This window comes from Phyllobacterium calauticae (assembly GCF_019991125.1).
Taxonomy (GTDB): domain Bacteria; phylum Pseudomonadota; class Alphaproteobacteria; order Rhizobiales; family Rhizobiaceae; genus Phyllobacterium; species Phyllobacterium calauticae.
In genome coordinates this window covers 1-57,671 of the sequence record NZ_JAGENB010000004.1, presented here as the reverse complement: position 1 = coordinate 57,671, position 57,671 = coordinate 1, and the positions used below count along the sequence as shown (strand labels likewise).

At 57.4% G+C, this 57,671-nt stretch carries 51 protein-coding genes, 1 tRNA gene and 2 pseudogenes (1 of these 54 running past the window's edge); 35 read left to right on the top strand and 19 right to left on the bottom strand.

The features are described 5' to 3' along the window. Both cyoB and cyoA read right to left on the bottom strand, forming a co-directional pair. A protein-coding gene (gene cyoB / locus J1W56_RS15670; RefSeq protein WP_223614202.1) for a cytochrome o ubiquinol oxidase subunit I crosses the window boundary here: on the bottom strand, positions 1 to 1,588 show its 5' portion. It extends 419 nt beyond the left edge of the window; only the first 1,588 of its 2,007 coding nucleotides appear in the window; it begins with the start codon at positions 1,586 to 1,588; its stop codon lies beyond the left edge, outside the window. 16 nt (positions 1,589 to 1,604) lie between these two features. After that, a complete protein-coding gene (gene cyoA / locus J1W56_RS15665) occupies positions 1,605 to 2,756 on the bottom strand; it encodes a ubiquinol oxidase subunit II (protein ID WP_404928175.1) in 1,152 nt (383 codons plus the stop codon). A 188-nt stretch (positions 2,757 to 2,944) separates the two neighbouring features. Between cyoA and J1W56_RS15660 the strand changes: the two genes are divergently transcribed. After that, positions 2,945 to 4,273: an MFS transporter gene (locus tag J1W56_RS15660; protein WP_223614200.1), complete on the top strand. Its 1,329-nt coding sequence runs from the start codon at positions 2,945 to 2,947 to the stop codon at positions 4,271 to 4,273. 6 nt (positions 4,274 to 4,279) lie between these two features. Here the strand turns inward: J1W56_RS15660 and J1W56_RS15655 are convergent, their stop codons facing one another. Then, on the bottom strand, positions 4,280 to 5,107 hold the full coding sequence (locus J1W56_RS15655; RefSeq protein ID WP_223614199.1) for a glycosyltransferase family 2 protein: 828 nt from the start codon (positions 5,105 to 5,107) through the stop codon (positions 4,280 to 4,282). After that, positions 5,100 to 6,017, bottom strand: coding sequence for a glycosyltransferase family 2 protein (locus tag J1W56_RS15650; protein WP_223614198.1), 918 nt, complete (start codon positions 6,015 to 6,017; stop codon positions 5,100 to 5,102). The genes J1W56_RS15655 and J1W56_RS15650 overlap by 8 nt, the downstream gene beginning before the upstream one ends. Before the next feature lie 261 nt (positions 6,018 to 6,278). On the opposite strand from J1W56_RS15650, the gene rfbA reads away from it, so the two are divergent. Genes rfbA through rfbD form a run of 4 tightly spaced genes read left to right on the top strand, consistent with a single transcriptional unit; the run spans position 6,279 to position 9,693 of the window. Beyond that, positions 6,279 to 7,160 carry a glucose-1-phosphate thymidylyltransferase RfbA gene (gene rfbA / locus J1W56_RS15645; protein WP_223614197.1) on the top strand — a complete coding sequence of 294 codons (882 nt, stop codon included), beginning with the start codon at positions 6,279 to 6,281 and terminating at the stop codon, positions 7,158 to 7,160. Beyond that, positions 7,157 to 7,711 carry a dTDP-4-dehydrorhamnose 3,5-epimerase gene (rfbC, locus tag J1W56_RS15640; RefSeq protein ID WP_223614196.1) on the top strand — a complete coding sequence of 185 codons (555 nt, stop codon included), beginning with the start codon at positions 7,157 to 7,159 and terminating at the stop codon, positions 7,709 to 7,711. The genes rfbA and rfbC overlap by 4 nt, the downstream gene beginning before the upstream one ends. Positions 7,712 to 7,726: 15 nt before the next feature. Further along, the gene (gene rfbB / locus J1W56_RS15635; RefSeq protein ID WP_223614195.1) at positions 7,727 to 8,803 is read left to right on the top strand and encodes a dTDP-glucose 4,6-dehydratase; all 1,077 of its coding nucleotides are present in this window, start codon (positions 7,727 to 7,729) and stop codon (positions 8,801 to 8,803) included. Further along, complete coding sequence (rfbD, locus tag J1W56_RS15630; RefSeq protein ID WP_223614194.1) at positions 8,800 to 9,693, top strand: dTDP-4-dehydrorhamnose reductase; 894 nt, start codon at positions 8,800 to 8,802, stop codon at positions 9,691 to 9,693. The genes rfbB and rfbD overlap by 4 nt, the downstream gene beginning before the upstream one ends. Before the next feature lie 10 nt (positions 9,694 to 9,703). On the opposite strand, the gene J1W56_RS15625 is transcribed toward rfbD, so the two are convergent. Together J1W56_RS15625 and J1W56_RS15620 are read right to left on the bottom strand one after the other, a co-directional pair. Continuing rightward, positions 9,704 to 11,128: a phosphomannomutase gene (locus J1W56_RS15625; RefSeq protein ID WP_223614193.1), complete on the bottom strand. Its 1,425-nt coding sequence runs from the start codon at positions 11,126 to 11,128 to the stop codon at positions 9,704 to 9,706. A gap of 250 nt (positions 11,129 to 11,378) precedes the next feature. After that, positions 11,379 to 11,897 (bottom strand): annotated as a pseudogene (locus J1W56_RS15620) (site-specific integrase). Between J1W56_RS15620 and J1W56_RS15615 the strand changes: the two are divergent. Beyond that, complete coding sequence (locus tag J1W56_RS15615) at positions 11,788 to 12,984, top strand: hypothetical protein (protein ID WP_223614596.1); 1,197 nt, start codon at positions 11,788 to 11,790, stop codon at positions 12,982 to 12,984. The pseudogene J1W56_RS15620 and the gene J1W56_RS15615 sit on opposite strands and share 110 nt — an antisense overlap. 138 nt (positions 12,985 to 13,122) lie before the next feature. On the opposite strand, the gene J1W56_RS15610 is transcribed toward J1W56_RS15615, so the two are convergent. After that, positions 13,123 to 14,556, bottom strand: coding sequence for a hypothetical protein (locus tag J1W56_RS15610; protein ID WP_223614192.1), 1,434 nt, complete (start codon positions 14,554 to 14,556; stop codon positions 13,123 to 13,125). Beyond that, the gene (locus tag J1W56_RS15605) at positions 14,553 to 14,858 is read right to left on the bottom strand and encodes a hypothetical protein (RefSeq protein ID WP_223614191.1); all 306 of its coding nucleotides are present in this window, start codon (positions 14,856 to 14,858) and stop codon (positions 14,553 to 14,555) included. Before J1W56_RS15605 ends, J1W56_RS15610 begins: the two co-directional genes overlap by 4 nt. 175 nt (positions 14,859 to 15,033) lie before the next feature. Between J1W56_RS15605 and J1W56_RS15600 the strand changes: the two genes are divergently transcribed. From J1W56_RS15600 to J1W56_RS15580, 4 genes and pseudogenes are all read left to right on the top strand, one after another. Next, positions 15,034 to 15,369: a glycosyl hydrolase 108 family protein gene (locus J1W56_RS15600; RefSeq protein ID WP_223614190.1), complete on the top strand. Its 336-nt coding sequence runs from the start codon at positions 15,034 to 15,036 to the stop codon at positions 15,367 to 15,369. A 651-nt stretch (positions 15,370 to 16,020) separates the two neighbouring features. Further along, positions 16,021 to 16,269, top strand: coding sequence for a hypothetical protein (locus J1W56_RS15595; RefSeq protein WP_223614189.1), 249 nt, complete (start codon positions 16,021 to 16,023; stop codon positions 16,267 to 16,269). Between the two features lie 64 nt (positions 16,270 to 16,333). After that, positions 16,334 to 17,425, top strand: a pseudogene (locus J1W56_RS15590) (IS66 family transposase); the annotation flags it as partial. An 87-nt stretch (positions 17,426 to 17,512) separates the two neighbouring features. After that, positions 17,513 to 18,544, top strand: a complete 1,032-nt coding sequence (locus J1W56_RS15580; RefSeq protein WP_223614186.1) for a tyrosine-type recombinase/integrase — start codon at positions 17,513 to 17,515, stop codon at positions 18,542 to 18,544. A 47-nt stretch (positions 18,545 to 18,591) separates the two neighbouring features. On the opposite strand, the gene J1W56_RS15575 is transcribed toward J1W56_RS15580, so the two are convergent. After that, a tRNA-Gln gene (locus tag J1W56_RS15575) sits at positions 18,592 to 18,665 on the bottom strand. Positions 18,666 to 18,943: 278 nt separating this feature from the next. Here J1W56_RS15575 and J1W56_RS15570 point away from each other — a divergent pair. After that, a complete protein-coding gene (locus tag J1W56_RS15570; protein WP_223614185.1) occupies positions 18,944 to 20,569 on the top strand; it encodes an MFS transporter in 1,626 nt (541 codons plus the stop codon). Positions 20,570 to 20,574: 5 nt separating this feature from the next. Here J1W56_RS15570 and J1W56_RS15565 read toward each other — a convergent pair whose 3' ends face one another. Continuing rightward, entirely contained in the window at positions 20,575 to 22,881 is a 2,307-nt protein-coding gene (locus tag J1W56_RS15565) for a Tex family protein (protein ID WP_223614184.1), read from the bottom strand. A gap of 190 nt (positions 22,882 to 23,071) precedes the next feature. Between J1W56_RS15565 and J1W56_RS15560 the strand changes: the two genes are divergently transcribed. The 19 genes from J1W56_RS15560 (at position 23,072) to J1W56_RS15470 (ending at position 40,973) form a co-directional block, all read left to right on the top strand. Further along, complete coding sequence (locus J1W56_RS15560) at positions 23,072 to 23,989, top strand: sugar kinase (protein ID WP_223614183.1); 918 nt, start codon at positions 23,072 to 23,074, stop codon at positions 23,987 to 23,989. Positions 23,990 to 24,088: 99 nt separating this feature from the next. Next, positions 24,089 to 24,979: a dihydrodipicolinate synthase family protein gene (locus J1W56_RS15555; protein WP_223614182.1), complete on the top strand. Its 891-nt coding sequence runs from the start codon at positions 24,089 to 24,091 to the stop codon at positions 24,977 to 24,979. A gap of 36 nt (positions 24,980 to 25,015) precedes the next feature. Beyond that, positions 25,016 to 25,675: a GntR family transcriptional regulator gene (locus tag J1W56_RS15550; protein WP_223614181.1), complete on the top strand. Its 660-nt coding sequence runs from the start codon at positions 25,016 to 25,018 to the stop codon at positions 25,673 to 25,675. Positions 25,676 to 25,736: 61 nt separating this feature from the next. Continuing rightward, entirely contained in the window at positions 25,737 to 27,062 is a 1,326-nt protein-coding gene (locus J1W56_RS15545) for an ABC transporter substrate-binding protein (protein WP_223614180.1), read from the top strand. Positions 27,063 to 27,079: 17 nt separating this feature from the next. Beyond that, positions 27,080 to 27,985: a carbohydrate ABC transporter permease gene (locus J1W56_RS15540; RefSeq protein ID WP_223614576.1), complete on the top strand. Its 906-nt coding sequence runs from the start codon at positions 27,080 to 27,082 to the stop codon at positions 27,983 to 27,985. Between the two features lie 11 nt (positions 27,986 to 27,996). Further along, entirely contained in the window at positions 27,997 to 28,821 is an 825-nt protein-coding gene (locus J1W56_RS15535) for a carbohydrate ABC transporter permease (RefSeq protein ID WP_112522346.1), read from the top strand. A 29-nt stretch (positions 28,822 to 28,850) separates the two neighbouring features. Further along, a complete protein-coding gene (locus J1W56_RS15530) occupies positions 28,851 to 29,927 on the top strand; it encodes an ABC transporter ATP-binding protein (protein WP_223614179.1) in 1,077 nt (358 codons plus the stop codon). A 37-nt stretch (positions 29,928 to 29,964) separates the two neighbouring features. Next, a complete protein-coding gene (locus J1W56_RS15525; protein ID WP_223614178.1) occupies positions 29,965 to 31,122 on the top strand; it encodes a fumarylacetoacetate hydrolase family protein in 1,158 nt (385 codons plus the stop codon). Positions 31,123 to 31,316: 194 nt separating this feature from the next. Beyond that, on the top strand, positions 31,317 to 32,660 hold the full coding sequence (locus tag J1W56_RS15520) for an extracellular solute-binding protein (protein WP_223614177.1): 1,344 nt from the start codon (positions 31,317 to 31,319) through the stop codon (positions 32,658 to 32,660). Positions 32,661 to 32,740: 80 nt separating this feature from the next. Then, positions 32,741 to 33,637: a carbohydrate ABC transporter permease gene (locus J1W56_RS15515; RefSeq protein WP_223614176.1), complete on the top strand. Its 897-nt coding sequence runs from the start codon at positions 32,741 to 32,743 to the stop codon at positions 33,635 to 33,637. Positions 33,638 to 33,647: 10 nt separating this feature from the next. Beyond that, the gene (locus J1W56_RS15510; RefSeq protein WP_223614175.1) at positions 33,648 to 34,535 is read left to right on the top strand and encodes an ABC transporter permease subunit; all 888 of its coding nucleotides are present in this window, start codon (positions 33,648 to 33,650) and stop codon (positions 34,533 to 34,535) included. Positions 34,536 to 34,546: 11 nt separating this feature from the next. After that, positions 34,547 to 35,668 carry a sn-glycerol-3-phosphate import ATP-binding protein UgpC gene (locus tag J1W56_RS15505; RefSeq protein WP_223614174.1) on the top strand — a complete coding sequence of 374 codons (1,122 nt, stop codon included), beginning with the start codon at positions 34,547 to 34,549 and terminating at the stop codon, positions 35,666 to 35,668. Positions 35,669 to 35,689: 21 nt separating this feature from the next. Then, positions 35,690 to 36,613 (top strand): sugar phosphate isomerase/epimerase family protein, encoded by a 924-nt coding sequence (locus J1W56_RS15500; protein WP_223614173.1) that lies wholly within the window; start codon positions 35,690 to 35,692, stop codon positions 36,611 to 36,613. A 106-nt stretch (positions 36,614 to 36,719) separates the two neighbouring features. After that, positions 36,720 to 37,058, top strand: a complete 339-nt coding sequence (locus J1W56_RS15495; RefSeq protein WP_223614172.1) for a cupin domain-containing protein — start codon at positions 36,720 to 36,722, stop codon at positions 37,056 to 37,058. A gap of 92 nt (positions 37,059 to 37,150) precedes the next feature. Further along, positions 37,151 to 37,819 (top strand): amino acid ABC transporter permease, encoded by a 669-nt coding sequence (locus tag J1W56_RS15490; RefSeq protein ID WP_130272359.1) that lies wholly within the window; start codon positions 37,151 to 37,153, stop codon positions 37,817 to 37,819. Next, positions 37,819 to 38,490, top strand: coding sequence for an amino acid ABC transporter permease (locus J1W56_RS15485; protein WP_223614171.1), 672 nt, complete (start codon positions 37,819 to 37,821; stop codon positions 38,488 to 38,490). Before J1W56_RS15490 ends, J1W56_RS15485 begins: the two co-directional genes overlap by 1 nt. 1 nt (position 38,491) lies before the next feature. Further along, positions 38,492 to 39,226: an amino acid ABC transporter ATP-binding protein gene (locus tag J1W56_RS15480; RefSeq protein ID WP_105734997.1), complete on the top strand. Its 735-nt coding sequence runs from the start codon at positions 38,492 to 38,494 to the stop codon at positions 39,224 to 39,226. 2 nt (positions 39,227 to 39,228) lie between these two features. Next, positions 39,229 to 40,179, top strand: coding sequence for an isoaspartyl peptidase/L-asparaginase (locus J1W56_RS15475; protein WP_223614170.1), 951 nt, complete (start codon positions 39,229 to 39,231; stop codon positions 40,177 to 40,179). Further along, positions 40,176 to 40,973 carry a transporter substrate-binding domain-containing protein gene (locus J1W56_RS15470; RefSeq protein WP_223614169.1) on the top strand — a complete coding sequence of 266 codons (798 nt, stop codon included), beginning with the start codon at positions 40,176 to 40,178 and terminating at the stop codon, positions 40,971 to 40,973. The genes J1W56_RS15475 and J1W56_RS15470 overlap by 4 nt, the downstream gene beginning before the upstream one ends. A 45-nt stretch (positions 40,974 to 41,018) precedes the next feature. Here the strand turns inward: J1W56_RS15470 and J1W56_RS15465 are convergent, their stop codons facing one another. The 7 genes from J1W56_RS15465 to J1W56_RS15435 all read right to left on the bottom strand — a co-directional run bounded on the left by J1W56_RS15465 (position 41,019) and on the right by J1W56_RS15435 (position 49,194). Further along, a complete protein-coding gene (locus J1W56_RS15465; protein WP_223614168.1) occupies positions 41,019 to 42,017 on the bottom strand; it encodes a LacI family DNA-binding transcriptional regulator in 999 nt (332 codons plus the stop codon). A gap of 137 nt (positions 42,018 to 42,154) precedes the next feature. Further along, positions 42,155 to 42,925, bottom strand: a complete 771-nt coding sequence (locus J1W56_RS15460) for a TIM barrel protein (RefSeq protein WP_223614167.1) — start codon at positions 42,923 to 42,925, stop codon at positions 42,155 to 42,157. A gap of 46 nt (positions 42,926 to 42,971) precedes the next feature. Beyond that, a complete protein-coding gene (locus J1W56_RS15455; protein ID WP_223614166.1) occupies positions 42,972 to 44,978 on the bottom strand; it encodes an aldo/keto reductase in 2,007 nt (668 codons plus the stop codon). Between the two features lie 62 nt (positions 44,979 to 45,040). Next, a complete protein-coding gene (locus J1W56_RS15450) occupies positions 45,041 to 46,129 on the bottom strand; it encodes an ABC transporter ATP-binding protein (protein ID WP_223614165.1) in 1,089 nt (362 codons plus the stop codon). Positions 46,130 to 46,140: 11 nt separating this feature from the next. Further along, on the bottom strand, positions 46,141 to 46,977 hold the full coding sequence (locus J1W56_RS15445) for a carbohydrate ABC transporter permease (RefSeq protein ID WP_223614164.1): 837 nt from the start codon (positions 46,975 to 46,977) through the stop codon (positions 46,141 to 46,143). After that, the gene (locus J1W56_RS15440) at positions 46,974 to 47,834 is read right to left on the bottom strand and encodes a carbohydrate ABC transporter permease (RefSeq protein WP_223614163.1); all 861 of its coding nucleotides are present in this window, start codon (positions 47,832 to 47,834) and stop codon (positions 46,974 to 46,976) included. The genes J1W56_RS15445 and J1W56_RS15440 overlap by 4 nt, the downstream gene beginning before the upstream one ends. Positions 47,835 to 47,913: 79 nt before the next feature. Continuing rightward, positions 47,914 to 49,194 (bottom strand): extracellular solute-binding protein, encoded by a 1,281-nt coding sequence (locus tag J1W56_RS15435; protein ID WP_223614162.1) that lies wholly within the window; start codon positions 49,192 to 49,194, stop codon positions 47,914 to 47,916. A gap of 86 nt (positions 49,195 to 49,280) precedes the next feature. On the opposite strand from J1W56_RS15435, the gene J1W56_RS15430 reads away from it, so the two are divergent. Together J1W56_RS15430 and J1W56_RS15425 are read left to right on the top strand one after the other, a co-directional pair. Next, entirely contained in the window at positions 49,281 to 50,204 is a 924-nt protein-coding gene (locus J1W56_RS15430; RefSeq protein WP_223614575.1) for a helix-turn-helix domain-containing protein, read from the top strand. 254 nt (positions 50,205 to 50,458) lie between these two features. Continuing rightward, on the top strand, positions 50,459 to 51,133 hold the full coding sequence (locus J1W56_RS15425) for a FadR/GntR family transcriptional regulator (RefSeq protein ID WP_223614574.1): 675 nt from the start codon (positions 50,459 to 50,461) through the stop codon (positions 51,131 to 51,133). Positions 51,134 to 51,137: 4 nt separating this feature from the next. Here J1W56_RS15425 and J1W56_RS15420 read toward each other — a convergent pair whose 3' ends face one another. Both J1W56_RS15420 and araD1 read right to left on the bottom strand, forming a co-directional pair. Next, a complete protein-coding gene (locus tag J1W56_RS15420) occupies positions 51,138 to 51,908 on the bottom strand; it encodes an SDR family NAD(P)-dependent oxidoreductase (protein WP_223614161.1) in 771 nt (256 codons plus the stop codon). A 65-nt stretch (positions 51,909 to 51,973) separates the two neighbouring features. Then, positions 51,974 to 52,966, bottom strand: a complete 993-nt coding sequence (gene araD1, locus J1W56_RS15415; RefSeq protein WP_223614160.1) for an AraD1 family protein — start codon at positions 52,964 to 52,966, stop codon at positions 51,974 to 51,976. 329 nt (positions 52,967 to 53,295) lie between these two features. Here araD1 and chvE point away from each other — a divergent pair, with 329 nt between their 5' ends. The 3 genes from chvE (at position 53,296) to mmsB (ending at position 57,251) form a co-directional block, all read left to right on the top strand. After that, positions 53,296 to 54,351, top strand: a complete 1,056-nt coding sequence (chvE, locus tag J1W56_RS15410; RefSeq protein WP_223614159.1) for a multiple monosaccharide ABC transporter substrate-binding protein — start codon at positions 53,296 to 53,298, stop codon at positions 54,349 to 54,351. A gap of 174 nt (positions 54,352 to 54,525) precedes the next feature. Beyond that, entirely contained in the window at positions 54,526 to 56,055 is a 1,530-nt protein-coding gene (mmsA, locus tag J1W56_RS15405; RefSeq protein WP_223614158.1) for a multiple monosaccharide ABC transporter ATP-binding protein, read from the top strand. Then, positions 56,052 to 57,251 carry a multiple monosaccharide ABC transporter permease gene (gene mmsB, locus J1W56_RS15400; protein ID WP_223614157.1) on the top strand — a complete coding sequence of 400 codons (1,200 nt, stop codon included), beginning with the start codon at positions 56,052 to 56,054 and terminating at the stop codon, positions 57,249 to 57,251. Before mmsA ends, mmsB begins: the two co-directional genes overlap by 4 nt. Positions 57,252 to 57,671 lie beyond the last annotated feature (420 nt).

Here is a 57,671-nt window from a genome sequence, read left to right as displayed (position 1 = left end):
TGCTGACATAGATCTGGATGAGGAAGGACAGGATGCCGACGGCAATCAGGACGGCGCCGAAAGCCGCAATCACGAACCAGATCTGCAGCGACGGATCGTTGAACACGCGCAGGCGCCGGGTCACACCCATCAGACCGAGTACATAAAGTGGCATAAAGGCGAAGTAGAAACCGATGACCCAGAACCAGAACGACATCTTGCCCCAGAACGGATCGAGCTTGAAGCCGAATGCCTTCGGGAACCAGTAGCTGATGCCGGCAAACAGGCCGAACAGCACGCCGCCGATAATGACGTTGTGGAAGTGCGCCACAAGGAACAGGCTGTTGTGCAGGACAAAGTCTGCCGGAGGTACGGCGAGCAGCACGCCGGTCATGCCGCCGATGACGAAGGTCAGCATGAAGGCAATCGTCCACATCATCGGCAACTCGAAGCGGATGCGCCCGCGATACATCGTGAACAGCCAGTTGAATATCTTGGCCCCGGTGGGGATCGAGATGATCATCGTCGTGATGCCGAAGAAGGAATTCACGCTGGCGCCGGAGCCCATGGTGAAGAAGTGGTGCAGCCAGACGAGATAGGCGAGGATGGTGATGACGACCGTGGCATAGACCATCGACGTGTAGCCGAACAGACGCTTGCCGGAGAACGTGGAAGTGACCTCGGAAAAGATGCCGAAAGCCGGCAGAATGAGAATGTAAACCTCAGGATGACCCCAGATCCAGATGAGGTTGACATACATCATCGGATTGCCGCCGAAATCATTGGTGAAGAAGTTCGTGCCGACATAACGGTCAAGGCTGAGCAGGGCGAGAACGGCGGTCAATACCGGGAAGGCGGCCACGATCAGCACGTTGGTGCAGAGCGCGGTCCAGGTAAAGACCGGCAGCTTCATCATGGTCATGCCGGGCGCGCGCATCTTGACGATGGTCGCCACCAGATTGACGCCGGACAGGAGCGTGCCGATACCCGCGATCTGCAGCGCCCATATGTAGTAGTCCACCCCGACATCGGGACTGTATCCGATGTTGGAAAGCGGCGGATAGGCGAGCCAGCCGGTTTTGGCGAATTCCCCGACAAACAAGGACATCATGACGAGGATCGCCCCGGCCGTGGTCATCCAGAAACTGAAATTGTTGAGGAACGGGAAGGACACGTCGCGCGCGCCGATCTGCAGCGGAACGACAAAATTCATCAGACCGGTGACAAGCGGCATGGCCACGAAGAAAATCATGATCACGCCGTGGGCGGTGAACACCTGGTCATAGTGGTGGGCCGGGAGATAACCCTCGGAGCCGCCGAAGGCCATGGCCTGTTGCAGGCGCATCATGATGGCGTCGGCAAAGCCGCGCAGCAGCATGACGATGCCGAGGATCATGTACATGATGCCGATGCGCTTGTGGTCGATGCTGGTGAACCATTCACGCCAGAGGTAGCCCCAGAGGCGGTAATAGGTGAGAAGCCCCACCAGCGCCAAACCGCCGAGGGCCACCATGGCAAATGTGCCGACCAGGATCGGCTCATGATACGGGAAGGATTCCAGGGTCAACCGGCCGAAGACCGCCTTGAGAAGATCGGGATTATCAAACATGTCGGACTCAATCCGTTCAGGAATTCGATGGACGGCGCTGTACGCCGAACAGTGGGGCAGTTGGGCGTGGCAGTCCGGCACCGAGTATTGGTGAGGAGTCGCGTGGTGACAGCAGTGGAGATTGTGCGGCCGCACGCATTCTCTCTTCCTCTTCCGTCGTGCATATCCGTGCGACATAGGTTGTCGGCGGCGCAAAAATGGCGCCGCGTCGCCTGTATTTGTCATACTCGAGCGGGTGGACATTGTTGATGCCGGCAAGCCCGAGCCCACCCTTGGCATCGATTGAACTCATCTCGTCCATGCACATTTTGCCAAGCTCGACGCAGCGGTTGAGCACGGCAGTAAAGAGCTGCGTCTCGACACTGCCATACCGGCGTGCAGGCTCGTTTTCGCTGGGCCGTTCAAGTTCGAGATAGGCATTGCGATCCAACTTGGCGCCCTGCGCTTTCACGTCGGCCATCCATTTGTCAAAATCGGCATCGGACAGGCCAAGGAAGGCAAATTTCATGCCTGAGAAGCCCGCACCGCTATAGTTCGCCGAGAAGCCTTCGAAGGTGCCGGGGTGATTGATCACGGCGCTGAGTTTCGTCTGCATACCCGGCATGGTGTAGATCTGGCCTGCAAGCGCCGGAATATAGAACGAGTTCATGACCGCCGACGATGTCAGACGGAAATCGATTGGCCGATCCACCGGGGCGGCCAGTTCGTTGACCGTCGCCACACCATATTCCGGATAGATGAACAGCCACTTCCAGTCGAGCGCCACGACTTCCACCTGCAGGGGCTTGACCTGCTTGTCGACCAGCCTGCCGGGCGCAATGCGATCCAGCGGACGGTAGGGATCGAGCAGATGCGTACCCATCCATGTCAGCGCGCCAAGGCAGATGATGATGAGGAGCGGCGCGGCCCAGATGATCAGTTCCAGTTGCGTCGAGTGATCCCAATCGGGCTCGTAGCGTGCCTCTGTATTGGATTGGCGATAACGCCATGCGAAAAACACCGTCAACAGCATGACGGGTACGATGATGATCAGCATCAGGATGGTCGAGATGACGATGAGGTCCCGCTGCTGTGCAGCTACGTCGCCAGACGGACTCATGACGACGGCATTGCATGCGGTCAGCATGGTGAGAAATGGAAGTATGGCGACGGCAAGAAAACGTTTCAAGGTCGTTCCTGTCATGATAACGGCGCTAATTTGCGCCATCCGTAACGGCACCCCATTCAAAGTGACATTGGACAATTTGCCCAATCCTTCCCTAATGTGTCACAATGATAAAGGAGATGCTAGCATAAGCCGTGAACGCGGCTTGACGTCAGCAGCTGCCAAATCAGGATTGAGGAGCGCAACGAGACATGAGCGCGGAAATAGGGGTGCCCTCATCGACGACGCACGGACGTGACGTGACGGGCCTGCATGGCCACGAGGATGTCAATGTCGGTGAGATCGCCATCGGTGTCATCATCGGGCGTACGTCGGAGTTCTTCGACTTTTTCGTCTACGCCATCGCCTCCGTCCTGGTCTTTCCCAAGCTTGTCTTTCCCTATGTCGATCCGCTGACGGGCACGCTCTATTCCTTTGCGATTTTTGCGCTCGCATTCATTGCACGTCCGCTTGGAACCGTGATCTTCATGGCCATCGACCGCACCTATGGCCGTGGGGTCAAGCTCACCATTACCCTGTTCCTCCTGGGAAGCTCGACGGTGGCGATTGCCTTTCTGCCGGGTTACGAGCAGGTGGGCTGGATATCGGCGCTGCTTCTTGCGCTTTTCCGTCTCGGCCAGGGCCTGGCGCTGGGTGGTGAATGGGACGGTCTTGCCTCCCTCCTTGCGCTGAATGCGCCGGAACGCCGCCGCGGCTGGTACGCCATGATTCCGCAGCTTGGGGCTCCGCTCGGACTGATGGTTGCGGCCAGCCTGTTTGCATTCTTTGTCTCACACCTTTCCGCGCAGGATTTCCTGGAGTGGGGCTGGCGTTATCCATTCTTCGTCGCCTTTGCCATTAATGTGGTGGCGCTGTTCGCGCGCCTGCGCATGGTCGTGACGGAACAGTATGCCGAGCTCTTCAAGCGTCGGGAACTGCAGCCGACGACGGTCAGCGACACATTGCAGACAGAGGGCCGCCACGTGGTCATCGGTGCCTTTGCGCCTTTGGCCAGTTTCGCACTCTTCCATATGGTGACGGTGTTTCCCCTGTCATGGGTCTTTCTCTTCACGGACCAGGGACCGGCACGCTTCCTCATGATCGAGACGATTGGTGCGGCCGTCGGCGTGTTGGCGATCTTTGCTTCGGGAAATATCGCTGATCGCGTTGGCCGGAGCCGGTTGCTCATTGCCACAGCCATCGCCATTGCCGTGTTCAGCGGGTTCGCCCCTCAGTTGCTTGACGGCGGCGATATCGGCGAAATCATCTTCATGGTCTTCGGCTTCCTGCTTCTTGGCCTGTCGTTCGGCCAGTCCTCCGGCTCAGTCGCATCGAATTTTTCCAGGCGGTACCGCTATACGGGATCGGCGCTGACAACGGACCTCGCATGGCTGTTCGGTGCAGGTTTCGCGCCGCTTGTCGCCTTGATCCTGTCGAGCCGCTTTGGTCTCATCGCGAGTGGGGCCTATCTCCTGTCGGGTGCCGCATGCACGCTGATCGCCCTGGCAATAAACCGTCAGATTGACGGCCGCGACAAGTAGAGCCGCCTAGAAAAGCTTCAGCGGATAGGTCCTGTAGAATATCAATGCCGAGCGGAGGAACTGCCGGATGTGCCAAAGGCCCTTGCTTGCGGCCCGGCCGCCTTCATGCACGATCCTGACCGCTGGCACATAGGCTATGCGTGCTATCTTGCGAACGCGCAGGGAAATGTCGAAATCCTCGAAATACAGGAGGTAGCGTGGATCAAAACCGCCCAGCTGCCTGTAAACATCGCCGCGGAAAAACATGAAGCATCCGCTGACAATGGGCGGGTCCCAGAACGGGGTATTGGCGATCTCGTCGCGCATTTCGTACCGTTCAAGGCGCCGGCGGAACATTGCCTTGATGCCGGCAGGCGCAAAACCGCGAAGAAGCAGGTCGAAGACTGCGGGATAGCGCTTGCAGAGATATTGCGTGCTCCCGTCCGGATTGAACGCCTTGGGCGTGATCAGCCCCGTTTCCGGCGCACCGCTCATGAAGGTCAATGCCTGCTTCAGGGCATCCGGCTCCATTTCCACATCGGGATTCAAGACGAGGTGAAATTTCCCCGCCTTGTCCAGAACCATGTTGTTGGCCGCACCAAAGCCGACATTGCCGTGCCCTGCGATGATCTCAGGCGGCAGGTCAGGCAGCAGATTTCTCATCCAGCTGTGGTCTGCAGGCTCGGGCGAATTGTCGATCACATAGAGTTTGGCGCGAAGCGGGGCAATCGTCTCCACGGCTTTCCGAAGGCTCGTCAGTGTGGCCGCGAGCACGGCCTGTTCAGGTTTGAAAATGACCACCCCTATGGTGAGGTCGAAGTCCGGGGACGTGGCGGCAAGGCTCCGTTCAACCATTGCTCGGTTTCTTTCCCATACGGCCGAAAAACCCGTGAAAAATGCCCAGCGTCATCATCCCGGCGTGCTGCAGTCTTGGCACTGTAAAGATACTGTAGAACACAAATTTCCGGACCAGGCGCACCGCATCGACGATCTTCCAGTTGGCGCGCAGCCAGGGCTGCCGGTAAAGCCAGACGGCATTGCGGAAATGGTAGTAGTGCCGCAATGGGCTGTGCACCGGAATGAACCGTCCACGAAACTTTATCGGGTTGTCACCCAGGTCATGCTGCATTTCGGCGGCGCAAACCCCAAAGGACTGGTATCCCATGTGTTGCGCCCGCAGGCCCCATTCGATGTCGACATAGTCGATGAACAGTTCCTCTTTCATGCCGCCGACGTCATCAAGGGTCGCTGTCGGAATGAGGCAGCCCGATGCTATGAGATAATCGACATCGACGACCGCATCGGCCGTGTTACAGGTCTGCCGCCGAAGCCGCAATCCTTCTGTTTTGATGAATGGAGGCGGATTCTTTTGCCGCGAGTCCTCATAACGCGGACCGACACATCCGAGCTTCACCCCCTTGGCAATCTGGGCCTTTGCCGCTGACAGCAGCGTGGCGACCATGTCTGGTGCCGGTATGCTGTCCTGGTCGAGCAGGAGAACGAAGCTTGAACCCGATGCACGTGCGCGGTCGATCCCGACGTTCTGCGCTTTGGCAATACCGTAATTGGCGTCAAGCGGTACAAATTCCGCTTGATTGCTCTGGCTTGCAAACCATTGTTCCAGATTCATTTTCGAACCATTGTCAACAACGATGACACGGGCAACTTGCGGACTGATCGCGTTCAGAAGTGCTGCAAGACCCGCAAGATCCGGATTATAGGTCACGATGATCGCGCTGACTTCTGGCTGCTGTTCAATTCGCATTTAAGGTTCCGTATTGCCTGGGCCGCATATTTGATTCTAGACAAGAATCATGATGTAAAAACAATAGGTTGCGTGGCGGGAAACATCCGGGTCGCGCCGTCTTCTCATTTACTTCCGGTTGACTTGTCTTTCTGTTGTCGCCAAATGGTTTTTCAATGACCGGTGAACCGCATTTCGCCATCTTTGCATGAAACCAAGTGTGGCCACTTAGGGCGTTATATATCGGCTCAGTTTGTAGCATTGACATAAGGAAGCGATCGCATGAAGGGTATTATATTAGCCGGGGGCAGCGGTACACGTCTTTATCCACTAACGATCGCGGTGTCGAAGCAAATTCTTCCCATCTATGATAAGCCCATGATCTATTACCCGCTGAGCGTTCTGATGCTCGCCGGAATACGCGACATTCTGATCATCTCGACACCGCATGATTTGCCGCTTTTCCAGAAACTGCTTGGAGATGGGGCTGATTTCGGGGTCAATTTCTCCTATGCCGAACAGCCGCAGCCAAATGGTCTGGCAGAAGCGTTCATTATCGGGCGCGACTTCATCGGCCAGGACAGTGTTGCGATGATTCTGGGCGACAACATCTATTTCGGCGATGGCCTTTCCAAGCTATGCCAGGTTGCCTCATCGATAACCAAGGGCGGCATGGTATTTGCTTATCACGTCGACGATCCGCAACGTTATGGTGTGGTGGATTTCGACAAGGTTACCGGTCAGGCATTGTCCATTGAAGAAAAGCCGGCGCACCCCAAGTCGCATTGGGCCGTGACGGGGCTGTATTTTTACAGCAACGATGTGGTGGACATTGCGCGCTCGATTGAACCGTCGTCGCGCGGAGAGCTGGAAATCACGAGCGTCAACAACATTTATCTGGAACGCGGGGAATTGCAGGTTCAGCAACTGGGCCGCGGCTATGCATGGCTCGATACCGGTACCCATGACAGCTTGCATGAGGCGTCGTCATTTGTCCGGACAATCGAACACCGGCAGGGCATCAAGATTGCATGTCCGGAGGAAATCGGCCTGGAATGGGGCTGGTTGAATGCCGATCAGGTACTTGAAAGAGCAGCAAAAATGGGCAAGACCGAATACGCCGCATATCTGCGGCGGCGTGCTGCGGAGATTGGAACAGAATGATTGAAGTCAGGCCTCTCGCCCTCGAGGGCGTTCTTGAGATTTTGCCGCCGAAGTTCGGCGACGATCGGGGCTTTTTCTCCGAAACCTACAATGCGGAGCGTTTCGCCGCGGCCGGAATCACCTTGCAGTTCGTGCAGGACAATCATTCGTTCTCCGCTGCAAAGGGCGTGTTGCGCGGCCTGCATTATCAACTCCCGCCGCGCGCGCAGGACAAGCTGGTGCGCGTGGTCAAGGGCTCCATTCTCGATGTGGTCGTCGATATTCGCAAAAGCTCCGCGACGTTCGGAAAATGGGTTTCGCTTGAAGTCTCGGCAGCCAAATGGAACCAGATTCTGGTCCCGAAGGGCTTTGCCCACGGTTTCGTCACTTTGGAAGAGAACACCGAGGTGATTTACAAGGTGACGGATTATTACTCGCCGCAACACGACCGTGGTATCCGCTTTGACGATCCTTCGATTGGCATTGACTGGCCGCTCGAGGCTTCCACGCTTCAGCTTTCCGACAAGGACCGGAAAGCACCGCTGCTTGACGGTTCCGATATTTTTCCCTGAGGGAGAGGCTTTTTCATGAGAATTCTAGTCACGGGTGGTGCGGGCTTTATCGGATCGGCGGTCTGCCGGCATCTCGCGTCCAATCCCCGCAACCAGGTCGTCAACGTCGACAAGCTGACCTATGCGGGCAATCTCGCATCGCTTCGCCAGATCGAGAATTATCCCAACTACAGCTTCGTTGAAGCTGATATCTGCGATGACACCGCCATTCTTGACGTGCTTCGCACCGAAAAGATCGAAGCGGTCATGCATTTGGCGGCCGAGAGCCACGTTGATCGCTCCATTGACGGCCCTGCGGCGTTCATCGAGACCAATATCGTGGGTACATTCCGCATGCTGAATGCGGCGCTGGCCTATTGGCGTGATCTGCCCGAACCCGCCAAGTCCGAATTCCGCTTTCACCACATTTCCACGGACGAGGTTTTCGGGGATTTGCCGTTCGACAGCGGCATCTTTACCGAAGAAACGCCTTACGCTCCGTCGTCTCCCTATTCGGCGTCAAAGGCAGCCTCGGATCATCTGGTCCGCGCGTGGCATGAGACATATGGTCTGCCGGTGGTTCTGTCGAACTGCTCGAACAATTATGGTCCCTTCCATTTTCCGGAAAAACTCATTCCGCTTGTTATTCTCAATGCGCTCGATGAGAAGCCTTTGCCCGTCTACGGCGCAGGCGCAAATGTTCGCGATTGGCTGTTCGTCGAGGATCATGCGCGGGCATTGGAACTGGTGGTGACCAAAGGCAAGCCGGGCGAAAGCTACAATATTGGCGGGCGTGCGGAACGCACCAATCTCAGCGTTGTCGAAACCATTTGCGATATTCTCGACAACAAGCGTCCGCGCAAGGGCGGCGCGCGTTACCGGGATCTCATCACATTCGTGACCGACCGTCCCGGACATGACCGCCGCTATGCCATCGACGCGTCGAAGATCGAACGTGAACTCGGCTGGAAACCGGCCGAAACCTTCGACAGCGGTTTGGAACGGACGATACAATGGTATCTCGACAACACGTGGTGGTGGGAGCCGATCCGCAGCGGAAGCTATGCGGGTGAACGGCTTGGCTCTGTCTCCCTGAAGAAGGGGACGGCATGAAAATTGTCGTAACGGGCCGGGAAGGGCAGGTTGTCCGCAGTCTGGTCGAGCGCGCCGTACTTTGTCCTGACCTGACACTCGTCGCCCTCGGACGGCCGGATTTTGATCTGGTACGGCCGGATACAGTCTTCGATGCGATACACGCCGCAAAGCCCGATCTTGTCGTTTCTGCGGCTGCCTATACGGCCGTCGATCAGGCGGAGGATGAGCCTGAATTGGCCCATGCCATCAATGCGGCCGGTGCTGGTGCCGTGGCCGAGGCTGCGGCGCAGGTTGGTGCTCCCATCATTCACCTTTCCACCGATTATGTGTTCGCTGGCGAAGGGGACACCCCCTATGCGGAAGATGACCAGACAGGGCCGCACGGCGTTTACGGCCAGACCAAGCTCGCCGGTGAGGCTTTGGTCGCCGCGGTCAACAGCAGACACCTTATCCTGCGCACCGCTTGGCTTTACAGTCCCTTCGGTAAGAATTTTGTCAAAACCATGCTGCATCTGGCCGCAAGTCGGGACAGCTTGTCGGTGGTATCCGATCAATGGGGAAACCCGACATCGGCCATCGATACTGCCGACGGCATCCTGCACGCCGCGAACCGCCTTCGTACGGACCCGCAGTTCGATGCATTTGGTGTCTATCATCTCGCGGGAACGGGCAGCACGAACTGGAGCACCTTCGCGCGGGCGATCTTTCAGGCCAGCCGGGATGAGCAGGGCCCGTTCGCCGAGGTGAAGGACATCTTGACGTCGGAATATCCGACGAAAGCCCGCCGCCCGCTGAACTCGCGTCTCAGCACCGAAAAATTCCATGCCGTGTTCGGCTGGCAGGCGCCGTCCTGGGAACAGTCGACCATATCAACAGTCAAACGGCTGTTGCAGCCGAGCGAGCGGTAAAAGCCCCAGGCTATGAATGCGTGCCCAGCATTGCACGGGCACGCGCCAACCCCCAATCAAGCAGGTCTTCGGCGCGGCCATCATCGGATGCCTCTGCATAGCAGCGCAGCTCAGGCGCATTGCCCGATGCCCGATAGTGAATGACGTCGCCCGTCGCAAGGACGACACGCACGCCGTCAATGGCATCGCTTTCCCTGATCGTGCCGACCGGCGCGAAGAAGGCGTCGCGGCGCGCACCGTCAAGCAGACCCTGCAGGAAGGGGCCGCTGGCCGTCGATGCAACATGCTCGAGCCGGCCGCTGCGCGTAAAGCGCGAGGGCAGATCCCTAAGCAGCGCCGACACCGGAACACCCCTACGGGCCGCCATGCCCAGAACGCTGAGGATGGGCAGCATGGCGTCGCGGGTTGGCAAGGCCTCCAATGTTCCGCCGTTCATGGCGAGGGATGAACCCAGAAGTACCCCGCCATTGGCTTCAAAACCCACGATTCGCCGGAACCCATCCCTGCTGGCCTGCTCCATGCCTTCGATCACATAGGGCGATCCGACGCGCGTCCGGTAGACTTTCGTGAAGAGACCGCTCAGCTCAATGGCCGTATTGGAGGTGACGGGCGTTACGACCGCATCCGCATCGAGAAAATGTGCTGTCAGAAGGCCGACGCTGTCGCCGCGCAGAAAAACACCATTTTCATCGGCAACAAGCGGCCGGTCGGCATCGCCATCGGTCGAAACCAGCGCGTCGAGCTTGTGTCTTTTGCAGGCATCGGTGGCAAATGCGATATCTTCGGGACGGAGAGCTTCGGTGTCAACGGGCACGAATACGGTGGAATGCCCAAGCGCCACGGCATCGGCTCCGAGGTTCTGCAGGATGGTGACGATCAGATCGCCCGCAACGGAGCTGTGCTGATAAACGCCGATTCGCGTGCCGGCCAAAGCCTCCGGGCTCAGAACGGAGATGCTTCGCCTGATGTAATGTTGCAGCGCATCCGGCACGATTGCCGCCTGCCCGTCGGGGCCTGTTGGCTTTTTCGTCCCCAGATCAAGGACAGCCAGGATGCCGGCTTCATCGGCCTTGTCGATCTCGCCGTCGGGCCGGTAGAACTTCAGGCCATTCCGGTCGGCAGGAATATGGCTGCCGGTGACCATGATGGCCGGTGCCTTCAGGCTGAGCGCGCGAAACGCCAGTGCCGGTGTCGGCAAGGGGCCGCAGTTTTCCACCTGCATTCCAAAGGCTTCTGCTGCCGCCATGCATGCGGCCGCAATGCGCGGACTGCTGGAACGCAGATCGTAACCAACGAGCAACGGGCTGCCGGACGCAACGCCTTTGACTTTCCGCATGTGCGTCAGGAATGCGAGCGTATAGGCTTTGCACACCTCATCGGGTAGTTCGGTTACAAGACCGCGAAGGCCGCTTGTGCCAAATTTCAGACTGCTCATTGTACTGTCACAACCACTCAAGCCGTTGCCGCTGGATATGTTCGTAAGATGTCAGCCGCGCATGATCGAAAGTCAACAACGATCGATGTCAGAATATAGCTGGGGGAGTGCGAATGGAAAAAGTGGCTGGGGAACCTGGATTCGAACCAGGACTAACGGAGTCAGAGCGTCTTAGTGACAGCTGATTTTATTAGGAAAATCACCAATATGTTGCATATGTGTTGCATGGATCAATTGGTATTGTCTGTTATTAAGCGCCAATTAATCGGTCTGATATGGATTTCATGGCGGCTTTGTCGGCGTCATCAGAGTCGGATAAATACCCATATAAATCGAACGTGATCTGGATAGATGAGTGTCCCATTAGGGTCTGCACTTTCTTGGGAGGAAACTTTTGTTCGATAAATAGGGAGGCCGCCGCATGCCGTAAAGCATGCAGTCCGTATTTAGCTGCCATCACAGGTTTGCCGTTCTCGTCGAGTTTGTCCGTCTTCACCGTAATTCCAAGTTCTTCCTACAATGGAAAGAAACACCGGTTCAAAATGTTCTGGTGATACTCAACGTTCCCGGCGCCATTCGGAAATACAAGATCGTCATCGCTTTTCGAGCAGACCTTTTTCCATTCGGTTAGGATCGTGACTACTGTGTCAGGAAGCGGAATGTCTCGCGTTCCAGCTTCAGACTTCGGTGGCCCGAACTTGTTACGAGTATTCATCCGCTCGCAGATGTGGATGCTGCCCTTTTCGAGATCGACATTCCTCCATCGCAACCCGCGCAATTCTGAACCTCGCATCCCGATAAAAGCAGCCGTCCAGATCAGGGGCTTCCAGCGCCCTTCAACATGGCCCGTAATTCGGCCTTGGTGGGCATCTCAGGGTGTTTGTTCTCGCGCTTTGGCATATCTTGACCCGAATGGCGGTGACGGGGTTGCGCGCGGCAAGGCTAGCCCTTTGAGACTCGCTGATGATGCCAGATATCTCTGCACCTCTTCGGGGACTTTGGGCGCAAACGGCCCCAGCCACGCAGCCGGAACAGCGGCCAATGGAACGGCGCAGCTTCAGTTTGGTTATTACACCAACACAGTTCCTATTGCGCTGTCCTATTTCACTTTGGTTGACAGTTCGGACGGTCGCGGCGCATGGGGCGGTTATCAAGAGATTGTTCGCACATCGGCAGGTGGCACGGCATTTCTTAACGAGAAGGTTGTTAAAAACAAGGGTTTCAACGTCATCAACGACCCGTACAACACGATGCCGGGCGGGGCGACTATTGGTGATTGGTGGGCTGGTGGGGGAGACCCAAATACGGGAGCACCCGCCAACCCATCCACCAACGCAATTCTTATTGGTAAGAACGGCCATACTTGGAACACTGGCTTCGTGTTTGCTGCTGATGGCATTACCGGTACTGATGGAATTACAGGGGTCGGCGTAGCGATTAAAATGGCTCGCGGCCACGAAATTCAGTGGTGGGCATCCTCGACGCAGAAAACGGCTGCAATTCGGTCCGAAGGCGATGCTGTTGGCTCAATTAATAAAGAGATCGTGTTTCGAAACACGACAGTGTCAATTCAGCCTGCATCCGTTCCGAAACTGTTTGACTTCAATTTTGGCGCGAACCCCGCCAATGGTATGACATTCCAAGCTGGTCCAGCAGGTCAAATCTCCCCAAGCTTTGGTAAGGTGTCCTTGGTGGGTACTGGATCGGACGAGAATTTGGATATCGAACTGAGGCCAAAAGGTGGCGGCGTGGTTTGGCTTGGACCGTGGACATCAAGCGGAGATGCTGCATTGAACGGTTACATCTATGTAAAAGATGCAACCGGAGCGCTTCGCAAATTCGCAACGATAGCCTAACGAGGAAATTAAATGAAATTGGACAATGAGCAGCAACGGGCAATTCTTCTGCAGCTTCTGCACGCCTCCCAGTTTCCAGGATCGGCGCTTGATGAAGTTATATGTTTGAGAGATGCGCTCAGGCATGCAGAGATCAAGTCACCTTCGGTACCGAAAATGGTAAATCTGCAGTTGGAAGGCGCTAAGGACGAAGGCTAAGGTGATCAGTATTCCTGCTGGAACGCTCCACGAAACCAATAGATCGGCCGCGACTCTCAGCCCTCCTTTTTCCCCGCTGACAGAAAGACTTGGCGGCAAAATCTGTCGAATGACAGGGTCGTCCAGTTGAGAGGCAAGATACATCTTGGCGTAGAAAGGGATGTCGAGAGGATCAGAAACCGTCAGTGCAGCGATGTCACCGGTTTGCAGGTATTTTTGCACGTTGTGTATCTGTGTTTCATATTTTGCGTGTCGGTCGCCTGCTTTTTGGATCTCGCCTTGGGTTCCCCACGTCAATGAGATCAAGCAAATGACCGTTATCGACACACCGGCCACGAACGACACTCTCCCTTTTCCACTGAACGCCAAGCCAATATTCGCCAGCCACCCGAACCAGCAAAGATCAAAGTACCTGCTCTGCGGGTCGTAGTTGCCTCGTGAGTACGCGAGTATGAGTGCTGTCAAGAGCGAGAAGGCTGCCAGAGATAGGAAAAACAACTGGTTTCTGTCTAACTTGCCCGTCACTATCGAAGGAACAGTGGCAAGCGTAGGTAGCCAGATAATCACTCCTACCACAGGGGGGGATGGCCAAGAAGCCAGTTTCAATAGAAATGTGAAGAACTGCTCAGCGGTAGTCACCGTAAATGATTGATCTGGTGGCCGCACGACCATAAGGATTCCACATATTCCTAGCGCCGCAGCGATCCCAGAAAAAGCAAAAAACTCTGGCTTCTTCCGCGTCACAGCCACATATGCGAGTATAAGCGCCGCAATCAGATCAGTTATGGCTCCATTAGCAATCGTGAACAGGACAAGGACGGTGGCGATAGTGAACCAAGCGGCCCATTTCCATTCAAATTGCGGGTTGCAGCTTTTCCAAAATATTATAAGGGAAAGCAAAATAAGGTAATAAAATTGGCTCTGGAATCCAGCAATGGTGTTCTCCCATCCAAATGGGAGCGCAAAGCCGATCAGGATCACAGCTTGAACGGATGCCGCCGCAACCGAATTGACAAACCATCCACGGGCAATAAAACTGAGGTACGCTGCGCAAGCAGCATGTATGAATGAGTTGAAAACCACCTGAACGTAAGGGTCCCAATTCCCATTGAGCCAAAACAGCACAGATGCAGTCACGCGAGTTAGGAGAATTCGATGTTCGTTATGGTTTGCAAACCAATCAACACCACCAACTCCGAAGAGTTGTAGGGGCCTATAAAGCCCTGCCCCTTCCGCGATCCATTGATCCCAAAAAGGGATGTCACTTCCGTTAAGCGAGATAAAATATAACTTGCTGCAATAAACGGCAAAAAAAACATACATGGGCAAATATCGAAATTTTGCCTCGTTGAGTGTCGTACCGTTCTTGTTCACGATTCACCAGCTGTGTTGTGGAGTTTGCAGTTGTAATGTCCAACTGAAGAGAGGTTAGAGAACTCGACCAGCTTCGTTCCCGTCAGTGCCGTCGTGAGGATGACGAAGTTCCAGTTTGAGTGTAAAATTCCCCGAGAATGCATAGCCGCAACCACGCCTTGAACGATTGTTTCATCCAATAATACTTGAGGCCGGACATCAATATGCAGCGCAAAGAACATCAAGGCTATCAGCGTTACAAAAATGCATTTTGCCAAGATATTCGGTTTCAGTTGACTGGAGATCTCTGCTGCAGCTGACATTTTTAGCCCTCGTTCTGCCGTTGGATATGCATGACGAAAACCGCAAAGTCTACTTGATATTTCTGGTATACTCGTCTGATTGTCGCGGCTGAATATTTGCATGCCACCCGGATCGCCTACCAATTGACTTCGCGTATTGTCGCTTAAAATCTATGCATCTTTAAAGAGGTGCACTATGGCTCGTGAAACCCTACCTGCAGCGCTCCAACTCCTTTATGGTGATGAAGGCGAATATTCCAACAGGAAATCAGACAGCGGTGGCCCGACAAAGTACGGCATCACTCACAGAACGCTGGCAGCTTATCTCGGCCTTTCGTCTGTTTCTGCGGAGAGGGTCAAGGCAATGACCCTGAAGGAAGCGACCGACAAAGCGCACGAAGGCAGTTTCAAGTTGTCTGGCAAATGCAGCGGTCTGCGAAAACAGTTCGAAGCCGGTAAAGCCAGTCCATTGCTGTTGAATGGCTGCATCAGCCATTTTGGGCAAGACCTTCGACAACGACGGGTAGCGTGAGTTGGGCATTGAGATCAGCAAAAGACCAAAGTCCTCTAAACTTAGTCCTCGTAGAGCCTTCAATATGTTTTCCAGAGACTTCCCATTTCTGGCCAGAAGTTCTGCATGTTCGAGAATTGGTTGCGCGTGCGAAAATAATGTTGAGTTGGTCTTAGATGCATAGTCCATGTTTCCTCCCACTGTTGGTTATCTACGCCTTGTAATTAGGCCACCTAGATAACCGCACACAACATCTAGATTACTATTCGATCCGGTCAAAATGACTTTTCGATCAATTCCACCCGCGTATACGACTTAATCTTCTCCCTGTTTTTGCCAGCGGATCAGAATCCCGAGATTGGTCCCATCTTCAATAAGTATGGGGCCATTCTCTAATTTGGCAACGATATATCTCAATTTACATCTCCACATGTCGGATAGATTGAGTAGTGTTACCCAAACGAAAAAAACGAAATCCAAACAAGAGGTGTTGGGCCAAATTTGATGGTAAGCCCAACGTATTCAGGTTTACCCCAAAAAACGTGTGCCCGTTGAACCTGCTCACTCTTCAGTTATCTTAATCGTCATTTCCAACGCCCTTTTTCATAAGCCCACATCACGCTGGCATGCCGTCTAAGCGTTAGTAATCCCAACACGTCTCCGAGGAATATTATGCAAGACGCGTCAAGTGGGCCAGAAGATCTGATCTTTGGACTTGCGCAAGGTGCGGGAATGCAGGGCACTTGGGGGATTTCTGCATTTTTCCCGGCTGGTGACCTGTTTTTCCAAGCTGAACAAATGTGGCATGCAGAGGACGCGTTGGGATCAGGCAAGCCCGAGCAGATCATGCAGATAAACGTATCCAGAATTGTAAGGCGCGTTGATCTGCTTCTAGGGGCAGAATTGGCCGGTGCGAAATGAGCCATCCAGACCCAATTGCCGTCGCTATAGAAACTATCGAATCAACAGAGTTCGTTAAACGGATCGGGTAACAACCGAACGCCTGACAGCACTCCTCAACGATATCGGCATCGATATCTCCAAGCGTCAGGTCGTGCGTTTGCTGACAAAGGGACTGGACCGCTTCATCGAAGAGGATACGGCCGTTCTCCACACCGGGCTGGTATCGGCCCCGTTTGTCACTGTTGATGACATCGGTGCGCGCCATGCCCGCGGTGCCGGCTACACGACACATATTGGTGGAGAACACTTTACCGCGTTCCACACCGGCCCATCCAAGTCGAGGCTCAATTTCCTGTCTGTGCTGCGCGGCAATTATCAGGACTATGTGCTCAACGACGCTGCCTTCAGCTGCCTTGAGGACCGAAAGGCCGATCCTGGCCTGCTCGCCAAACTGCACACATGCGAGCCAAAGCTGCTCAGCTCAAAGATTTCATTCCTGGAGCATCTGGCGCAAAGCGGCATTGATGTCTTCGACACCGGGCTGATCCGCATTGCCAGCGAAGCCGGCATCTGTGGCAGCATCCGTCACCACGGACTTTTGGGCAGCACCGTTATTGTCTCCGATGATGCCGGGCAGTTCCGGGTAGCCAACCATGCGCTGTGCTGGATTCACGCCGAGCGTCTCTTGCACAAGCTGATGCCATCCACACCGCGCCAAGCCCGGCAGGTCGATGCCATTCGCGATCTCGTGTGGTGTTTCTACAAGGCACTCAAAGCCTTCAAGCAAAAGCCCTCGCCCAGTCAGGTCGAAGCGTTCCGGCATCGCTTTGACCGCATCTTCGCCATCCATACGGGATATTAGGATCTTGACTGGATCCTGGCACGCTTGCACCGGCGCAGGCATGATCTGCTCAAGGTACTTGAGCATCCAGCGATCCCGCTTCACACCAATGCGTCCGAGAACGATCTGCGATCCTTTGTCATCAAGCGCAAGATTTCCGGTGGTACAATGAGCCATGACGGACGTGCGGCGCGGGACACCATGCTCGGTCTCATGAAGACCTGCAGAAAGCTCGGACTGTCCTTCTATCACTATCTGGGTAACCGGCTGGGTTATGAAGATGGCAACAACGCCATCCCGCCTCTGGCCCGTCTTGTTGCAGCACGGGCTTGAAACCCTGCGCCAGTCCTCTCTGCCTATTCAGATATGCCACTGCCACCAAATCTGCCCCGGTTACGCTTGATAGATGGATAAACGATCATGCGCATACGTCTTAAGCGCCTGAATTCTAGAACGAAGCGTTTCTCTAATGGCAGCGAAAAAACCTATTGGTGCGCTTGGAAAGGCGGTCCTTCGCTCCCAGGTGAACCAGGCTCTCCGGAATTCATGGCGGCGTACAACGCAGCTGTCGCAAGAAAAGTTCAGCCTCCGCAAGGCGTGATGCTTTCTATTTTGCAGGGCTTTCAGGCAAGCTCGAAATGGGATGATCTAGCTCCGCGCACGAAGCGCGACTACGTGAAGTTGATCAAAATCATTGAACTCAAATTTGGAGATTTTCCGCTTGGTGCGCTTGGCGATCGCCGGACACGCGGAATTTTCATGGCTTGGCGGGATAAGCGAGCCAAGGCGTCCCGACGCCAGGAAGATTATGGATGGCAGGTTTTGGCGCCCATTCTCTCGTGGGCGCATGGCAGAGGCCTCGCTATAGCCAACCCATGTGAAAAGGGCGGGCGGCTATACCATGGTAGCCGCGCCGAAAACGTCTGGACAGATGCCGATGAGGCCTCATTCTTCGCCAGCGTCCCAAAGCATTTGCACCTTCCTCTCATTCTGGCGCTTTGGACAGGGCAGCGCCAGGGTGACCTTCTCCGATTGACGTGGCACGCCTACGATGGCGAGCGCATACGCCTTCGTCAGTCGAAAACCGGCGCACGTGTTGTTATCTCGGTCGGCGCTCCGCTGAAAGCCATGATGGATCCTATGTGGCAGAAAACGGAAAACGTACTTTTGAATAGTGACGGCGTGCCATGGACATCAGACGGGTTCCGTTCGTCATGGAGAAAAGCGTGCAAAGCCGCAATAGTCGCGGGGCTAACCTTCAATGATCTCCGCGGCACCGCGGTGACACGGCTTGCTTTGGCTGGCTGTACGGTCCCGAAGATCGCAACAATTACGGGTCACAGCTTACGTGACGTAAATGCAATTCTTGATTCGAACTATCTCAATCGCGATCTGGAATTCGGTGAATCAGCTATCCGGAATCTCGAAAAGAGAACACAAATTCCCGACTAGCACGGTATGTTCTAACGATTAAACGGAAAAAACGCTTTAAAATCAAGTGGCTGGGGAACCTGGATTCGAACCAGGACTAACGGAGTCAGAGTCCGTGGGTCTACCGTTAACCTATTCCCCAACAACCGCTTTTGTGCGGTGGCTGATTAAGCCGGTGCGGGGTCATATAGTCCAATTCGTTCAGGATGAAAACCCCTGTTCGGATGGTTTTTGCACTGCGCTGCATTTTATCTTCCATACACGAATTTAATGGGCGGAAATGGCCGGTTCGTTCTTGGAACTGGTTGCCAGGCTATCGAAAATACCGGCGAAGCCATTTGGCCGCTGGCAATCCGATACGTCAGGCCTATAACTGTCTGAAAGTGATTTGCAACGCACAGCGAAGAGAAAGCAGACGAGGTGGCGGACCGATCATCACCACTGGCCCCGTTCAGGCACGACACGTTCCGCACTATCTGGATCGCGAGCCTGGTCTCCAATTTCGGCTCGCTGATCCAGGCGGTGGGTGCCGCATGGATGATGACATCGATTTCTGATTCGGTGAACATGGTGGCACTTGTGCAGGCCTCCACGGCACTGCCCATCATGATCTTTTCCCTGGTCTCCGGCGCGCTGGCGGACAATTTCGACCGGCGCAAGGTGATGCTGGTGGCACAGTGGTTCATGCTGGTCGTTTCAGCGTTTCTAACGGTTTTTGCCTATCTCGGGCTCATCACCCCCTGGCTTCTCCTGGCATTCACCTTTCTGCTGGGCTGCGGGACGGCTCTCAACAATCCATCCTGGCAAGCCTCGGTCGGTGACATGGTTCCCCGGGACGATCTGCCCAATGCGGTGGCGCTGAACAGCATGGGCTTCAACATCACGCGCAGTGTCGGTCCTGCCATTGGCGGTCTCATCGTTGCGGTTGCCGGTGCGGCGGCGACGTTTGCGGTCAACGCAGCCAGCTATTTCGCCGTGATCTATGCCCTGATGCGCTGGCAGCCGAAAATCGATCCGAGCCCCTTGCCGCGCGAATCGCTCGGCCGCGCCATCTCAGCGGGCCTGCGCTACGTCGCCATGTCGCCCAACATCGGCAAGGTGGTCATTCGCGGCTTTGTCTTCGGTCTTTCAGCCAGTGCGATTCTGGCGCTTCTGCCGCTCGTTGCCCGCGACCTCGTCCATGGCGGGCCTCTGACCTACGGTGTCATGCTCGGCTCGTTCGGCATCGGTGCCATCGGCGGTGCGCTGCTCAGTGCACGCCTGCGGGAATTCCTCTCGAGCGAGGCTATCGTGCGGTATGCCTTTGCGGGGTTTGCGGTGAGCGCGGCGGTGACGGCGATCAGCACGTCGGTGTGGCCGACCAATATCGCCCTGCTGCTGGCCGGGGCCTGCTGGGTCCTTGCCCTCTCGCTGTTCAATGTCACGGTGCAGCTGTCGACGCCGCGCTGGGTGGTAGGACGGGCCCTGTCGCTCTATCAGACGACGACATTTGCGGGTATTGCCGCCGGCAGCTGGCTCTGGGGGGCGGCGGCCGAGCAATATGGCGCGGACAGGGCTTTGATCGCTTCCGGTGTGCTCATGCTGCTCGGTGCCGTGATTGGCCTGCGCTACGCCCTGCCGGAGTTCAAGTCGCTCAATCTCGATCCGCTCAACCGGTTCAGCGAACCGCTGCTGGCGCTTGACCTGAAGCCGCGCAGTGGTCCGATTGTCATCATGATCGACTACGAGATCGCCGAAGAAGACATTCCCGAATTCCTCGCGCTGATGTCAGACCGGCGGCGTGTGCGGATCCGCGACGGCGCGGGGCAATGGGCGCTGATGCGCGATCTCGAGAAACCGGAAATCTGGACCGAAACCTATCACACGCCCACTTGGGTCGAATATGTCCGCCACAACCAGCGGCGAACGCAGGCGGATGCGGCGGTTGGCGACCGGATCCGCGCACTCCATCGGGGCGGCGAAATCCGGGTCCATCGCATGATCGAGCGGCAAACAATCCTGCCGCACGATATCGCTGCGCATAAGACGCCGATGGACATGCACTGACGGGACTATTTCTTCCGAAGTGCATCCGCGAGCGCCGCGCCGAAAGCGCCCTGTGTTGTTGATGTCTGCGGTTTGCCCTGCACAGCCGGTTTCGGCTTGAAGCTGGCGTTGTCAGCCCTTTGCTCCCTTGGGGCAGGGGCACTACCATCCTTGCGCATGGTCAGGCTGATGCGGTTGCGCTTGACGTCGATATCCACAACGCGGACTTTCACCACATCCCCCGCCTTGACGACCTCGTGGGCGTCCTTGACGAAACGGTCTGCCAGTTGCGACAGGTGTACCAATCCGTCCTGATGCACGCCGATGTCCACAAAGGCGCCGAAGGCAGCCACATTGGTGACCGTTCCTTCCAGCATCATTCCCGGCTTCAGGTCCTTGATGTTGTCGATACCATCGGCAAAGGCCGCGGTTTTGAACTGCGGCCGCGGATCGCGGCCGGGCTTTTCCAGCTCGGCGATGATGTCGCGAACCGTCGGCAGGCCGAATCGCTCGTCGACGAAGAGGCGCGGATCGAGCGCCTTCAGGGCGGTGCTGTCACTCATGAGCGAACGCACATCACGGCCGCAGGCGTTGACAATCTTCTTGGCGACGCCGTAAGCCTCCGGATGAACCGCCGAAGCGTCCAGCGGCTCGGTGCCGTCGGGAATACGCAGGAAGCCGGCACATTGTTCGAAGGCACGCGGCCCCAACCGTGCGACTTTCAGGAGGTCGCGGCGGGTTTTGAACGGACCGACGTCGTTGCGGTAAGCGACCACGGCTTCTGCCAGCGAGGTCCCCAGACCTGAAATACGGGCCAGCAGCGGTGCCGATGCGGTGTTGAGATCGACGCCGACCGCATTCACCGCGTCTTCGACAACACCGTCGAGCGAGCGGGCCAGGCGATACTGGTCGACGTCGTGCTGGTACTGGCCGACGCCGATGGATTTCGGTTCGATCTTGACGAGTTCCGCCAGCGGGTCCTGCAGGCGCCGGGCAATGGAAACGGCACCTCTGAGCGATACGTCGAGATCCGGGAATTCTGCGGCAGCAGTTGCCGATGCCGAATAAACGGATGCACCGGCCTCGCTGACGATCACTTTCAGCGGCTTGGGCGAGGGCATGTCGGCAAGCATGTCCGCGACAAGGCGCTCTGTCTCGCGGCTGCCGGTACCGTTGCCGATCGCGATCAGCTCGATCTTGTGCTTGCCGACTAGCCGCGCCAGTTCGGCCTGGGTTCCACGCAGATCGTTGCGCGGCGGAAACGGATAGACGGTCGTCGTGTCGAGAACCTTGCCGGTGCCATCGACGACAGCCACTTTCACCCCGGTGCGGATGCCGGGATCGAGGCCCATGGTTGCACGCGATCCGGCCGGTGCCGCCAGCAGAAGGTCTTTCAGATTGCGGGCGAAAACGTGGATCGCCTCTTCCTCCGCCTTTTCACGCATCTGTGTCATCAGGTCGATGGAAAGGTTGAGCGACAGGCGCGCCCGCCAGGCCCAGCGGACGACGTCCATCAGCCAGCTGTCGGCGGCGGTTCCACCCGGAGAAATTGCATAGGCACCGGCGATCATGCGTTCCACCGGCTTCACCGCAGAGGTGTCGTCGGCATCGACTCCGATCTCGAGGGAAAGCACATCTTCGTTGCGCCCGCGCAGCATAGCGAGGGCGCGATGGCTGGGGATGGTCGCCCAGCGTTCGAAATGGTTGAAATAGTCGGAGAATTTTGCGCCCGCTTCCTGCTTGCCGTCGGCGACCTTGGCGCGCAGGACAGCCTTGTCCTTCATGTGGTTGCGCAGGCGGCCGACGAGATCGGCATTTTCGGAGAAGGTTTCGACCAGAATATCGCGTGCGCCATCCAGCGCCGTTTTCACATCCGGCACATCCGCCGAAAGAAAAGTCTGGGCCCGTTCTGATGGAACGCTGCGGCGGTCGGCGAGAATCGTTTCAGCCAGCGGCCCCAATCCGCGTTCGCGGGCAATTTCGGCCCGCGTGCGCCGCTTGGGTTTGTAGGGCAGATAAATGTCCTCAAGCTCGGCCTTGGTGGCGGACGCCAGGATCTTGGTTTCCAGCTCGTCAGTCAGCTTGCCCTGGCTGCGGATGGAGTCGATGATGGTATCGCGCCGGGCGTCAAGCTCGCGCAGGTAGATGAGCCGTTCGTCGAGAAGCCGCAGCTGCGTATCGTCTAGCCCGCCCGTCACCTCTTTGCGGTAGCGGGCAATGAACGGAACGGTCGCGCCGCCGTCCAGCAGTTCGATCGCCGCATTGGCCTGTTCGGGCCTGGCATTGATCTCGGTGGCAATGATACGCGCAATACGGGCAGTTGTGGCAGTCATACTGGTCTCATCAAACTTGATCGGACGGCGACCATAGGGCTGCCGGGATCAATCGGCAATCGTTTGGTCCGCTGGTTCTCCCGGCGTTCCACGAAAAACTCCATGGCTTCCCCCGGCTTGACCTGCTCGATGAAACGTTTCCTTATCGCCTGACCCTTCTGCTGATTCAGCCAATATGGATAGTGTGACGATGCCGGCAAATACGAAGCCAAGGATTCTGTGCGTTGGTGCCCTGACGATGGACACCATCTTCCGGCTTGACACCCTGCCGCCCGGTCCCGGCAAGTTCATCCCGCAGGAGGCCGTGGAGATCGCAGCAGGCATGGCATCGAGCCAGGCGGCAACCATTGCAAGGCTGGGCGGCAGCGCGTCTTTGTGGGCGTCGGCGGGGCTGGACCATGTCGGCGATCGCGTGGTCGCTGAGCTGGTGGAGGAAGGGGTCGACTGCACCTTTGTCCGCCGCATCCAAGGTGCGCGCTCGGCGTTTTCCTCGATCTTTGTCGACAGGTCGGGTGAGCGCATGATCGTGCCCTTCTATGACAAGACCCTGTTGAGCGCGCCGGAACAAATCCCGCCCATCGAAGGCGGCGCATTCGATGTGGTGATGACCGATGTTCGCTGGCCGCTGGCTGCTGCCACTGCGCTCAGGGCGGCGCGCGAGGCTCGCATTCATGGCGTGCTCGATGCCGATGTTGCGCCGCTGGAAACCCTTGAGCGGCTGCTGCCGCTTGCATCGCATATTGTCGCCTCGGAACCGGCAGCCGAAATCATCACCGGTGAGGCGGATATCGAGCGTGCCGTCATTGCCTTGGCGGCCCGGTATCGCGGTTTTGTCGCGGTCACCGGCGGCGGCAAGGGCTGCTACTGGTCCGGCGGCGAAGCGGGAATTGTACACCATATGCCCGCTTTTGCCGTTGATGCCGTGGACACGCTGGCCGCCGGGGATGTGTTTCACGGCGCCTTCGCGCTGGCGCTGGCCGAAGGGCATGGCATGGAGGAGATCATGCGTTTTGCCAGCGCGGCGGCGGCGATCAAATGCACCCGGTTTGGCGGACGCGCCGGTGCGCCGACGCGGAACGAAGTCGAGCACTTGCTGTTCAATTCATAACATTTGTATCCATGCTCGCAAAAATGTATGTGACAGCATGTTGACTATCAACTAACATGTTAGTAGTCTTTATGCATTGAGAGGGTGGGAGGAAAATCATTGTCTCGGGTTGAACGGTTTGGACTTTCTGCGGCATTGACGATGCCGTTTGATGCGGCGCTGGCAATTGATCTGCCCTCGGCAATTCACCATGCAAAAACCTGTCTGCAGCGCGGCTGCAGCAGCGTCACCCTCTTCGGGACGACGGGCGAGGGCTCATCCATCGGTATCCATGAGCGCCAGGCCGTCATCAAGGGATTTATTGCGGCAGGCGTCGCGCCGTCGCAGATTGTCGTTGGCATCATGGCCAATTCGCATGTCGATGCGGCAGAGCAGGCACGGTTTGCACTGGATGCAGGATGCCGCGGTATTCTCCTGGCGCCGCCGTCCTACTTCAAGAATGTCAGCGATGACGGCCTGTTTGACTGGCATGCGGCGGCGTTCAAGGCAATCGGTGCGGATGTGCGCGGCATCATTCTGTATAATCTGCCCTCGGTGACGGCAGTCGAGATTTCGGTTGATCTGGTCAGCCGGTTGCGTGAGGCCTTCCCTGGTGCGATTGCCGGGGTCAAGGATTCTTCCGGCAACTGGAGCTATACGGAAAAGATGCTGGCGCGGCACAATGACCTTGCCATCCTGATCGGCGATGAGCGTAGCCTTGCTGCGGGCGTGCGGCTCGGCGGGCAGGGCGCCATCTCGGGTCTGGCCAATATCTACCCCGAACGTCTCGTGCGTATGATCGATGAAGGGCGCGACGATGAAGAGGTGGTTGCGGCTGTCAATGAACTGGTGAAATATCCGGTGATTCCGGCTGTGAAGGCGATGGTTGCCCATCACCAGGGCGAAGAAGGCTGGCGGCGGACGCGTGGCCCGCTCGAAGCCTTACCGGACGGCGATCGCAAGCATCTGACGGCAGTCTTTGATCGTCTGTTTGTCGCGGCGGCTGCCTGACGGGGAATCGTGAAGGCGTCCTGAGGAGGAACAGGCATGGATGACAGCGGCGAGCCGGTAAGATTGCGTGAGAAAGCCTATGCGAGTTTCACGGAACATCTTCTGGCCCGTGACTTTCATCCGGGGCAGTTCGTGTCGCAACGCCAGCTTGTTGCCATGACCGGCATGCCGCTCGGCGCCATCCGCGAAGTTGTGCCCCGTCTCGAAGCTGAGGGGCTGGTGAAGACGGTGCCGCAGCGCGGGATACAGATTGCGCATATCGATATCAATCTGATCCGCGAAGCCTTCCAGTTCCGCGTCTTCATGGAGAAGGAAGCGATTGCGCTGTTCTGTGTTTCCGCTTCCGATGAGGTGTTGGCCAGGTTGCGGCGCGAACATGAAGAGACCTTGGAGAAGGCTCTCAGTGACGGAGAGACGCCCGAGCTTGAACTGCACGCACAGGCGATCGATTGGTCGCTGCATGACACAATCATCGATTCCCTTGGCAATGGGATCATTTCGAAAGCCTATCGGATCAATGCCATCAAGATGCGCTTGATCAATCAGGAGCGGTTTCGCATCACCGGCCGCGTTATTCCGGTGATGCGCGAGCATCTGGCGGTTATTGCGGCAATCGAGACCCGCAACCCGCAAACGGCGATGGATGCCATTGCCGAGCATATCAACAATGCAAGGAATCTCGCTCTGAAGGTTTAGACGCAACGGTGCCGGAAATGGGAGTTACGGCGCTGCAATGGATTATGGGAGGACGATAAGCATGAAACGGATTCAACCGACACGCCGGCAATTTCTTGCCGGATCAGCAGCACTTGGCGCGGCGAGCTTTGCCGGCCTAAAGCCGGCATTCGCCAATGTCGACTGGAAGAAATTTGCAGGCACGACCCTTGAGGTGAACCTGATCAAGAGCCCGCGCGGCGATATTCTGCAAAAGTACCAGAAGGAATTCGAGGAATTGACCGGAATCAAGGTCAATTCCGAGCAGACGCCGGAACAGCAGCAGCGCCAGAAAGCCGTGATCGAACTGACCTCCGGCAAGCCGAGCTTCGATGTCATCCATATCAGCTATCACGTGCAGAAGCGGCAGTTCGAGAAGGGGGGCTGGCTTGCCGACCTGACACCGTTCCTGAAGGACCCCTCGCTCACCGAGCCGTCACTGGTCGAAAGCGATTTTGCCGAAGCGGGTCTTGCCTTTGCCAAGGACAAGAACGGCCGTTTCGGCGGTCTGCCGTTCTCGGTGGATTACTGGATTCTGTATTGGAACAAGGAACTCTTTGCCGCCAAGGGCATCGAATATCCGAAATCCTTCGATGAACTGGTGAGCGCTGCAGAAAAACTCACCGATGCGAGCAAGGGTACATACGGGTTTGTTGCCCGCGGTATGAAGAACGCCAATACGCCTGTTTGGGCCAGCCTCATGCTCGGCTATGGCAAGAGCACGATCGACGACGGCAATCTTCAGACCGATACGCCGGAAGCAATCCAGGCCGCAACGCTCTATCAGCGTCTGATGACAAAGTCCGCACCGCCCGGCGTAACGGGTTTCAACTGGGCCGAATGCCAGTCAAACTTTCTGCAGGGCAAGGTTGCCATGTGGTTGGATGGCATCGGCTTCGCCCCGCCGCTGGAAAATCCGGAGAAATCGCGGGTCGTCGGCAAGGTCGGTTACGGCGTCATGCCCAAGGGGCCGGCCGTGCAGGCTGCGCCGACCTTCGGCGATGGTATCGGCGTGACCGAGGGATCGTCGAAGAAGGAAGCGGCTTACCTCTATTGCCAATGGGCCATTTCGAAGCAGATGGGCGCGCGCCTGCTGCAAACGGGCTCCGGCGTTCCCTTCCGCAATTCGATCCTCAACGATCCGGAGGTCCGCAAGGGTGTGACCATGCCGTCCGAATGGGTTGATGTGCTGACGGCATCGGCCAAGGTCAGCCAGCTCTGCCTGCCGGTTATCGTCCCGGTCACGGAATTCCGCGACGTGATGGGTGTCGGCCTGACTAACCTTCTCGGCGGCGCCGATCCCGCAACGGAAATGAAGCGGGCAACGGAAGAGTTCCGTCCCATCCTTGCGCGCAGCGAGGGCAAATGACAATCGCCGCCCCGATCATGACAACCGAAGCACAAACCACCAAAGCCATAACGGGCAAACGCCGGCTCAAGCCGAGCTACTGGCCGTTTGTGATTCCGGCGCTGGTCATTGTCGGGGCGGTCATTCTGTTTCCCTGGGCGTTCACCCTGTGGATGAGCGTCAATGAGTGGCATCTCGGCGGAGAACAGAGCTTCGTCGGGTTTGCGAATTTTACCCGCCTGGCAGGCGATACACGCTTCTGGCAGTCGATGGGGCACACTGTTCTCTATACGCTTCTCTCCGTCATCGCCCCGTTGTTTTTTGGAACCATTGCGGCTCTGATCTTCGACAGCAAATTGCCGATGCGCGGCCTGCTGCGCGGCATCTTCGTCATGCCGATGATGGCCACGCCCGTGGCCATCGCTCTGGTCTGGACCATGATGTACCACCCGCAGCTCGGGGTTCTCAACTACCTCCTGTCACTGGTTGGCATCGGTCCGCAGGAATGGATATTCAACCAGAATACGGTGATCCCGTCGCTGGTGCTGGTCGAGACCTGGCAGTGGACACCGCTTGTCATGCTCATCGTGCTCGGCGGCCTTGCTTCCATGCCGCGCGATCCCTTCGAGAGCGCGGAAATCGATGGCGCCAATGGCTGGCAGAAATTCCGCTACATCACGCTGCCGATGATCCTGCCCTTCATGATGGTTGCCGTGATCATCCGCTCCATCGATGCCCTGAAGAGCTTTGACATCATCTTTGCCATGACGCAGGGCGGCCCCGGCACGGCATCCGAGACGATCAATATCTATCTCTACAATGTCGCCTTTTCCTACTACGACATCGGCTATGGCTCGGCGATTGCCGTGGTCTTCTTCGTCGTCATCATCACCATGTCCATGGCGCTGCTTTATCTGCGCCAGCGGACCAAATGGAACAGCTGAGGGAGACGCCGATGGCCCGCCGTAGTCCGCTGAAATCACTGGGCACCGCCTTTGTTGTGTTCGTGATTGTTTCACCCGCCATTTTCTTCTTTCTCTGGATGCTGTCGCTATCGTTGAAATACGAGATCGACAATGGCGCCTATCCGCCGATCTTCATCCCGGAGCGGTTTGCCTGGTCGAACTACACCCAGATTTTTGCCACGAACGATTTCCTGCATTACTTCTGGAACAGTCTGATTGTGACAGGCATATCGACATTGTTGGCCCTGCTCGTCGGGGTGCCTGCCGGCTATGGCATTGCCCGCCTGCGCGCCGACAAGGCGGCCATCGTTGTCATGATCGCGCGCATGACGCCGGGCCTGTCCTACCTTATTCCCCTGTTCCTGCTGTTCCAGACGATGGGATTGCTGGGAACGCTGTGGCCGCAGATCATCATCCATCTGGTTGTGACCGTACCCATCGTGATCTGGATCATGATCGGCTATTTCGAGACGACACCGATGGAACTGGAAGAGGCTGCCATGATCGATGGCGCAACCTCCTGGCAGGTCTTTGTCAAGGTGGCGCTGCCCATTGCCAAGCCCGGTATTGTCGTTTCGCTGATCCTGGCGGTGATCTTCTCCTGGAACAATTTTGTCTTCGGGATTGTGCTAGCCAGCCGTGAAACCCGGACCTTGCCGGTCGCGGTCTACAACATGCTTTCATTCGAGCAGGTCAGTTGGGGGCCGCTGGCCGCTGCGGCGCTGGTCGTTACATTGCCGGTGCTGCTGCTGACCGTTTTTGCCCAGCGCCAGATCATTGCGGGTCTCACCGCCGGTGCCGTCAAGGGCGGCTAGAACAGGTTTTCAAGAACAAGGAGGGCGCGATGGCTTCGGTCTCGATCAAGGATGTCACCAAGAAATACGGCAACGTCAATGTGATGCACGGTGTCTCCGTCGATATTGAAGATGGCGAGTTCGTCATTCTCGTCGGTCCGTCGGGCTGCGGGAAATCGACATTGCTGCGCATGATCGCCGGGCTGGAGGAAATTACCACGGGAGAGATTGCGATCGGCAGCCGCGTGGTCAATGACCTGCCTGCCAAGGAGCGCGACATCGCCATGGTGTTCCAGAACTACGCGCTCTATCCGCATATGACGGTGGCCGACAATATGGGCTTCGCGCTCATGCTCAAGAATGCGCCGAAGCAGGAAAAGGAAAGCCGGGTCGGCCGCGCGGCGGAAATCCTTGGCCTTGAAAAGCTGCTCGACCGCTTTCCGCGGCAATTGTCCGGCGGCCAGCGCCAGCGCGTGGCTATGGGACGCGCCATCGTCCGTGATCCGCAGGTCTTTCTGTTCGATGAGCCGCTTTCCAATCTCGATGCGAAACTGCGCGTACAGATGCGCAGCGAGATCAAGGGGCTGCATCAGCGGCTTGGTACCACCATCGTCTATGTGACGCATGACCAGATTGAAGCCATGACCATGGCCGACAAGATCGTCGTGATGAAAGACGGCTTGGTCGAACAGATCGGCACGCCGCTCGATCTCTACGATTACCCTGCAAACCTTTTTGTCGCCGGTTTCATCGGCTCGCCGTCGATGAACTTCGTCAAGGGTCGTCTGGCCGGGGCGGGGCAGTTCGTGACGCCGGAAGGTATCACGTTGCCCGTGCCGCAGACCATCCAAACCACGGGATCAGCAGACGTGATCTATGGCGTGCGGCCGGAGCACATAAAGATTGCCGCCGGCGGCATCCCGGTTGACGTCAGCGTCGTCGAGCCGACAGGCTCGGAAATCATGGTGGTCGGCAAACTGGGCGATCAGGAAATCATGTGTCTCTTCCGCGAGCGGCTGTCGATCAAATCGGGCGACCGGATTCACATCGGGATCGATCCGGCGAACAGCCACCTGTTTGATGGCGCAACCGGCATGCGGCTCGGCAAGCGCAACGCTGCGCACTAATCCATCGTATCAGCACTCTCTCCCGGGAGCCCTCACCGTGACCCTATCGACCGAGACCTACAGAACCGGAACTTTCGTTGGCCGTGTCTGGCGCCCCGATGTGCAGGGCCCCGCCCTTGTCGTGGTGCGCGACGGCGTTCTGTTTGACATCACCTCACGCCAGACGGCGACAATGCGTGACCTGCTGGAATTGGACGAGCCTGCCGCCTATGTCGCTGCGCAGGCCGGAGAAAAACTCGGGCCACTGGATACGATTCTGGCGCAGTCCGTCGAAAGTGAAGCCGATGCCGCGCGGCTTCGGCTGCTCGCTCCCTGTGATCTCCAGGCAGTCAAGGCCTGCGGTGTTACCTTCGCCCGCTCGATGATCGAGCGCGTCATCGAGGAGAAGGCCGCGGGCAATCCGGCGCTGGCGCTGAAGATCCGTGAACGCATCATGCCGATCATCGGCAACAGTCTGCGCGATCTGAAAGCCGGTTCGCCGGAGGCTGCCAAGGTGAAGGCCGCCCTGATTGAAGAAGGTGTCTGGTCGCAATATCTGGAAGTCGGAATCGGGCCTGATGCCGAAGTATTCTCCAAGGCGCAGGTCCTCTCCTCCGTCGGCTGGGGCGCATCGGTCGGTCTGCACCCGATCTCAAGCTGGAACAATCCGGAGCCGGAAATCGTGCTCGCCGTCAACAGCAAGGGCAGGGTGCAGGGCGCGACGCTCGGCAATGACGTGAACCTGCGCGATGTCGAAGGCCGCTCCGCTCTTTTGCTCGGCAAGGCAAAGGACAACAATGCCTCGTCATCGATCGGGCCGTTCATCCGGCTGTTCGATGCGACCTATTCCATCGATGACGTGCGCAATGCCGATCTTGACCTGATGGTCGAAGGCCGGGATGGGTACGTGCTGAAGGGCAGCAGCACGATGAAGGAAATCAGCCGCGATCCGCTGGATCTGGTCGCCCAGACCACCGGCCGGCATCACCAGTACCCGGATGGCTTCATGCTGTTCATGGGAACGCTGTTTGCGCCGGTCGAAGACCGCGATACGCCGGGGCAGGGATTTACCCACAAGATCGGCGATGTTGTCACCATATCGAATCCGCAGCTTGGTGCGCTCACCAATACCGTGCGGTTGTCGACGGAGTGCCCCGAATGGACATTCGGCATGGCGGCGCTTATGCGCAACCTTGCCGCGCGTGGTTTGCTGTAAGCAACCCACGCTAGATACTGTCCACAGCGCGGCTGCCGCTCGGCGGCCGGGCTGAGCAATTGTCACAATAGTTTCGTCTAAGGTCGATCAAACTTTCACACAGCCCGTCCAGAGTTGAACGCGAGCGAGGCAGCCGGATTTATCCAGAGCTGCCCCGGGTTCATTCTCTCAATTGCCGTATTCAGGGGGCTTTAATGCAGGGTTTTGGTGTGAAAATTGGTCTGGCCGCAGGGCTGCTGGCCGCCGGGTTTGGCGCGACGCCAGCCATGGCCGAGAAGGTCAAGTTCGAGTTCTGGTACGGCCTGAGCGGCGACCTTGGCGAGCGCGTGCAGGATGCCTGCAAGAAGTTCAACGACTCCCAGGCCAATTTCGAAATCGTCTGCACCAGCCAGAACGGCTATCCCGAAACAGTCCAGAACGCCATTGCCGCCTATCGCGCCAAGAAGCATCCGGCTGTCGTGCAGGTCTTCGACGGCGGCACGCTCGACCTGATGCTGTCGGGTGCTTTCGTCCCGGCCAAGAAGCTGATGGAAGACAATGGCTACAAGATCGACTGGAGCAATTATTTCCCCGGGATCGCCAATTACTATGCGACGGCAAAGGGCGAGCTGAACTCGTTCCCGTTCAATTCGTCGACCGCGATGTTCTACTACAACGTCGACGCTTTCACCAAGGCCGGCATCCAAGGCGCGCCTGAAACATGGGAAGATGTCGAAGCCGCAGCCCGCAAGCTGAAAGCGGCCGGTTATGCCTGCCCGTTCGGTTTCAGTTTTGACAGCTGGGCGACGGTTGAACAGTTCTCCGCCATTCATAACCAGCCCATCGCTACCAAGAACAACGGCTATGACGGTCTCGATGCGGAACTTACCCTCAACAAGACCAAGCTGGTCGACCATCTGACATTCTTCAAGAAGATGACCGATGAAGGCCTGTTCGTGGTCAAGACCAAGCAGCTCGGCATGGACGTTGTTCCAGCCTTTACCTCCGAAACCTGCCAGATGATCCAGTCCTCGATTGCCGATCACGGCACGATCGGCAAGACCATCAAGCAGGGTGCGAAATGGGACGTGACCATGCTTCCGGTCTGGAAGGGAACGGCACGCCAGAATTCGATGGTGGGCGGTGCATCCCTCTGGGTTCTCAACAACCGCCCCGAAGCTGAATACAAGGGCGCCGCCGCATTCCTCAACTTCATCGCCCAGCCGGACATGGTTGAGTGGTGGTCGACGGTCACCGGCTATATCCCGGTCACCAAGACGGGCTTTGAAGCCATGAAAGCCAAGGGCTTCTACGACCAGCCAGCCTTCAAGGGCCGTGAAAAGGCCATCGCCAGCCTGACCTTCACCCCGACCTCCGCCAATACCCGCGGCATCCGCCTCGGCGGCTTCCCGCAGATCCGCAAGGAAATCTCCGATGCGATGGAAGGCATCTTCTTCGGCAAGCTGACTGTGCAGGCTGGTCTCGACCAGGCTGTCGAGCGCGGCAATGTTATCCTGCGCCGCTTTGAAAAGACCTATGCCGGAAAAGTCCTGAACTGAGTGCAGGCTTTCAAATGGCCCGGAGCGGAACCGCACCGGGCCATTTCCTTTTCATCCCATAGGCAGAATTGAATATTCTCATGAACAAGCGCGCTGTTTTCAAAAGCTGGTGGTTGCCCGTCCTTTTTGCATTGCCGCAACTCCTGCTCATTTTGTTCTTTTTCTATTGGCCGGCCATTTCGGTTTTCAACTGGGCTTTCACGCTGGAACCGGCCTTTGGCGGTGCGGGCGAACGTCTCTTCGTTGGTTTTGACAATTTTCGCGATGTTTTTGCCGACAGCGAATACTGGCGCTCCGTGTCCCTGAGCCTGTTCTTCGCTTTCACGGCGACCGGATTGTCCATGTTCATCGCCTTTATCCTGGCGATCTGTGTTGATCGTCAGTTGAAGGGCTCAAGCCTGTTCCGGTTCTTTTACATCTGGCCCTATGCCATTGCCGCGCCGGCGGTGGGCTTGGCATTCCGCTTCATCTTTGCGCCGGAAAGCGGTCTGATCGCGGTGGTGAACACCTGGTCGCCCGACCTCTGGAATCCCGCCAAGTATGGCAGCCATGCCATGATCCTCGTCATCATCTGCTTTGCGTGGAAATGGATCGGCTACAATTTCATCTTCATGACCGCCGGACTGCAATCGATCCCGCGCAGCCTGCTCGAAGCGTCGTCGATGGATGGTTCAGGCCCGGTGCGCCGTGCGCTCGATATTCAGATACCGCTTCTGGCGCCGACCCTGTTCTTTCTCCTGGTTCTCAATCTGACCGAGAGTTTCGTTGGACCGGATACCTACGGTATCGTCGACCTGACCACCGAAGGCGGACCCAACAAGGCGACCGATGTCATGGTGTACCGTATCGTCAGCGAAGCCTTCCGCGGCCTGAATTACTCCGGCGCTGCAGCCCAGAGCCTCGTCCTGATCGGACTTATCATGGTGTTCACGTTCATCCAGTTCCGCTTCGTCGAGCGGCGCGTGCATTACAAGTAGGATTCCGGCGATGATCGAACGCACCCCCATACTCAACGCCGTCACCTACTTCATCATGATCCTGGGACTGATCCTCATTCTCGGACCGTTCTGGATGATTTTCACGGCGTCCACCCAGTCGCTGCAGGAGGTCACGGCCGTTCCCTTCAACATGACACCCGGTGGTGACTTCCTGAAGAATGTTCACGCCGCCTGGGATCGTGCCAATCTCGGTCCGGCACTGCTCAACAGCCTCATCACCTCGCTGCTGGTCATGGTGGGCAAGATTGCATTGGCGGCGCTCAGCGCCTTTGCCATCGTCTATTTCAAGAGCCCGTTGCGTCACGTCTTCTTCTGGATGGTTTTCCTGACGCTGATGCTGCCGCTCGAAGTGCGCGTCATCCCGACCTACAACATTGCTTCGGATGTGTTCCAACCCGTCCGCTGGATCATCCAGACCATCACCGGCATCGAATTGTCGCTGCAGTGGAATCTGCTGAACTCCTATTCCGGTCTGGTCCTGCCGCTGATTGCAACCGCGACAGGCACATTCCTTTACCGGCAGTTCTACATGACGCTTCCCGATGAACTGGCAGAGGCGGCCAAGATGGATGGGGCGCGGCCACTGCGATTCTTCATCGATATCCTGCTGCCGCTGTCGCGCACCAATATGCTGGCGCTGGCAACAATCATGTTCGTCTATGCCTGGAACCAGTATCTCTGGCCCAAGCTGATGACCACCGATGCCAGCTATCAGACGGCCATGGTCGCCATGCGTGCGCTGGTGCCGTCCGTCAATGCCTTGCCTGAATGGAATGTCTCCATGGCAGGCGCCCTCATCATCATGTTGCCACCCCTGGTCGTCGTTGCCGTCCTGCAACGCTGGTTTGTCCGTGGCCTGGTCTCGACCGAGAAATAAAGGAAGTAGCAATGGCTGAAATTGGCATCAAGGATGTGCGCAAGACTTATGGCAGCACACAGATCCTGCATGGCGTCGACCTGAACTTCAAATCCGGCGAGTTTGTCGTCATTCTCGGACCGTCCGGCTGTGGCAAGTCTACGCTGCTGCGCATGATTGCGGGTCTTGAAGAGATTACATCAGGCGAAATTTCAATTGACGGCAAGGTGGTCAACAATCTCGAGCCGCGCGATCGCGGTTGCTCGATGGTGTTCCAGAACTACGCGCTCTATCCGCATATGAACGTCGCTGCCAATATCGGTTATGCGTTGAAGGTTGCCGGTGTTCCGCGGGCCGAACGTGACCGGCGGATTGCGGAAACAGCCAAGATCGTCGGGCTGGAAGAACTGCTCGACCGTAAACCGGCGCAGCTTTCCGGCGGCCAGCGGCAGCGTGTCGCCATGGGCCGCGCGATCATCCGCGAACCGAAGGTGTTTCTGTTCGACGAACCGCTGTCCAATCTTGATGCCAAGCTGCGCGTGCAGATGCGCGTGGAAATCCGCCGCCTGCACAAGCGCCTGTCGGCAACCTCTGTCTTTGTCACCCACGATCAGGTGGAGGCGATGACCTTGGCCGACAAGCTGATCGTCATGAACAAGGGCCATGTGGAACAGGTCGGCACGCCGCTTGAAATCTACCACCGTCCGCGCACGCGATTTGTCGGAACCTTCATCGGCTCGCCGGCGATGAATTTCTTTGACACGACCATCGCTGCCGGCGGCGATCACGTGCTGCTGGACGGTATCGTGCAGGCAATCGATCCGGTGCTTGGCGGCCAGAATGCGGGGACCGCGGTTTCCGTCGGAATCCGTCCAGAACATTGCCGTCTCGTTCCTGCCGGTACCGTGAACAGTGTTCCGGCCAATGTCGATTTCATCGAAGAGCTCGGCTCCGGCCGTATCGTTCACGTTGAGATTGACGGGCTGAGCTTTGCGGTGTCAGTTGAGGAAGATCAGTTCTTCGAGCAGGGCGCTGTTGCAGGTCTGCAGTTGCCCTCTGAACATATTCACCTGTTTTCGCAGGAAACCGGTTTGCGCCTTGATGATGCTCCGGCAGCGACGCGCCAACCAGCTCCGAAAACAGTGGCCGCATAACCCGACTTGAAAGGATCAAACATGAGTTCGGATTCAACCATTTCCGCCGTTGGCTTTTGCACCTACACGGGCAAGGGCAATTTTGACACGCTGGAAGACGCCCTTCGCACCATTGCCGGTCTCGGTGCCAATGCTGCCGAGCTGTCGCTTTATGGCGAGGAAATCATCTCGGGCGGCCGGATTATCCCGGGACGCGCCGAACGCCTGACCGCGATCACCCGTCAGTTCGACCTGCGCTACAGTGTGCATGGCCAGATCGTCTCCAATTTCATGGACCGCGAGCGTCTGGAGTATCAGAAGGCCGTGGTCCGCGCGATGCTGGAACTGTGCAATCGCGTTGAAGCGGGCATCCTAGTGCACCACAGCGGCAGTGCCAAAATGCCGGCACAGTCACACATTGCCGATCTCGACCGGATGGAGCGCGATGCGCTTGCCGAAATGGCCGAGGTTGCCAAGGGTTACGGCGTGCGGATTGCCTTGGAAAACATTTTCGCGGTCACCGATGCGGAATACCGCCAGACACCGGCGCAGGTCGGCGAAACCGTACGGACCATCGGCAGTGCCAATGTGTGCGGCCTGATCGATTTCAGCCATGCCTACATTGAAAGCACGCGGCTTGGTCTCGATTGGCGCGAACAGATCAAGGCCATGGCACCGGTCACCGGGCATCTGCATGTGCATGACAGCTTTGGCCGTCCTTACAATAACATGACCAAATTCTATCATCCGGCTGAAGCAACGGCGCTTGGCATTGGTGACCTGCATCTGCCGATCGGCTGGGGGGACATTCCCTGGGAAGAAATCTTCGAGGAGCTGACGTTCCTGCCGGATACCATGCTGATCATGGAAATTGTCGAGAACCGGTTTGCCAATGAGCAGGCGGATTGCCTCGAGCGTGCATTCAAACTGGCTGAAATCGCCAATCGCCGCCGTCTGGCCGCTTAGGTGAAAGTGGCGCGGTCTGCTGGTTGACCGCGCCCCTTGCTTCTGGTCACAATGCCAATCATCGGGACCGTCTGTTGTCGGTCTCTCGCTACCGGGAATTGTGAACATGGCTGATCATATTCTGTTTGTTGCAAAAGATGGCGCTGACTGGACCAGGACCGAGCCCGGCGTCAGCCGACGCATTATGGCCTATCTGCCGGAAATGATGCTGGTGGAAGTGCAGTTTGAAAAGGATGCGGTCGGCTCGCTGCATTCGCATCCGCACATTCAGGCGAGTTATGTGGCTGAAGGACGTTTTGAAGTCACCATCGATGGAGTCAGCCAGGTGCTGGAGCAGGGCGGCAGTTTCATTGTTCCGTCCAATCTCGTCCACGGGGTGAAGGCGCTGGAAAAGGGTCGCCTGATCGACAGTTTTTCGCCGCATCGGGCCGAGTTCCTCGCCTAAGCCACACGTTCATTTTTCATGCTGCCACCGCTTGACAGCATCCTTGCGATAGGCAAAACTGAAACCGGTTTCACTTTGTGCCGGACGGACGTTTGACCTTTGATCTGACCATATTGGCACCGCACATTCCTTTTCTCGTGAAAGGTGCGGTCCTGACAGCTGAGGCTTGCGTGCTGGCGCTTGCCGGCAGCCTGTGCATTGGTACGGTCGTTGCAGCGCTGGTCACATCCGCGTCGCCGCTTCTCTCCCGCATTGCCTATGTCTATGTCGATCTGTTCCGCAACATTCCGTTCATCGTCCAGCTCTTCTTTTTCTTCTACGGCCTGCCGGAGATCGGCATCTACATCGATGCGTTCACCACGGGAGTCATTGCACTTTCCATTGCGGGCGGCGCTTTTACCTCGGATGTGATCAGGTCCGGAATCCTGTCGATCGATCCCGGCATCCTGGAAGCGGCCGAAGTCAGCGGACTTTCCAAGCCGACGATCTTCCGCAAGATCGTCATGCCGATTGCCTTGAGGACCTCGGTGCGGCCATTGGGTTCGGTTTTCATCAATCTCATCCTGACTTCGTCGATCCTCTCGACGATCACGCTGAACGAATTGACCGGTTCGGCCAAGATCGTGGCATCGGATACATTCCGGCCCTTTGAAATCTATGCGGTTCTGCTAGTCGCCTATGCCTGCCTGACCTATCTGGTCTCGCTCGCCATCGGCGCGTTGCATCGCTATCTCAACCGTGATCAGACAGAGGCCGCCTGATGCGTTATACGGCGTTCACCTCCTATGACATCATCCTGCTCGCGCAGGGGCTGAGTGTTTCCCTCGCGCTTTTCCTGGCAACGACAATCATCGGCCTTTTCATCGGCTCTTTGTGGGCCGTCATCCGGTTCTATCGCATTCCCGTGCTGGCGCAGGTCGTGGCTGTCATCGCGGAAGTGCTGAAAAATTCCCCGGTTCTGGTCCAGCTGTTTCTCGTGTTCTTCGGCCTGCCTGCTTTTGCCAAGATCAATGTAACGCCGGTCGAGGCCGCGGTGATCACGCTGTCGGGCAATACGGCGGCATTCGTCTACGTCATTGCCGTGTCGGCGATCGAGTCCATCGGCCGCGACCAGATCGAGGCCGCCCGGGTTTTCGGTCTGTCGCGGTGGCAGGTGCTTCGCCGCATCATCGCGCCGCAGGCCATGGCCTTTGCCATCGGTCCGCTGACCGGTCTTCTGGTGAACCAGTTGCAGGTGACATCGCTGATATCGGTGATCGGCGTGGTGGACCTGACGAAGATCGGCAACATTCTCAATCTGCGCACGCTGAAACCATTCATCGTCTGGGCGGTCGTGGGCGGGCTTTATTATGTCATGGCCAAGCTCGTCGCCTTTGGCGGAGCCAAGCTGGAGAAGCGGTTGAGGGCGCACACCGCATGGAAGGGTCTGTGAAATGATCAGCGTGAGAGGAGTACGCAAGGCGTTTGGTTCTGCGACCGTACTCGATGGAATAGACCTTGATGTCCATAGCGGCGAAGTCGTGTCCATTCTCGGCTCCAGCGGCTCGGGCAAATCGACCCTGATCCGCTGCATGAACGGCCTGGAGAAGCTCGATGGCGGGCGCATCACCATCGATGATTTCGATGTGTCCCGTCCGAAGGAGCTGTCGGAAGCCCGCAAGCGGTCGGCGACGGTTTTTCAGCTTTTCAATCTCTACCCGCATATGACTGCCGTGCAGAACATCGCGCTCGCGCCGGTTGAAGTGCTGAAAATACCGCGCAAGCAGGCGGAAGCCGATGCGCGCACGCTTCTGGACTCCGTCGGCTTGAGTGCCCGTGCCGATGCCTTCCCGGCGCAACTGTCCGGCGGGCAGCGCCAGCGTGTCGGTATCTGCCGGGCGCTGGCTATGAAGCCGCGCTATCTCCTGCTCGATGAAATCACCAGTGCGCTCGATCCCGAGATGACGTCGGATGTGCTGGCCATTCTCGCCAAGCTCGCCCATGACGGAACGACGATGGTTTTCGTCACGCATGAAATCGAGTTTGCCCGGACGATCTCGTCGCGGATCGTCTTTCTCGACAAGGGACAGCTCGTTGTCGACCTGCCGACAGCTGAATTTTTTGCAGCCGATGGCGGCATGGCCAAGCCACGCATCGCCCAGTTTCTCTCCAAAATGCGTAAAGACTGACAATGATCCTGATTGCGAACAACGAGGCTTGGCCGGGTTTTGCCAGGAGCGTCGAGCTCCTCAAGCAGGAGGCGCATGGCCTTGACGCCATGGTCGCCGGTATCAGCGAAGTCGAGCGCGAAGTGAAGGTCCGCAGTGTCGGCTTCGGCGGCTGGCCCAACATGCTCGGGCGCATGGAGTTCGATGCGGGTGTGATGGATGGCACGACGCGGGATGTTGGCGCCGTCGGCGCGGTTCCCGATACGCTGCCCGTCGCAGCGCTCGCGCATGCGGTGATGAAACGATTACCGCATGTCATGCTGACCGGCGATGGTGCCCGCCGTTTTGCCACGGAAATCGGCTTTCCCCTTGATGAAACGTTATATGAAGACAGCAAACGCGTCTGGTGGGAGCGGCTGCAGAAGGAATTGACGTCGGAGGAGCTGGCAGCCTTTCCAGATATTCCGCTCGCCCCCTTGAGCCGCACCATTACCGACCCGGAGCGCGTCCGCGATACCACGGTGTTCCTGTCGAAGGATTCCGCCAACGGCATTCACGCGGTCACCTCCACCTCCGGCTGGGCCTGGAAATATCCGGGGCGTCTCGGCGATTCGCCCATCGCCGGTGCCGGGTTCTATGCCGACAGCCGCTACGGTGCCGCCGCCTGCACCCATACGGGTGAAATGACAATCCGCTGTGGCACGGCCCGCAGCATCGTGCTCGCCATGCGCTTCGGCCATTCCTTGCGCGCAGCGGTCGATATGGCGATGGAAGACCTCGCACAATTGACCACCGGATTCTTGGCTGGTGTCGTCATTCATGCCATCGACGCCAAGGGCAATCACGACGTGGCAAGTTTCCGCTGCGACGATGAAATCAAATACTGGTTCTGGGAAGCCCGGATGGAGGAACCCGAACGCCGGCTTGCCCGAAAATATGATCCGCAACAAACAACACAAAGGGGACATTCATGAAACGGTTCATTGGAAAACTGGCAGCACTCGCGCTGACCGGTGCACTGGCTTTTACCGGCGTGGCGCATGCCGGGAAGATTGATGACATTCGCGCGCAGGGAAAGGTCCGCATCGGCGTGTCGCTGGGTGGCGAGCCCATCGGTTTCCGCGATGACAAGAACAATCCTGTCGGCTATGACGTCGATGTGGCAACCATGCTGGCGGCCAAGCTTGGTGTTCCCGTCGAGTTCACCGACGTTTCCGGTGATGCCCGCGTGTCCATGCTGGTCTCCGGCCAGCTCGATATCGTGGTGGCCAATACCTCCGCGACGCTGGAACGCGCCAAGACCGTCAATTTCTCGATTCCCTACAACCGTGCCGGCCTGCGCGTCATCGTGCAGAAGGATGCCGGTATCGCCAAGCTGGAAGACCTGGCGGGCAAGAAGGTGGTTGTCGGTCGCGGCACGACAGGCGAAAGTTTCCTGAAAAAGAGCGTGCCGACGGCGGAACTGGTCTATACCGACAATTTCTCGCCCGATGGCGTGCTGCTCCTGCAGCAAAAGCGCGTCGCTGCGGCAATCGAAGACTCGTCGCTGCTCGACTATCTCGCCACCAAGAACGACAATCTGGTAACCTTGCCCGGCCTCTATTCCAACGATCCGATCGGCATTGCCGTTGCCAAGGGCGATCCGGAGTTCGTCCGCTGGCTTGATATGTTCGTCTCCGACTACATCCAGTCCGGCGCCTATGATGCGAATTACAAGAAGTGGTGGGGCGAAAAATCCAACCCGCCGGCGCTGACGCCGCTCTGGTAATTTCAAGGCAAAGGCCGGGCATCGTTCCCGGCCTTTGCATTTTGATCAGGAGCTTGACCGCGCGACGAAATAGGTTGGCACCTGAATCAGTTTCTCGCCCGCGTTGAACAGGGCTGGTTCCCGCAGAAACTTCAGGATTTCATCGATATAGGCGGCCTTGTCGTAACCGATGGATGAAATCGGATAGGCCTCGTATTCCGCCAGGGTCACGTCGTCGAAGCCGTAGAGACGGAATGTCCGCGGCCGGTTGTCCGGAAAGTCGTTCCGGTGCACATCGAGAACGCCCATGGCCATCGCGTCGGAGGTGCAGAACACGGCGTCGGCTGGCTGCCAATCGGACGAGGATGCCACATGGCGGCCGCTCTGGTAGGAGTAATCGCCGCGCAGTTCCGCGACCAGCCTGATGTCCTGGCGCTGCAGTTCCGATTTGTAGACGGCGATGCGTGTCTGTTCGACCGGCGAGGCGGACCGGCCTGTCACGAGGAGGGCACTGCGCACGCCCTTGTTCCGGGCATCTGTGACCGCTGCGGCAATCCCCACCTGCTCATCGGGAATGATGGCGGGAGAGCTCACATCCCGCATGCCGTTGAGCATCAGGACGCTGTCGTTGCGGAACATTTTCCGCACCGTTTCCGCATCGGCGAAATCCGAGAACACGAGGGCCGCGTCCACGTGATAGGCAATGCCGTTGCGCAGGAACTCGTCTATCCGCTCGGCCGAGCCGACGCGGACAAAGATCACCTGTTTGCCGATGGACTGGATCTGGCTGATCAGGAGATCGAACAGGTCAAGATCCGAGAGATCATGGATGTGGTTGACGATGACGGCAACGAGATTGACGGTCTTTGTCGTCAGGCTCCGCGCCAGGAGGTTGGGTTTGAAGCCAAGCTTGGCAGCCGCTGCCAGTACCCGCTCCCGTTTGTCGGCCGAGACGGGTCTTGGTTCGCTTGACAGCGCCCGGGACGCGATGGCGCGGGAGACACCCGCCAGTTCGGCGACATCCGCAATGGTTGGCAGGGTGTGGCGTTTGCGCGGATCGGTCATGGATATCGGCATCCTTCATGTCTGATCCGCTCTTTGGTGTTGCCAAAAACGATACGTTAATGGCCAGCAGGCAGGAAGCAAGGATCGATCCATGCTTACCCGCTTCCCCCTCAGCACATCAATAGCAAAACACGTTTCTAACGTGGGCCAAGTGTGCGGAACGTCATCTCCAGACTCGATTGTGTGTCGGCGGTTGGCCGGTACTCCAGTCCGACAAATCCATTGTAGCCGTTGTCAAACAGCCAATGCAGGGATTTTGACAATTCCAGTGTGCCGCTGCCGGGTTCATTGCGGCCGGGATGGTCAGCAATATGGACATGGGCAACGCGGTCGATCCGGTCTTTGAGCACCTCTGCCGTCGCTTCTCCCATGACGAGAGAATGGTAGATATCGTAGACAATCCGGATTTCCGGACGGTTTACTTCATCGATAATATCAAGGCCTTCAACCGTTGAATGAAGAAAATAGCCCTTGTGGTCAATCAGGGTGTTGAGTGGTTCAAGCCCCAGCACAACGCCGGTTCCAGCCAGCACGTCGGCCGCCTGTGTGAGGCAATCGACCAAGGCCTGATGTTGTTCGGCGCGGGTGCGGCCGGGAAGATCATCCCCGGCCTGCGCGATGAGCACCTTGGCACCCAGCCGGTTTGCCATTTCGGCGCTGGCCCGCAGACCAACCAGAAAGGCATCATGGGACGCAGGATCGGTCAGCGGAATCATTGGCTCCGCGACGAGACTGGACAACGCAAGTTTTGTTTCCGCCAATGCCTTTTCGACAGCCGGTATGTCCTTCTCAGTCCATTTCCAGAACTCGACCGCGTCAAGCCCGGCATCCCTTGCCAAGCGGATGCGGTTGGCAAAATCAGGCGACTCGGGAGCGAACAACCACTCGATACATGCCGAATACTTCATCGCTTCCCCCTTGCTGATTTTATCCTCCTGCTTGCCACATCCACGCCTAGCCTTCCAGCCATTTCACCTGATCCGGGGTCAGATTGATGTCGAGTGCGGAAAGGCTGTCTTCAAGCTCGCCAAGGGTACGTGGCCCAATGAGCGGAATGACGGGGAAGGGCTGGGCCAGCACATAGGCCAGCGCCACGTGAATTGGATTGCGGCCGAGTTTACCTGCCAGTTCTATGGCGCGATCACGCCGGCCAAAGTTTCTGTCGGAATACCAGACGCGAACCAGTTCCTCATCGTCACGCTTGTCACGGCCGGCGCGATCAGTAAAGAAGCCGCGCCCCTGGCTTGACCAGGCAAAGTTCGGCATCTGCTTCGCGTTTAGCCAGCTTTTCCAATTCTCATCCGAGGCTGCGACGCAACCGGCCCAGATCGGGTCCAGCATTTCGGCGAGCGAGAAATTGTTGGACAGGGCACCGGGCGCCGTCTTGCCGTTCTTCACCGCATAGGCAATGGCCTTATCCATGCGTTCCCGCGTCCAGTTCGACCCGCCGAACGGGCCGCGAATCCGGCCCGCCTTAACTTCCGCATCCATGGCGTCGACAAATTCGCCGACCGGGATATCGGGATTGTCGCGGTGCATGAAATAGACGTCGACATGATCGGTCTTCAGGCGGTCAAGCGACCGGGAGAGCTGTTTGCCGATGGCATCGGGATAACAGAGCGGCGAATGGGCTCCCTTGCCGATGAGGACAATATCCTCCCGTGGAACGGAGCGGCTGGTATGCCAGTCGCCGAAGATTTCCTCGGTCTTTCCCCCGGCATAGATAAAGGCCGTATCGAACAGATTGCCGCCCGCCTCGTAATAGGCATCCAAGGTGAGGGAACCGGCGGCGAAATTCGGGAAGAACTCAAATCCGAGCGCCACGGATGATGCAGGTTTCGCAAGACCCGGGATTGCCCTCTTGGGTACACTTTTGCCCTGCACAGGCACATTGCCAGAGATTGTGGTTGTTCGCTTGGCAGCCTTTTCAATGCTGTATTCGAGTCCGACAGCAGCACGCCATTGATCCAGCACCCGCAGATTGCCGAGCGAGTCCGCCCAACTCATGCCGGGTGTTGCAAATTCCTGCCGTTTCTCGCGGATGGCATTGCCTGCCGCGTCCACTTCGAAGGCATAAAGCCAGCGGCCTTCTTCTACCTCGACGGTCTCATGCACGCCGCCGGACCGGAAAATCTCGATCTTGCCTGTGCCACCCTGTTGACCGGAGGCATACCAGAAATCCCTAACCTCGATGCGCCCCTGTGCGCCGATAATACGAAGTGTATTGTCCTGCTCCGCCATGATCGAGCATGAGACTTCGGCAACAATACCGTTCGGGAATTTAAGCAGGGCAGACGCCCATTCGTCGACACCTGTCTGGCCAAGATGACCAGCACCGGAGACAAAGTCCGGTTCGAGAAATGGTTTGCCTTCGATGCTGCCCGCAATCAGCCGTGCCATGGAAACAGGATAGCAGCCGACGTCGAGAATACCGCCGCCTGCGGTGTCGTTGGCAAAGAGGCGATGATCCGGTCTGACGCTGCCCATATTGAAGCCGAAACTTGACCGGATGATACGGATATCGCCGATGACACCGCTTTTGATGAGCTCGATCAGCTTGGCGGTTTGCGGATGAAGACGATACATGAAGGCTTCACCGGCAAACACACCTGCCTTGCGGGCTTCGTGGAAGATCGCATCCGCATCATAGGCGCTGAGCGCAATCGGCTTTTCAACGAGCACATGCTTTCCGGCGCGAATGGTTTTGATCGCCCATTCGGCATGGCCCGTGTGCGGTGTTGCGATGTAAACCGCGTCGATCTCGGGGTCACGCAGCAAGGCATCATAGCCGTTGACGATGCGGGCGCCGGGAAACTGGGTTGCGAGTTCCGGCTTGTCCGGATTGCGCGAGGCAATGGCGATGAGCTTTCCCGTTGCCGAATGGGCAATGCCATCGGCAAAGGTGCGGGCGATGGTGCCGGGGCCGATAATGCCCCAGCGAACGGATGCTGTGTCAGTCATGCTAGATCCTCTTTGGGTGAGTTGCGGCCACCGGGAGCGTGGCTGGAAAGGCGAAGTCCGGTTTATCGAAGCCTGTTTCCTGCACTGTCGAACAGCAGGGCGTGGCTGGATTTGATAGCGATGGTCAGGGTGTCGGTCTTGAGTGCATTGCGCGATTCCTCACGCTCGATGATCAGCTGTTCCCCGCCGGCGACATTGGCGTAGATGTAACTGGTGTTGCCGAGATGTTCGGCAACATCCACCGTGACGGTCATGTCGGCATCCCCCTGACCCGCCTTGGCGAAGTGCTCGGGACGCACGCCGAGCGTCACTTTCTCACCAAGTGCCGGTGGCGGATTGTTCATGGGCAGGGTGAGACGGATTTTGCCCTGATTCACGAGGGTGATGGTGATGCTGTCAGTATCCGCCGCAACAACCTCGGCGCTCATGAAGTTCATTTTCGGCGAACCAACGAAACCGGCCACAAACTGGTTGGCGGGGTTGTCGTAGAGATCGAGCGGCGCGCCAATCTGTTCGATATTACCGCCCCGCAGCACCACGATCTTGTCTGCCAGCGTCATGGCTTCAGTCTGGTCATGAGTCACATAGATCATGGTCGTGCCCAGCTCCTTGTGCAGGCGGGAAATCTCGACGCGCATCTGCACCCGCAGCTCCGCATCGAGGTTGGAGAGCGGTTCATCAAACAGGAAAACCCGCGGTTCACGAACGATGGCGCGGCCAATGGCAACGCGCTGGCGCTGTCCGCCCGACAGTTGTTTCGGGCGGCGCTGCATCAGCTCCTTGATCTGAAGAATGTCCGCCACCCGCTGAACCCGGCGCTCCGTATCGGCTTTCGGGTTGCCGGTCATGCGCAGTCCAAAGGCGAGATTTTGCTCGACAGTCATGTGGGGATAAAGCGCATAGGACTGGAACACCATGGCGATGCCGCGGTCGGCAGGCTCGACGTCGTTGACCAGTGTATCTCCGATATGGATTTCGCCATCGGTTATGTGCTCGAGGCCGGCAATCATGCGCAAGAGCGTGGACTTGCCGCAGCCGGAGGGGCCGACAAACACCACGAACTCGCCATCGGCCACATCGAGGCTGGCGTTGCGGATGATCTCGTAGGAACCGAAGCGTTTGACGACATTCCTGAGTGAAAGTTCGGCCATGCGGCGTTTCCCTATTTGATGGCGCCGGCGGCGATGCCGGCGATGAAGTGGCGCTGCAGAAGAATGAAAATGATGAGGATCGGTGCCGTGAGCATGACGGCGCCGGCCATGATGCCGCCCCACGACACCTTGGTGAGACCGATCAATGTTCCGAGCGCAACAGGAGCGGTCAGCATACCCGGCCGGGAATTGATCAGCAGCGGCCAGAGGTAATTGTTCCAGGATGCAAGGAAGAGAATGATTGCCAAAGCCGCCATGGTTGGCCGTGCCAGAGGCAGGGCAATGCGCAGGAAGATCTGCCATTCCTTGACGCCTTCCACCCGTGCGGCATCGAAGAGTTCAGCCGGCATCATGGAAAAGGCCTGCCGCATGAACAGCACGCCAAGCGAATTGAAGAGCGGCGGAACGATGAGCGCAATCCATGTGTTCGCCATCTTGAACTCCCGCGCCACCATGATGAATTGCGGGATCACCACAACGAAATAGGGCAGGGTGATCGTGCCGAGGATGATTGCGATGACCAGAGACTTACCGACGAAAAGGTAACGGGCCAGCGCCCAGCCTGCCATGGAGGTAAGCAGGACCGACAGGACGGTGTAGACGATCGCGACACCTATGGAGATCATCAGCGCCCGGATGAAATCCGTATCCGCCTGCAGGTTGCTGAAATTCTCCAGGAAATGCGTGGATGGGAGAAGTTCGATCTGCGGGCTGAAAATGCCGTAGTCCGGCATGGTCGCGAATACGAACATCATCCAGAGCGGAAACAGCCAGATGATCGCCAGCGGGATAAGGGCGCCATGCAGTGCCAGCGAGCGGACCAGGGTCGAGCGTGACTGCGACTTCATTTCTCGTCCCTCCCGACCCAAAGATTGAGGAGTGAAATCAGGATTGCCAGTGCGGCCATGGTGTAGGCGATCGCCGAAGCGTAGCCGAAATTGAGCGATGTGAAGCCTTGCCTATAGAGGAACAGTCCGAGGGTTTCCGTACCGCCGCCGGGGCCACCGCGATTGGTAATCAGGAATGGTTCGGTGAAAAGCTGCATGGAGCCGATGATCGACAGGATGACACAGAAAAGGATGATCGGCTTCAGAAGCGGCAGTGTGATGTAGATGAACTGCCGGGCCTTGCCCACGCGATCCAGCGTTGCCGCTTCGTAGACATCGCCGGGGATGGATTGAAGTCCGGCCAGAATGAGGATCGCATTGTATCCGGCCCAGCGCCATGTCACTGCAATGATAAGAAGCGCCATGGCCGCGGGGGCGTCCGCAAACCATGAAATCGAAGCTATGCCGACACTGTTCAGCAGCTTGTTGATGACACCGAAATCAAGATTGAACATCAACCGGAACACGGCGGCATAGGCGACTTCACCGACCACGATGGGTGCGAAGAAGGCAAAGCGGAAAAGGCCGCGTGCTCTCAGAAGTGGAGAATTGAGCAGCACTGCCATGACTGTCGCCAGCGTGATCATCACCGGAACCTGAATGATCAGGATGATCATCGTGTTCTTCAGCGCATTGTAGAAGGCGGGATCGTTGAACAGACGGCCCCAATTGGCACCAAAGCTGAAAACCCAGGGATTCACACGGGTGTTCTGAAACGACATCAGAAACGAGCTGATAATCGGCCATATCCAGAAGGCCGCAAAAATCATGAGATAGGGGGCAAGGAACCCATAGGCGGCCCGGTTGCGCAGCTGCATCGGTTGTCCTCCACGGCGGATAGTCAGGTCTTCCAACGGAATGCCGGACGGGCGCTCCGACCCCTGTCCGGCACTGAGCTCATTGAGCGATTGGCAGTCCTGTTGCCGATGCAATCTGGTTTGCTGCATCATCCAGCGCGGCCTTCGCGTTGGGATATCCTCCCGCAAAATATTTGGTTTGGGTTGCCTTGTAGATGCCATCCGCATCACCCTGAAACGCAGTGCCGCGACTTGCCACGACCTTTGGCAATGTTCCAAGAATATCTGCCCAGATTGCCTGCCCGCCCCAATAGGACTGCGGTTCGGAGACGAAGGGTTGTTTTTCCGCGCTGAGCAGCGAGGGTACGAGACCAAAGCTCTTGAGCATGGTGATCTGTCCCTCATCGGTGCCAAGGACGTAGTTCAGATATGTCCAGGCTGCTTTCTTGTTCTGGGAGCCATTGCTGATTGCCAATGACGAACCGCCGACATTGGCCGCATGGGCCCCGTTGGGCGCAAGACTTGGCATGAGGTAGACGCCCCATTTGCCCGCAAGTTTGGGCGAGTTGGTGCGGATGGTACCCTCATACCAGCCACCATAAAGCTGGCTCGCGACGGTGCCGGCTGTGTTGGCCTGAACCTTTTCATCCCAGTTGGCTGCCGTAAGCGTGCCTGCGTCCTTCATCTGCTTGATCTTCTCCAGCGTGGCAATGCATGCGGGCTGGTTGATGGCTATGGTCTGGCCATCGGCGGAAAAGAAGCCGCAACCCTGCTCGTTGGAGATCATGCGAAACCATTCGCTGTCGCCGTTGAAGTCCGCCTGAGCCATGACAACACTGGGGTTGGCAGCGGCAATTTTCTTGCCAGCGGCGATGAAATCATCCCAAGTCGTTATGCTCTTGGGGTCAACGCCAGCCTTTTCGTAATAGTCGCGCCGGTAAAAAACGGCGACGGGACCGGAGTCCCATGGCATGGCATAGGGGACATCGCCGGCTTCCAGCTCAGTGCGTTTGAAATCCGGGAATTTGGCTTGTATCTCGCTGGTATAGCCGAGATCCTTCAGATTGGCGAAGCAATCGGGAAAACGGTTCCAGAAAATCTCGGCCTTGTAATTCTCGATCGTGACGACATCCGGCAGGCCGTCCCCGCCCGCAGCACAGGCAGCGAGTGTCTTGTCAAAGACCTGGTGATTGCCAAGATCCTGAACATTCACCTTTATATCCGGAAACTGCTTGTTGAAGCCCTCCAGCGATGCTTTCAGTGAAGAAGCCGCGATATCCCAGCTCCAGATGGTAATCTCGGTTGGCTGTGCCAGTGCGGTTGCCGAACCCATGCCCAATGCTGCGACAAGTGCTGTCGCGCCAAGAAATTTGAAGCTCATTGAAAATCCTCCCTTTTCAATTGCCCGATCTTTGCGAACATGGCTACACTAGCGGCAAGGGAGCGCCTGTCTCTCATAAAGGGAACATGAATTGGGCGGAAAGTAAGATGGGAGAAAGGCCGATCTATCAGCCGGGGGCGAGCAGTGTCGAAGGTCTGCCGACAGCTCTGCAAATGTTTCACAATCACCCGCTCGTCATGGCCATGCCGCATTGGCACGCACAAGTCGAGGTCAACTACGTCATTCGCGGTTCCGTGCATTATCGGATGAAGGATCACAAAATCCGCCTCAATGCGGGTGATATGTGCCTGTTCTGGGGCGGCCAGCCGCACCGGATGGACGAATCTTCCGACGATTCGATTTACGCGGGCGCGCACCTACCGCTCGTGTATTTCTTTCGCATGCGTCTGCCGGAGAGCGTGCCAAGCCGATTGATGCAGGGAGCAACCCTTGTCACCGCTGCAACCGACGCGGCCGACAGGGAAAACTTTACGCGATGGTACGCCTATGCCCGGTCAGGCGATCCCGTGAAGGCGGAACATGCGGTCAATGAACTGCTTCTGCGGATCGAACGTATTGGCTTCGAGCCTTATCGCCTGGTGCCTGATTGCCCGAATATATCTGCTGGTGAGCAATCCAGTCAGCAGTCGTCCAGGGCGGTTGCGCGGATGTGTGATTTTATAGCAGGCAACTTTCTGCAGGATATTGACTCGATCGACATAGCCACGTCGGCGGGGCTTCATCCCAAATATGCGATGAGCGTATTCAAGAAATCGACCGGCATGACATTGAACAATTACGTGAGTCTTCTCAGGCTGTCCTACGCGCAGGCCATGCTATTGCAGGACAGGGCGAATGTGCTGCAGGTCGCGATGGACAGTGGGTTTGGCTCGCTCAGCGCCTTCAACAAGTCGTTCCGCAATATTGCCGGCATGTCCCCATCGGACTTCCGGCGTGATCTGCGCAGCGGAGGGCAATTGACCGGCGGGGCGGCTGGATTTCAAGGGTAGCGCCCATGGCAAGCGGCAGCGGATTTGCGCGTTGTTCAGATTGAGAATTGTTATTGATCATATAATATTATAAATAGTGCTCAGGGAGGAACTGGCGAAGCAGATTGCGTCTACGAAGCACGTGGAGCCGATCAATATTTGCTTTAGCGTCAAGAAGCAAATCGCCAGTCACAGGGATACAATTGGTCGAAAACGAACTCAGCAATTATGATTTCCGTACGGCGGGTCATTCGCGTACGCATCACGGCCACGTCATGCGCGATCTTGGCCTGCGGATCGTCAACGGGTCCTATCCCGAGAACAGCATTCTGCCGGGGGACGCGGAACTGCTCGAGCGCTTTGGCGTGTCGCGCACCGTTCTGCGCGAGGCGTTGAAGACCCTCGCAGCAAAGGGGCTTATCCAGCCCAAGGCCAAGATCGGCACCCGCGTACTGGAGCGCTCCAACTGGAACCTTTTCGATCCGGATATTCTCGTCTGGCATTTCGAGGCCGGTGCCAGCGCCGCCTTCCTGTCCAGCATCGTGGAAATGCGCCTGGCGCTGGAACCGGAAGCTGCGGGTCTCGCCGCACTACGGCGCACCGAAGCGCAGCTAGCAAAGCTCTACGAGTGGGTTGAGCAGATGGGCAGCACACGGGAATCGCCGGCCCATTTTGTCCATAGCGACCTGCAGTTCCACATTGCCATTGCGGAAGCCTCCGGCAATCCGTTCATGCGTTCGATCAGTGCCCTGATCGAGGTGGCGCTGGTGACAACGTTCACGATCAGCTCGCCCATACCCAACACCGAGCGTCACATGCATTCGGTTGCACGGCACCGGGCCATCGCCGATGCCATCAGGGACCGGAACGTTGCGGCTGCCAAGGAAGCCATGCGCGGCGTCATTCAGGATGGCGCCGAACGCGTCCTGGCAGCCTCGGGCACTGACTAGAGCCTTAGACCCATCCGCCGTCGACGATGAAGTTCTGGGCGGAACACATTCTGGAATCATCCGATGCGAGGAACAGCGCCATTCGGGCGATATCGTCGGGCATGACCCGCCCCGCCAGGCATTGGCTGCGGTCGATCAATTCATTGGCCGCATCGTCGACCCACAGATCGAGCTGGCGCTGGGTCATCACCCATCCCGGCACCAGCGTGTTGACGCGGATGGCGTGTTTGCCGAGATCGCGGGCAAAGGAGCGGGTGAGGCCGTGGACGGCCGACTTGGCAGAGGCATAGCCGGGATATCCTCCCGATGCCATCATCCAGCCGACGGAGCCGAAGTTGATGATGGAACCGCCGCCCGCGGCAATCATTGCCGGTGCGACTGCCTGGATGGCGAAAAACATATGGCGCAGATTCACCGCAATGCGCTGGTCGAAATACTCTGGTGTCACCTCGCGCCAGTCATGGCGTGTGTCATTGGCGGCATTGTTCACGAGAACCGTTGTCGCGCCTTGGATTTCCTCGATTTCGCGGATCGTTCTTTGATAGGCACCGATATCCGTCACGTCGGCGGCGCGAAATGTTACGTTGCCGCCTGAAGCATTCAAGTCTTCGGCGAGTTTTCTGCCTTCCGCCTCGGCAAGATCAACAAACCCCACCCTGGCGCCTTCCGCCGCAAAGGCGCGGACGATCATCTCGCCGATACCCGTTGCACCGCCGGAAATGAAAACTGGCTTGCCGGAAAGGCCGGGATAGCGTGCGAAAACGGACGGCTTCATTGTCATCATCTGTACCGATTATTGTTGCGGGCAGGGCGTGCGGACCTGTCTGGCAGTTTTGCACCTCAAAGTGTAGCCACTTTCACCTTTACCGGCTTTTGTATTTTCAGCGGATTGCGCAAGGGCAGGCCGAACGCGGACGCTTCGATTTCAAAGACGTCGCCATTCTCTGTCTTGACGCCATCGGCGAAGGACAGCGTTGCGGTTCCGAACATGTGGACATGGACATCGCCGGGCTGGCGGAAAACCGGATACTTGAAATGATGATGTTCGAGATTGGCAATCGTGTGGGACATGTTGTCTTCACCGGACAGGAAAGGTTTTTCCCAGATCGTCTTGCCCTTGCGCAGGATACGCGAACTGCCGCGAATGTCGGCCGGCAGATCACCGACGATCAACTCCGGTCCCAGGGAACAGGGGCGCAGTTTGGAGTGAGCCAGAAAGAGATAATTGACGCGCTCGGTGATATGATCGGAGAATTCATTGGCCAGTGCAAAGCCGATGCGGAACGGCGTGCCGTCGGAACCGATCACATAGATACCGGCAATCTCCGGTTCCTCGCCGGCGTCTTCGGCAAAGGCTGGAGACAAAAGCGGCTGCCCCGGCCCGGTGAGCATCGTGCCATTGCCCTTGTAGAACCATTCCGGCTGCACGCCGGTCTGTCCCTTTCTGGGTTTGCCGCCTTCAAGACCCATGCGGAACATCTTCATCGAATCGGTCAGGGTTTCTTCCTTGGCATCGTCGATCTTGCGGTGCATGGCATCGCGCGTCGCTGCGGATCCAAGATGAGTCAGGCCTGTTCCCGTCAGATGGATATGGGCTGGATCGTGCGTATCGATGGGCGACAGCAACCGCCCTTCGGCATAGGCGGCCGCAATGTCGAGCGCTTTGCCCAGCCCGCGCGCTTCGACGATCCTGGAGAGGGAGGTCTTGGCTTCAATGGCCGCGTGCGCGAGTTCGAGAACCGACCGGGTCCGCTTCACGTGCCGGAACGTATCATCCACCCGCGCGGCAACCCGCCGCTTCCCATTGGCATTGAGCAATTGAACCAAATTCACGTCTGTCCTCCCGGGGAATTATCGTGTGAAGCAGGCGCAGCTTCACTTCATTCTTGATTTTAAGCGAGTGATTTTTGAAAAATACTATAATAGTATTATATCGATGTAAACGGTTGCAAGCTCGGTTTTCTGATTGCGCTGGTGGCCTGCCGGGAAAGACTTTTTGCTGTGGTTCGAAAGGACTATTCCAAAAGTCATACTTTTGAGATAAGTGTTGCAAGGATCGTGCTCTGGGAGGAGCTGGAGGCTGATACGAAGACGATTCCACCCGGAAAACATGCTCGACTAAAATAGCGTCCATTAGGGAAATTGGGAGGATACCAGTGAAAATGTTTAAGATGGTTGCTGCAGGCCTGATCGCGCTTTCTGCGATGGGTACGCAGGGTTTTGCTCAGGACAAGGGCGCCGTTGGCATCTCGATGCCGACGAAATCCTCCGCACGCTGGATTGCTGACGGAGACAATATGGTGAAGGCGCTGAAGGAACGCGGCTACACCACCGACCTGCAATATGCGGAAGATGACATTCCAAACCAGCTTGCCCAGATCGAAAACATGGTCACCAAGGGCGTGAAGGTTCTGGTCATCGCGGCCATTGACGGCACCACGCTGTCCAATGTGCTGCAGCAGGCGCATGATGCGAACATCAAGGTCATTTCCTATGACCGCCTGATCCGCGATTCCGGCAATGTCGACTACTATACGACATTTGACAATTTTCAGGTTGGTGTCCTGCAGGCCGGATCGCTCGTGAAGGCGCTCGGTCTTCCCGAAGCAAAGGGCCCGTTCAACATCGAACTGTTCGGCGGCTCGCCCGACGATAACAACGCGTTCTTCTTCTACAATGGCGCGATGTCCGTGCTTCAGCCTCTGATCGACAGCGGCAAGCTCGTCGTCCAGTCCGGCCAGGCCGGCATGGACAAAGTCGGTACGCTGCGCTGGGATGGCGCCGTCGCCCAAGCCCGCATGGATAATCTCCTTTCCGCCTATTACACGGACAAGAAGGTCAACGCCGTTCTGTCGCCCTATGATGGCCTGTCGATCGGTATCCTGTCGTCGCTGCGCGGCGTCGGTTACGGCACCAAGGACCAGCCGTTCCCGTTTGTTTCCGGGCAGGATGCCGAAGTTCCCTCGGTGAAGTCGATCATCGCCGGTGAACAGTATTCCACGATCTACAAGGATACGCGTGAACTGGCCAAGGTGACGTCGAATGTCATCGACAAGGTGCTGAAGGGCGAGCAGCCGGAGATCAACGACACCAAGACCTACAACAATGGTGTCAAGGTTGTTCCGTCCTATCTCCTGAAGCCGGTGGAAGTGGACAAGACCAACTGGAAGGAAATCCTGATTGGCGGCGGTTATTACACCGAAGCCCAGATCAAATAAGTCTTGGATATCCGGCAAACCCTGCGCATCATTGCGCAGGGTTTGTTGTTACGCCGGTCGTGATGCCTGTCAAGAATGTTCCGCTGGTGTGCGACCGCTGGGTTTTTATAAGTTTGCCAAGAGAAACGCCATCTGAGCCTATAATGCCGCTCGCAGGCGTCGATGAGGATCTGCATGGATACTATCCTCGAAATGCGCAATATCACCAAAACCTTTCCCGGGGTGAAAGCGCTCAACAATGTCAATCTGAATGTCCGCAAGGGCGAGATTCACGCGCTCGTCGGCGAGAACGGTGCGGGAAAATCAACCCTCATGAAAGTGTTGAGCGGTGTCTATCCGCATGGCAGCTATGAGGGTGAAATTCATTATAACGGGCAGGAACAGCACTTTCGCGATATCGGCGACAGTGAAGCGAAAGGCATCATCATCATTCATCAGGAGCTGGCCCTTGTGCCGCTTCTGTCCATTGCCGAGAACATCTTCCTGGGCAATGAACCGGCGAAATTCGGCATTATCGATTGGCATGCTGCGGAAACCCGCACGCGCGCGCTGCTCAAGAAGGTCGGCCTGCGCGAAGATCCGCAGACGCTGATCACCAATCTCGGCGTCGGCAAGCAGCAGCTGGTGGAAATCGCCAAGGCCCTGTCGAAAGAGGTCGAACTGCTCATTCTCGACGAGCCGACGGCCAGTCTCAATGAAAAGGACAGCGATGCACTGCTTGAACTGCTGCTGGAGTTCAAGGCGCAGGGTATTTCGTCGATCCTGATTTCCCACAAGCTGAACGAAGTCGGCAAGGTTGCCGACCGCATCACCGTGCTGCGCGACGGAGCGACGATTGAAACGCTGGACAAGGACGCGATCTCCGAGGACCGGATCGTGACCTCCATGGTCGGCCGCCAGCTGGCGGATCGCTTTCCCCAGCGCGAGCCGGATATTGGCGACGTCGTCTTTGAAGTGAAGGACTGGGTGGTTCACCATCACGTTCACAGCGACCGGACCGTCATCAACGGTATCAATCTCAACGTTCGCAAGGGCGAGGTGGTGGGGATCGCCGGGCTGATGGGGGCAGGGCGCACCGAATTTGCCATGAGTGTCTTCGGCAAGGCCTATGGCCGCAAGATCAGCGGCGAGGTTTTCATCAAGGGCAGGAAGGTGGATGTCTCGACCATCGGCAAGGCCGTGGAAAACGGCATTGCCTATGTCACGGAAGATCGCAAGACCTACGGGCTCAATCTGATCGACCACATCAAGCACAACACCACCATCGTCAACCTTGACGGTGTTTCGCATGGCGGTGTGCTGGACGATATGGCGGAATTGAAAGTGGCCAATGAATATCGCCGCAAGACCAATATCCGCTCATCCAGCATCTATCAGAAAACCGGCAACCTTTCCGGCGGCAACCAGCAGAAGGTTGTCCTGTCGAAATGGCTCTTTGCCAATCCGGACCTGCTGATGCTGGACGAGCCAACCCGCGGGATCGACGTCGGGGCAAAATATGAAATCTATTCCATCATCAACCAGCTGGTGAGCGAGGGCAAAAGCGTACTGATGATCTCGTCGGAAATGCCGGAGCTGCTCGGCGTCTGTGACCGGATCTATGTGATGAACCAGGGAAGGATCGTCGGCGAAATGCCAGCCAAGGAAGCAAGCCAGGAAAAGATCATGCGCGCCATTATCCGTGCCGAAGGGAAAACATCATGACTGTTGAAACCGCAGCAACCCCGACGAAGACCGAAGCCAAGACGGACGGGTCGCCCATGAAGGGCAATCTGCGCGAATACGGGCTGGTGCTGGCGCTGATCCTGATCATGCTGTTCTTCCAGTTCACCACGAACGGCACGCTGTTCCGCCCGGTCAACCTGACCAACCTCGTCCTGCAGAACAGCTACATCATCATCATGGCCCTCGGCATGCTGCTGGTGATTGTCGCCGGTCACATCGATCTGTCGGTGGGGTCGGTCTCGGGATTTGTCGGCGGGCTTGCCGCCGTGATGATGGTGCAATGGCATATCCATTATATCCCGGCGACGATCCTGTGCCTCATCATGGGCGGTCTCATCGGCGCGGCCCAGGGCTATTGGGTTGCCTATCACAAGATACCGTCCTTCATCGTGACCCTGGCGGGGATGCTGGTTTTCAAGGGGTTGGCCCTGTGGCTTCTTGGCGGCCAGTCCGTCGGACCGTTCCCGCCGCAGTTCCAGTTGCTCAGCTCCGGTTTCATTCCCGACGTTTTTGGCGGCACCGGTTTCAACATCACATCCATGCTGGTCGGCATCCTTCTCGTGGCGCTGATGATCTATTTCAGCCTGCGCGGCCGGGCCAAGCGCGAGAAGCACGGCTATCAGGGCGAGCCGTTTGCTCTGTTTGCCGCCAAGAACCTCATCATCGCCGGCATCATCCTGTTCCTGACCTATCTCCTGTCCTCCTATAAGGGATTGCCGAATGTCCTGATCGTGATGTCGCTGCTGATCGCCCTGTTCGTTTTCGTGACGAAACGCATGACCGTCGGGCGGCGTATCTACGCCATGGGCGGCAATGAGAAGGCGGCAAAGCTGTCCGGCATCAAGACGGAGCGGCTGACCTTTCTTACCTTCGTCAATATGGGGGTTCTGGCCGCGCTGGCCGGGCTGATCTTTGCCGCTCGCCTCAACACGGCGACGCCAAAGGCCGGTCTCGGCTTCGAGCTCGACGTGATCGCCGCCGTCTTCATTGGCGGCGCGTCGGCGATGGGCGGCGTCGGGCAGGTGATGGGGGCCGTCATCGGCGCCTTCATCATGGGCGTCATGAACAATGGCATGTCGATCATGGGCGTCAACATCGACTGGCAGCAGGTGATCAAGGGACTGGTCCTGCTCGCGGCCGTGGTGTTTGACGTCTATAACAAGAACAAGGGGTAAAACGCCCACCCCGTTCTGAATGCAACAGCCCGGTCTCAAGCCGGGCTGTTTGTTTTCACGCCCTGAGTCGGTTCATTTGGTCGGCCCGCTCATCTTCATTCCGGAAAAAATGGATATTTCCGTGCCGGGGAACCGGAAAACAGCTTATGGTTAACGGATTATAACTGTCACATTTCCCCGGTCCGGGAGCAGAATTCCCGTATTTGCTGGCTTCTGGGTGTTGTCTCCGTTGAGTTATCCCCAGGGGTTGCTTGGCTGATTTGAGAAAGTTTGGATTTGTGCGTTTTTTTGGGAAAGGCGTGTTGACAGTTTTGGTGGGTGGGGTCTATATACCGACACAACGAGGGCGGGGCGCCGCTGGCGGTTGCTGAATGCGCCCTAAAGGAAGCTCTCAAGTGGTTTTCGGATTGTTACGCAAGT

Coding starts and splice junctions, on each gene's coding strand:
- J1W56_RS15660 (WP_223614200.1), top strand. CDS start 2,945: ATGAGCGCGGAAATAGGGGTGCCCTCATCGACGACGCACGGACGTGAC.
- J1W56_RS15655 (WP_223614199.1), bottom strand. CDS start 5,107: ATGGTTGAACGGAGCCTTGCCGCCACGTCCCCGGACTTCGACCTCACC.
- J1W56_RS15650 (WP_223614198.1), bottom strand. CDS start 6,017: ATGCGAATTGAACAGCAGCCAGAAGTCAGCGCGATCATCGTGACCTAT.
- rfbA (WP_223614197.1), top strand. CDS start 6,279: ATGAAGGGTATTATATTAGCCGGGGGCAGCGGTACACGTCTTTATCCA.
- rfbC (WP_223614196.1), top strand. CDS start 7,157: ATGATTGAAGTCAGGCCTCTCGCCCTCGAGGGCGTTCTTGAGATTTTG.
- rfbB (WP_223614195.1), top strand. CDS start 7,727: ATGAGAATTCTAGTCACGGGTGGTGCGGGCTTTATCGGATCGGCGGTC.
- rfbD (WP_223614194.1), top strand. CDS start 8,800: ATGAAAATTGTCGTAACGGGCCGGGAAGGGCAGGTTGTCCGCAGTCTG.
- J1W56_RS15625 (WP_223614193.1), bottom strand. CDS start 11,128: ATGAGCAGTCTGAAATTTGGCACAAGCGGCCTTCGCGGTCTTGTAACC.
- J1W56_RS15615 (WP_223614596.1), top strand. CDS start 11,788: ATGTCTCGCGTTCCAGCTTCAGACTTCGGTGGCCCGAACTTGTTACGA.
- J1W56_RS15605 (WP_223614191.1), bottom strand. CDS start 14,858: ATGTCAGCTGCAGCAGAGATCTCCAGTCAACTGAAACCGAATATCTTG.
- J1W56_RS15600 (WP_223614190.1), top strand. CDS start 15,034: ATGGCTCGTGAAACCCTACCTGCAGCGCTCCAACTCCTTTATGGTGAT.
- J1W56_RS15595 (WP_223614189.1), top strand. CDS start 16,021: ATGCAAGACGCGTCAAGTGGGCCAGAAGATCTGATCTTTGGACTTGCG.
- J1W56_RS15580 (WP_223614186.1), top strand. CDS start 17,513: ATGCGCATACGTCTTAAGCGCCTGAATTCTAGAACGAAGCGTTTCTCT.
- J1W56_RS15565 (WP_223614184.1), bottom strand. CDS start 22,881: ATGACTGCCACAACTGCCCGTATTGCGCGTATCATTGCCACCGAGATC.
- J1W56_RS15560 (WP_223614183.1), top strand. CDS start 23,072: ATGCCGGCAAATACGAAGCCAAGGATTCTGTGCGTTGGTGCCCTGACG.
- J1W56_RS15550 (WP_223614181.1), top strand. CDS start 25,016: ATGGATGACAGCGGCGAGCCGGTAAGATTGCGTGAGAAAGCCTATGCG.
- J1W56_RS15545 (WP_223614180.1), top strand. CDS start 25,737: ATGAAACGGATTCAACCGACACGCCGGCAATTTCTTGCCGGATCAGCA.
- J1W56_RS15540 (WP_223614576.1), top strand. CDS start 27,080: ATGACAACCGAAGCACAAACCACCAAAGCCATAACGGGCAAACGCCGG.
- J1W56_RS15535 (WP_112522346.1), top strand. CDS start 27,997: ATGGCCCGCCGTAGTCCGCTGAAATCACTGGGCACCGCCTTTGTTGTG.
- J1W56_RS15530 (WP_223614179.1), top strand. CDS start 28,851: ATGGCTTCGGTCTCGATCAAGGATGTCACCAAGAAATACGGCAACGTC.
- J1W56_RS15520 (WP_223614177.1), top strand. CDS start 31,317: ATGCAGGGTTTTGGTGTGAAAATTGGTCTGGCCGCAGGGCTGCTGGCC.
- J1W56_RS15515 (WP_223614176.1), top strand. CDS start 32,741: ATGAACAAGCGCGCTGTTTTCAAAAGCTGGTGGTTGCCCGTCCTTTTT.
- J1W56_RS15510 (WP_223614175.1), top strand. CDS start 33,648: ATGATCGAACGCACCCCCATACTCAACGCCGTCACCTACTTCATCATG.
- J1W56_RS15505 (WP_223614174.1), top strand. CDS start 34,547: ATGGCTGAAATTGGCATCAAGGATGTGCGCAAGACTTATGGCAGCACA.
- J1W56_RS15500 (WP_223614173.1), top strand. CDS start 35,690: ATGAGTTCGGATTCAACCATTTCCGCCGTTGGCTTTTGCACCTACACG.
- J1W56_RS15495 (WP_223614172.1), top strand. CDS start 36,720: ATGGCTGATCATATTCTGTTTGTTGCAAAAGATGGCGCTGACTGGACC.
- J1W56_RS15485 (WP_223614171.1), top strand. CDS start 37,819: ATGCGTTATACGGCGTTCACCTCCTATGACATCATCCTGCTCGCGCAG.
- J1W56_RS15480 (WP_105734997.1), top strand. CDS start 38,492: ATGATCAGCGTGAGAGGAGTACGCAAGGCGTTTGGTTCTGCGACCGTA.
- J1W56_RS15475 (WP_223614170.1), top strand. CDS start 39,229: ATGATCCTGATTGCGAACAACGAGGCTTGGCCGGGTTTTGCCAGGAGC.
- J1W56_RS15470 (WP_223614169.1), top strand. CDS start 40,176: ATGAAACGGTTCATTGGAAAACTGGCAGCACTCGCGCTGACCGGTGCA.
- J1W56_RS15465 (WP_223614168.1), bottom strand. CDS start 42,017: ATGACCGATCCGCGCAAACGCCACACCCTGCCAACCATTGCGGATGTC.
- J1W56_RS15460 (WP_223614167.1), bottom strand. CDS start 42,925: ATGAAGTATTCGGCATGTATCGAGTGGTTGTTCGCTCCCGAGTCGCCT.
- J1W56_RS15455 (WP_223614166.1), bottom strand. CDS start 44,978: ATGACTGACACAGCATCCGTTCGCTGGGGCATTATCGGCCCCGGCACC.
- J1W56_RS15450 (WP_223614165.1), bottom strand. CDS start 46,129: ATGGCCGAACTTTCACTCAGGAATGTCGTCAAACGCTTCGGTTCCTAC.
- J1W56_RS15445 (WP_223614164.1), bottom strand. CDS start 46,977: ATGAAGTCGCAGTCACGCTCGACCCTGGTCCGCTCGCTGGCACTGCAT.
- J1W56_RS15440 (WP_223614163.1), bottom strand. CDS start 47,834: ATGCAGCTGCGCAACCGGGCCGCCTATGGGTTCCTTGCCCCCTATCTC.
- J1W56_RS15435 (WP_223614162.1), bottom strand. CDS start 49,194: ATGAGCTTCAAATTTCTTGGCGCGACAGCACTTGTCGCAGCATTGGGC.
- J1W56_RS15430 (WP_223614575.1), top strand. CDS start 49,281: ATGAATTGGGCGGAAAGTAAGATGGGAGAAAGGCCGATCTATCAGCCG.
- J1W56_RS15425 (WP_223614574.1), top strand. CDS start 50,459: ATGCGCGATCTTGGCCTGCGGATCGTCAACGGGTCCTATCCCGAGAAC.
- J1W56_RS15420 (WP_223614161.1), bottom strand. CDS start 51,908: ATGAAGCCGTCCGTTTTCGCACGCTATCCCGGCCTTTCCGGCAAGCCA.
- chvE (WP_223614159.1), top strand. CDS start 53,296: ATGTTTAAGATGGTTGCTGCAGGCCTGATCGCGCTTTCTGCGATGGGT.
- mmsA (WP_223614158.1), top strand. CDS start 54,526: ATGGATACTATCCTCGAAATGCGCAATATCACCAAAACCTTTCCCGGG.
- mmsB (WP_223614157.1), top strand. CDS start 56,052: ATGACTGTTGAAACCGCAGCAACCCCGACGAAGACCGAAGCCAAGACG.